The organism is Buttiauxella sp. JUb87, assembly GCF_004361975.1.
In the GTDB taxonomy this organism is placed as follows: domain Bacteria; phylum Pseudomonadota; class Gammaproteobacteria; order Enterobacterales; family Enterobacteriaceae; genus Buttiauxella; species Buttiauxella ferragutiae.
In genome coordinates, this window is record NZ_SNVY01000005.1 from 1 (window position 1) to 57,671 (window position 57,671).

Genomic DNA, 57,671 nt, shown 5'->3' on the forward strand with positions numbered 1-57,671 from the left:
GGGTCTCCCCATGCGAGAGTAGGGAACTGCCAGGCTCCAATTAAGCAAAAAGCCCTGTACTGACGTACAGGGCTTTTTGCTGTCTGCGATTTATGCAATTTCCTCGTTATTTAAGCGATACAGACCACAGAAAAAGCTTCTTACACCCACAAAAAACCGATTCGGTACATACTTATGGTTGAAAAACCACCAAAGGCGCAATGCCAGGCAGGCTATCTTATGGCTAAGAATACTATCTGTATTTGGTACGATCATGATGCGGAAGATGCTGCTCGTTTCTATGCTGCGACCTTTCCAGACAGTAGCGTAGGTGCCGTCATCCCAGCTCCTGGCGATTATCCGGATGGTAAGGCTGGCGACACAATAGTTGTTGAGTTTGTCGTTGCAGGTGTGTCATGTATCGGCCTCAATGGCGGACCACATTTCAAACATAGTGAAGCCTTCTCCTTTCAGATATCCACCGAAGATCAGGCCGAAACGGACCGCTACTGGAATGCTATAGTCGGTAACGGCGGCCAGGAAAGCGAATGCGGTTGGTGCAAAGATAAATGGGGTGTTAGCTGGCAAATTACCCCGCGGGTACTAACCGAAGCCCTCGCCATGGGTGGGGATATCGCCAGCCGTGCATTTGGGGCGATGATGTCGATGAAGAAAATAGACGTTGCAGCTATCGAAGCGGCGATACGTGGTTGACGAACGGAACGCACTGGACCTGAAGCCAGTGCGTTCCCATTCATCATAAAACGGCAAAGCCCTTGTGGCTCTAAATCTCTCGCAACAATCGAGCTGGGTTCCCTGCATAAATCCCCGGCTTAACAATATCCTTCGTCACCACACTTCCGGCACCGATCACCGCACCGCTACAGATATGTTCAGTCAGGATCGTACTACCGCTGCCGATAATCACATTATTGCCCAGCTGAATACTGACCCAGCTTTCAGGATCTGGGTTGAGCCTTCCGGAGCGGAAAAGGTCGTTGGCGAACGTTACGTTATGACCGATGAAGCAGTTTTTGCCCGTTATCACTTTCTCGCAAAGGAATGAATGTGACTGGATGCGTGTGCCCGCACCAATAATACAGTACCTTTGAATCTCGACAAAAGGGCCGACAAATACACCATCGTGCAGGGTACATTCGTAGAGATTTGCCGGTTCGCATACTGTGACATCATCGCTGGCTGTCACATCTCTGATGCTGCTTTTTAATATTTTCATTCTTTCTCCGGGCTGCTGAAAGGTCGTATCAATTTGTCCGTTTTGTGAGCAGCTTCAAGCCTTCGAGTGTTATTCCTTTTTCTGGTAAAAGTACGCACATTTAGCTCAATAAACATTCAAAAACTGGCGAATACTGAGACCAGATAAAGCATATGGCCTTTCACCAGAAATGAGCTAACCAGAGGAATATGCTGATGAAAAGAGACCTACAGGCAGTAAACAATTTCGATTTTCTGGCACGTAGTTTTGCTCGTATGTATGCACTTGGGCAAGTGGTTGATATTCAGGCTGTAACCGGCAACATGAGCACCGATCAGCAGGCCTGGTTTCGGAAGCGTTACGAGCAATATTGCCAGCAAGCGACTCGGGCTCGCGAGCTTGAGTTGGAACATTAATCCCAGCGGGCCATCGGGCCCGTTTCTTTTTCAGAACGCGTTTTACTCCATTCCCACTTCCCAACTATCCTTCCCCAAAATTAATCTAAAAATATAAAAGCATTAGCGATAATTTTTAATTCTTTTATCTAATCCTCGCCATTGGAAATACTGCTCCTAACCCCGATACAGGAGCACTCATCATGGTAACAAAACGACATTCTCTCTGGCTGGCCGCTCTGGCCCTTATTGCAGCACCGGCATTCGCAGTGGATGTCACCGTCGCGTACCAAACATCTGCTGAACCCGCCAAAGTCGCGCAGGCCGATAACGCTTTCGCCAAAGATAGTGGCGCAAAAGTGGAATGGCGCAAGTTCGATAGTGGCGCGAGTGTAGTACGTGCGCTGGCGTCTGGCGATGTGCAGATTGGCAATATCGGCTCAAGCCCGCTTGCGGTGGCCGCCAGCCAAAAAGTGCCAATCGAAGTGTTCCTGCTGGCCTCGCAACTGGGTAACTCTGAAGCGCTGGTCGTGAAGAAGGGCATCACCAGCCCGAAAGATCTGATTGGCAAACGCATTGCCGTGCCGTTTATCTCCACTACACATTACAGCCTACTGGCAGCTCTGAAACACTGGGGTATCAAACCGGGTCAGGTTGAAGTCCTTAACCTTCAGCCTCCGGCGATTATTGCCGCCTGGCAGCGTGGTGATATCGACGGGGCTTATGTCTGGGCACCAGCGGTCAACGAGCTGGAAAAAGAGGGCACCGTGCTGACCGATTCCGCGCAAGTGGGTAAATGGGGCGCACCAACGCTGGATGTCTGGGTGGTGCGTAAAGACTTTGCTCAGGCCCATCCTGAAGTTGTTGAAGCCTTTGCCAAAAGCGCTCTCGCCGCGCAGAAAAGTTATATCGATAATCCCGACGAATGGCTGAAACAGCCGGATAACCTCAGCAAACTTTCGCGCCTGAGCGGTGTGCCCGAAAGCGATGTTCCGGTGCTGGTTAAAGGCAATACCTATCTCACCGCCAGCCAGCAAACTGAGCAACTCAGCGGCCCGGTAAACAAGGCGATTGTCGACACCGCTCAGTTCCTCAAAGCGCAGGGCAAAGTCCCGGCGGTAGAGACGGATTACAGCCAGTTTGTCACCGACCGCTTCGTGAAAACACTGGCGCAGTAAGGAGTTAGCCATGTTACAGGTTTCGCATTTAAGCGCAGATTTCGATGGTAAAACCGTTCTCAACGATATCAATCTGACCGTGGATGAAGGTGAGTTACTGGTGGTTCTCGGCCCATCCGGCTGCGGGAAAACTACGCTGCTGAACCTGATAGCTGGTTTTGTTCCTTATCACTCCGGCAGCATCACGCTTGCGGGTAAGCAGGTTACCGGACCAGGCGCTGAGCGCGGTGTGGTGTTTCAGCATGAAGGATTACTACCGTGGCGCACGGTGCTGGACAACGTCGCGTTCGGCCTGCAACTTGCCGGGCAACCAAAGCCAGAGCGTGAGGAAATCGCGATCGATATGCTGCGCAAAGTCGGGCTGGAAGATAAGGCGAAGCGCGCCATCTGGCAGCTTTCAGGCGGGCAGCGCCAGCGTGTGGGAATTGCTCGCGCACTGGCCACGCGTCCGCAACTGTTACTGCTCGATGAACCTTTTGGCGCGCTGGATGCATTTACTCGCGAGCAAATGCAAACCCTGCTGTTAAAGCTATGGCACGAAAGTCGTCGTCAGGTGTTGTTGATTACGCATGACATTGAAGAAGCCGTGTTCCTGGCAACCGAACTCGTGTTGCTTTCACCAGGACCGGGGCGCGTGTTGGAGCGCTTACCGCTCGATTTTGGCCGTAGGTTTGCTGAAGGTGAACCGTGCCGAAACATCAAATCCGACCCGGAATTTATCGCTAAGCGCGAGTACGTGCTGAGCCGGGTGTTTGAACAACGCGAGGGCTTTTTATGAGCATCGTTATTCAGGATAAAGCCCGTCGCAAACGGCTGGCGCTGCGCTGGCCATTCTCGCGCCAGATAACGCTCAGCCTCACAACGGTGACGGTAATTATTTTGCTGTGGTGGTGGGTGGCGGCACAGCTTTGGATAAGCCCGCTATTTTTGCCACCGCCAGGCCAGGTATTGATGAAGCTGATTAGCATCGCCGGGCCACAAGGATTTATGGATGCCACACTTTGGCAGCATCTCGCCGCCAGCCTGTTACGCATTCTCACGGCACTTTTGGCTGCGGTGTTGATTGGTATTCCGGTGGGTATCGCGATGGGGTTAAGCCCAACGGTGCGAGGCATTCTCGACCCGTTGATTGAACTGTATCGCCCGGTGCCGCCGCTGGCTTATTTACCACTGATGGTGATTTGGTTCGGCATCGGTGAAACCTCAAAGATTTTGCTGATTTATCTGGCGATATTCGCCCCTGTTGCGATGTCGACGATGGCTGGCGTACGAGGTGCGAAACAGGTGCGGATTCGTGCTGCCGAGGCTTTGGGGGCATCACGCCTTCAGGTGGTATGGCATGTGATATTACCCGGTGCGCTGCCGGAAATCCTCACCGGCTTTCGTATCGGGCTTGGCGTTGGCTGGTCAACGCTGGTTGCCGCGGAGCTTATCGCCGCCACGCGTGGATTAGGTTTTATGGTGCAGTCAGCCGGTGAGTTTTTGGCAACCGACGTGGTGCTGGCGGGGATCGGCGTGATTGCAGTTATTGCATTTTGTTTAGAGCTGGGTTTACGCGCCTTGCAGCGCCGCTTAACCCCATGGCATGGAGAAGGGCAATGAGTGAAAAAGTGAATGTTGTGCCGTTGGGGCCGTACATTGGTGCGCAGGTCAGTGGCGTAACTCTAAGCCGGGGTTTGACCGATAACCAGTTTGAGCAGCTTTATCACGCACTGATCCGCCATCAGGTGTTGTTCCTGCGCGACCAGCCGATTACTCCTGCACAACAGCGAGCGCTGGCGCAGCGGTTTGGCGACCTGCATATCCACCCGGTTTACCCGCATGCGGAAGGGGTGGAAGAGATTATTGTGCTGGATACGCATAACGATAATCCGCCGGATAACGACAACTGGCACACCGACGTGACCTTTATTGAAACGCCGCCTGCCGGGGCGATTCTGGCGGCAAAGCTTATTCCTGAAACGGGTGGTGACACCTTGTGGACCAGCGGTATTGCGGCGTACGAGGCGCTTTCAGAACCGTTTAAGCGTTTATTGTCTGGACTGCGGGCAGAGCATGACTTCAGGAAGTCATTCCCGGAATATAAACATTTGAGCATCGAAGAGGAACATCAGCGCTGGCGCGAAGCGGTCGTTAAAAATCCCCCGTTGCTGCATCCGGTGATTCGCACTCATCCGGTCAGCGGCAAGCAGGCATTGTTTGTTAATGAGGGGTTTACGACGCGAATTGTCGATATCTCGCAAAAAGAAAGCGATGCACTGCTCGCATTCCTGTTCGCGCATATTACAAAACCGGAGTTCCAGGTGCGCTGGCGTTGGCAGGAAAACGACATTGCTCTCTGGGATAACCGCGTCACACAGCATTATGCTAACGCGGATTATCTGCCAGCGCGGCGCATTATGCACCGTGCGACGGTTCTGGGGGACAAACCTTTCTGGCGGGGTTAATGGGTTGCAGTGATTTGTCGGCTTGTAGGTCGGATAAGCGCTAGCGCCATCCGACACAACTACTTCACCCGCACTTTTGCCGCTACCAATAGCGCAGTCAGTAGCATCAAACTGCCAGACAACACCAGCGGCGAGAATATGCCGAGGTTATCAAGCGCGAGCCCGCCAATTGCTGCGCCGCAGGTGTTGGCCAACTGGATCACGGCGACCTGAATAGATCCCGCTTTTTCAGCTTGATCCGCCAGCGAGCGGGTGATCCACGTTGACCAGCCGACCGGAATAAGCGCGAAGGCAAAGCCCCAAATTATGGCAACGACAGAAGCGACAATCTTATCCGATCCCCACAACACCAGTGTTAAGGCGCTAAGCGCCAGTATCAGCGGGGCGCAGGTCAGCGCCAGCTTGAGCGAGCGCTTCAGGAAAACGGCAGAAAGCGAAGTCCCGACAAAACTGGCGATCCCAAAGCTCAGTAGCACCAGTGTCAGGCCGTCGACGTCGAATCCGGCTAGCGTCATATAAACCGGGCGAATATAAGTGAAGAAGGCAAACTGCCCGGCGAAGGCGGTAAAAATCGCAGCCATCCCAGCCAAAACGCCAGGGCGTTTAAGCAGGACAAACATGTTTTGCTTGTGCTGGGTTGATTCACCCGGTAGCGATGGTAGCGCTTTCCACACCCAAATAATGCACACCACACCCATCAGCGCCGCGCCATTAAAGACGTTGCGCCAGCCAATAATCCCACCTAAAAAACTGCCTAACGGCGCGGCAATCACTAGTGCGATAGACACTGCGCCAAAGATAACCGACAACGCTTTTGGCACCGTTCGAGCCGGGACCAGGCGCATGGTTAATGAAGCGGACATCGCCCAGAAACCACCCAGCGCAACGCCCAGACAGGCTCGGCCCATCAGCAGCATCGTAAAGTTGCTCGCAAAGGAAACCAGCAGGCAGGAGAGAGTAAGCAGAATGGCAAACAGGAACACTACGTAGCGGCGATCGGTTGAGCGGATAATACTGGTCACAAACAGGCTTGCGAACATGGCGACGAAGGCAGTAACGGTAACGGACTGCCCCGCGACACCTTCAGAAATGCCTAATTCCTGCGCCATCGGCGTCAGCAAACTGACCGGTAAAAACTCTACGGTGATCAGGCATGCGACGCAGAATGCCACGGCAAATACCGCCGACCAATTAGGCCGCGCGACGACCCTCGGTTCGATGGTTCCTTCAATATGCTCACTCATTTCGTCACCTGGCGTCGTTACTGCGATAAAGCCGCGTAGTGTAACACCATTAGTGTGACGAACTTAACATTTTGGCAACTTGATCGAGGGTTCTAGAAATCGAGCTCAAGTGCGAAACAGAGGTAGGCCATCAATGGTGCGCAATGCTGAAACTGTTCGGCACAAAAGCTGATGGCACCAGGCTTACACAACTCTTCGAAATCGATATTTTTGACGGCGATAAAATCTTTGCGCTTCAATTCTGTTAGCAGGGGATGCGTCTTATCAAAACCCTTTGGCGGGCGACTTAAGCTATCGCCATCCATGATAAATCCCTGGTTTTGCAAGGTCTGCAACGCCTTCTGATAAGCATTTGGATTTTCATCTATACACATGCGAATGGCATTCAGGGCTTTAGATTCTGGGTGCCAAATCCCGGCCGCAATAAAACAACCTTCCGGGGCAATATGAACATAGAGCCCAGGAGCATGGACATCTTTCCCCTGGAAATGACGAAATTGAATGCCGACATTGGTTTTATAAGGCGTTTTGTCTTTGCTAAAACGACTGTCGCGCTGAGGGCGCATCAGACTACCCCCCACTTTTTTCGGCACGGCGGTCAGTTTGGACGATATGGCCAGAATGCCAGGCTGCATCTGTTCGATAAAACGTAGAGCAGGGCTTCTGACGTTATTTTCGTATTCATCCTGATGGTCTTTAAACCAATCGCGTGAATTGTTTTGTGCGAGCTTATTCAGGAATTGCAGGCTTTCTGGGCTAAACGGTGCTTTTGACGATACCGGAGCGCTTGGGGTTTTAGGTGTTTGAGTCGCCATTATCGATGAACCCTTATAAATACTTATAGAGCGGGCGCCGGCGGTAGTGATCTTAACGGAATATGAGACAAATCATCGACGCCAGCCAAGAGGTTGTTAAAGAGGGTAGCAAGTCTGTCAGCTTAGGGCGAGGCCACCAGCCGTTTATTGGGCTGGTGGGTTTAATCAAAGCAGTGGAAACCGAACATTATCTAAACTGGATGAGCTAGACGGTGACTTTGCGGCGGGGCTCGCTGGTGCGTTGCTGCGTTTGCCACTTGTCTGCCAGACCGACCTGAACATTGGACGGCGCAAGCATCGAATGACCACGAATCAGATCAGCCGCGCGCTCTGCCAGCATGATAGTCGGCGCATTCAGGTTGCCGTTAGGTTCTGTTGGGAATACGGATGAATCAATTACGCGTAGTCCTTGTAGGCCGTGCACACGCAATTCAGAATCGACGACAGCCAAATCGTCCTCACCCATCCGGCAAGAACCACATGGATGCATTGTACTTTCCATGTTGGCACGCACAAAAGCATCAATTTCTTCGTCAGTTTTCACGTTCGGGCCGGGGGCAAGTTCCACGCCACGAAATTTGTCCATGGCAGGTTGACCGATAATCTCGCGTGTCAGGCGCACGCAACGGCGAAAACCTTCACGGTCCTCTTCCCGCTCCAAATAGTTAAAACGGATTTCAGGATGTTCATACGGATCGGCAGATCGCACCCGTACATAACCACGACTTTTCGGCTTATTTGGCCCTGTCAGTACCATGAAACCGTGTCCCTTGAACGGCTTGTCACCGTCGTAACGCATCGCCGCGGGTAAAAAATGGAACTGGATATCTGGCCAGCGCAATCCTTTCTCTGAGCGGATGAAACCACCTGCCTCAAAATGGTTGCTCGCACCCAGACCATCTTTGAAGAGTAACCAGCGCAACCCAATCAGTGCCTTAGGGATCAACCCCATTTTGCTGTTAAGAGAAACGGGTTCCTTACATTCAAATTGAATGTAAATCTCAGAGTGATCTTGCAAGTTTTCCCCAACACCGGGTAGGTCGTGTTTCACTTCAATACCGGCTTGACGCAATACTTCGGCTGGGCCGATGCCTGAACGCTGCAAGAGATGGGGGGAACCGATCGGACCTGAAGAAACCAACACCTCACGGGTGCAGCGCACGGTGTGTATTTCCCCGCCGTGTTCATATTCGACGCCCACCACACGCTTACCTTCCAGTACTAGTTTACGCGTCATTGCATTGGTGATAACGGTCAGGTTGGGCCGTTCCATGGCAGGGCGTAAATAGGCATTAGCGGTGGACCATCGCACACCATTCTTGACCGTCATATGCATTGCGCCAAAGCCTTCCTGCATGTAACCGTTGGTATCGTCGGTCTTTATGTAGCCCGCCTGTGTACCAGCCTCTACCCAGGCCCCATAAAGTGGGTTTTGCATATTGTTGCCGTTGTTAGTGCTGAGCGGGCCTTCTGAACCGCGGTAGTCGTCGCCACCAAACTTGAAATTCTCTGCTTTGCGAAAATAGGGCAGGCAGTTGCGATAACCCCAGTTTTTGGCACCTGACGACTCCCATTCATCAAAGTCGCACGCATGGCCACGGATGTAGACCAGACCATTGATGGACGACGAACCGCCAAGCACTTTTCCACGTGGGCAGTGCAGGCGACGCCCATCCAGATGTGGCTCGGGTTCCGTTTCGTAGTGCCAGTTATATTTTTTAGTGTTCATCGGTATTGAGAACGCGCTGGGCATCTGGATGATAATGCTTTTATCGCTGCCGCCGAACTCAATCACCAGCACACTTACACTTGAATCTTCGGTCAGACGATTTGCCAGCACGCAACCCGCTGATCCGGCACCCACGATGATATAGTCAAATTGTTTGGTAGACATATTGCTCTTGCTCCATTCATGTTCTGGACAACAACCTCAGACGCGTCATTTATTCCCGGTGGTGTACTCCGGCATATTGATTTCGATTTGCGCGATCACCGCTTCTTCGTGATGTAGGTTCAGCGAACGACAAGACAGGTAGTAGACGATGCTGGATACGATAAGCCCCACTAGCCAGGCCAGATCAACGCTACCCATTGCACGTGCTATCGGGCCGACATACACCTCGCGACTCCCTTCAAAGATGCAGAAGAATGGGACCATCGCCATGAAACCCACCATGTAGGAGAGCAAACCACGAGCTCCCCAGCGGCCATAGAGGTTGCCGTGTGGCAAGAAGAAGTGTGGGATGGCATAGCGTCCTTTGCGCACAAAGAAATAGTCTGTGAGGTTGACTGCTGTCCATGGCACAAGGAAGTACAGCATCACAACCAGATAGATGTTGAGCACCGACAAGCCAGAGCCGGAGTTGTAGATACTCATTGCTACACCCAATTGCAGGAACACGACTAAGAAGATCGCCACAATGCGGGTTTTGGCAGTCGGTTCAATCTTCCTGAAGGAATCCACACTGGTTATGGCCGTGAGTTTGGCGCTGTAAATGTTCATCGCAATAACAGGCAGGAAGGCCAGGATGGTGATAGCCACCATAAAGGTACCCAGATGTGGAGCAAAGCCGGTGCCAACAGTATTGAGTGCCACCAGTACATCAGTCGCATGCAGATGGGCAGCCAACCAGCCACCTACTGAGATCATCCAGGCACCTGATAGCGATGCGCCCAGAAATACCGCCGTGATAAGCTTGCTGCTTGAGGTATTTTTAGGCAGATAGCGCGAATAGTCGGACACATACGGCGCGTAGGCTATGTTGTAACTGGCGGCGGCAGCAAACTGTGCAATAAATCCTGTCCAGTTGAAGCCCAGCGGTGCTTCCTGCACCGCCCCTTCAACTACTGGAGCATCATGAACCCAGCCCATCAGCACCGCCAGAGTGACCAGTCCATACAAAGGCAACGATAGATACAGCGACCATTTGAAGGTTTTGTGCATCCAGTCGTGGCCGAGTATGGCCAGAATGGTAGCGGGAACAGTCACTGCCAGCGCAACCTGCAAAGGATCCCAACTGAACAGTGTTTTCAGCCCCTGCATCATCAGCACCAGGTTGACGATATTAAAGCCCGCGAACACAAACAGTGTCGCTATCAAGACCAGCACCACGCCACGATAACCAAATTGTGCGCGTGACTGGATCATCTGTGGTAGCCCCAGGTGTGGCCCTTGTGAGCCATGGAAAGCCATAAACAACGTACCGAACATAATGCCCAGAGTGCCAGCAATCGTGGTCCACAGTGCATCAAGACCGACACTCGGACCAACAAAGCCAATAGTCATGGTGAAGAAGGTAAAGTTGCCGACGAACCAGAATGGCCCCTGGCTTGAGAGTTTATCGGTACGCTCTTGTTCTGGTACAAAATCGATCGAGCGTCCTTCAATAGGGCTTTGATCGTTGCTGGTGGCTTTCACTGCTGTTGATTCTGTTTGCATAAAATACCCCGTACTCGATAAGGGTGAAGCAATAAGAATTCATTAAGCCAGGTAGTAACCGGCTCACTAGTTCAGTGTGTTGTGCGCTATCTGGCCACTTCCGAACAGCAGCGGCTTGCTTCGGAAGTGGCTGGCGAGTCGGACTATGAAGGCAAGGTGATCCACACCGTTTTGGTTTCCATCAGGTGGTCAAGCTGCTCAGGGCCCAGATCTTTACCAAAACCAGAATCTTTGAAACCACCGAATGGCAGTGCCGGGTCGATGGTGCTGTGCGCATTGACATACACCGAGCCGGCATGTAGCTGGGGAATTAGCGTGTGTACGCGGGCCAGGTCGTTTGAATAAATAGCGGCAGCCAGGCCAAACGGTGAATCGTTGGCGAGCTCAATTGCCTCTTCGACTGTATCGAACGGGGCGGTCACTAGCACCGGGCCGAAGATCTCTTCCTGTACGATACGCATATCGTTGCGGCAGTGAGCAAAGATGGTTGGCTCAACGAAGAAACCCTCTTCTTGCTGAGGACGACCACCATAGTAAAGTGTTGCACCTTCGCGCACGCCAGCATCAATGTAGGACAGTACCGAGTCCTTCTGCCTGGCCGATACTAGTGGGCTGATGAAACACTCCCGATCCAGACCTGGCGCAATCTTCAGCGTCGAGGTGTAGTCGGCAAGTGCCGTCAAAAAGCGATCGTAGATACTGCGGTGAATATAGGCTCGGGTACCGGCATCGCACACTTGGCCAGAGTTAAAGAACACACCGTTGGCGACCGCCTGAGCTGCGGCGGGGATATCGGCATCTTCTAGTACCAGAACGGGAGATTTGCCTCCCAATTCAAGGGTGACACGCTTGATGTTCTCGACGGCGGTATGCCCGACTTCACGACCAACAGGGGTGGAGCCGGTAAAGGTTACCTTGTCGATCCCCGGGTGGCTGGCCATGGCTGCGCCAATCACATGGCCATGCCCGGTGATGATATTGATAACGCCGTCAGGAATACCAGCTTCCTGTACTAATTCAGCAAAGCGCAGCGTCGACAGTGATGTTAGTTCAGCGGGTTTAATCACGGCCGTACAGCCTACCGCTAGTGCGGCCGCCAGTTTCCATGCCATGGTTTGCAGTGGGAAGTTCCACGGCACAATAGCGGCAACGACACCGATCGGTTCTTTGCGGGTATATGCCAGATAATTGCCCGGCAGGGATGGCTCGACAGTGCGACCATGCAGCTTAGAGGCCCAGCCAGCGAAATAGCGGAAGGTGTCGATGGTGCCCTGGATATCGACGTCACGCGCTTGCGATACCGATTTCCCCATATCAATTGATTCGATCTCAGCCAGTTCATCGGCGTTGGCTTCTATCAGGTCGGCCAGGCGGTGCATCAGGCGCTCGCGTTCCAGTGGCTTCAGGCGACGCCATTCACCGTGGTCGAACTGGTAGCGGGCCGCAGCTACTGCTCGGTCCAGGTCAGTGGTCGTTGCGAGCGGAATCGACGTCAACAGGCCCTGGGTGGACGGCTCAGTGACGGCACTGACTTCTCCTTCGCTACCGTCAACCCACTGGCCACCGATAAACATTTTCTGCGGTTTGGCCAAAAAGCGTCGCGTTGCCTCGGAAATACCGTATTGGTCGAGATAGTGTTTTACTGTTGCATCCATTTGATCATCCTCTCTTTATAGTTCTCAGCGAGACAACGCCTGCTTACGCTCGTAGAAAATGAAACCAATGCTGTTCATCAGCAGTTGGGCGGCCAGAATTGAGGTCACACCAGTGGGATCGTAGGCAGGGGCTACTTCGACCAAATCCATCCCGATAATGTTTCCACCGCTGCGTTTGGCCAATGCCTGAATGATTTCCAGGACCTCGTAGTACTGGAATCCGCCGTGGCTCGGCGTACCGGTACCTGGTGCAATAGAGGGGTCGAAACCGTCGATATCGATAGTGAGATAATAATTACAACCCTCAGGTATTTGCGCTAGTACAGCCTCAGTGCCTAAACGGCGCACGTCACGCACTGACAGGATATTCGAACCTGCTGCGCGGGCTGCGTCGTAGTCGCTGCGGTTGGATGAGGAGACATTCCTGATGCCAAGCTGTGTCATGCCGACGATATGGTCCATTTCTGATGCACGGCGTAGTGGGCTGCCATGGCCATAGCGCACGCCGTGACGTTCATCGACAAAGTCGAGGTGGGCGTCAAAGTGAACGATGTGAATCGGTCCTCGTCCTGCATATGCCTTGATGACAGGTGCGTGAATCGAATGGTCACCCCCCAGCACCACCGGCATGGCGCCGGAGGCAAGAATTTTTCGTACTGCAAGCTCGATGTTTGCGTTACTACTGACCATGTCGGTATGCACGATGTCAGCATCACCCACATCGACCATGCGTACCTGATCTTGTGTCAGGTAGAGCGCATCATCTTCATGGTCATAAGCACCGGCATGACCAAATGAAAACAAAGTAGATGCCTCGCGAATACCGCGTGGCCCGAAACGGGATCCTGCGCGCCATTGGGTCCCCATATCATTTGGGGCTCCAAGAATCGCCACGTCGGCATCAATCTCTTCCCAGTTAAGGCATACCGGCGATTTGGCAAAAGTACAATGCCCGACAAACGGTAAGTTTAATCGTCCAGTCTCATAGTTATTGTTCCCCATTTTCTCTCCCCATCTGTGGATTTTCTGATGAACGGCAGGCACTTGTTTATTTGCCTTAACAATGACTATGGTCAACAATTTGCAGTATAAAAATAGAAAACATCAGATGTTCATATCGGCATTTCCGAAGCAATGCGTAAAAGGAAAGAGAAGTGAATCAACTGCACAATATTGACCTAAAGCTACTGAGAATTTTCATGACAATTGTGAAATGCAATGGCTTTTCGGCCGCTCAGGCAGCCCTGAATGTCAGTCAGTCCACTATTAGTGAACAGATGACCAGCCTTGAGACACGGCTTGGTGTCAAATTGTGTGAACGGGGACGAAGTGGCTTTCGGCTTACTGAACATGGCGCGGCGACTTACGAGGCAGCACAACGCTTGTTATTGGCAGTAGACACCTTTTGTATGGATACCTCAGCGCTCAAGCGGCATATATCGGGCAGACTTTATCTGGGCATCATCGACAATACCGTTACCGATAGTGGCAGCGTTCTGTCACGCACTTTGCGACAGTTCGTATCGCTTGGGCATGATGTGCAACTGGATATCTACATTGGTACACCAGCCGAGTTGGAGGAACGCGTATTGGATGGACGACTGCACGTCGCCATAGGACATTTTCCATTCGAGGTGGCGGGGTTGGCCTATACGCAGGTATACGATGAGGAGGATGGCTTGTACTGCAGTTGCTACCATCCGCTTTTCAATAACCAGGCAGAGGGTGATGGCCTGATTGCAGCGGTCCGTGATAGTCAAATTGTGGCGCGTGGCTTCCTGCAACAACGCGATCTGCAATTGCTCAAATCAGGTAGTGCAGCGGCGACTGTAGACAATGTTGAGGCGCAGGCCATTCTCATTTTGACCGGGGCTTACATCGGATTCCTTCCTATACATTACGCCCGCCAATGGGTTGATTCCGGTCATATGCGCCAGATTGTGCCGCAGCAATTTGGCTCTAAATGGCCGTTTTCTTCTGTCACAAAACGCGCAGCAACACAACCGACGATTCTTCGTGTATTTATGGAATCGTTGATGAGTAATTGTAATCCCACTTTAGCCTGACAATGCTTTGTTGATTGGGTTGGTTTTGTTGAGAGTTATGTACAGAGACTATCAGCGGTCATCGGTTGTCGTACCTTAATAGCAAAGATTCGAATATCTGTTGATATGTTTGGTGGCCCTTACCGAGCAACGTGCTGCTAGTATTGATAACGCGATCCCATTGACTACAGACCCGAGTGTTATAGAGGCTAATGCTTTGATGGCAGCAGCACTGGCGACACAAATTAAAGTCGTGAGTGAAATTCTTAAAACCTATGACGAACGAATTGAAACGCTGTTTGACACATTACCAGATGCGGGGCTGTTCAAATCACTTCCGGGCATGGGTCCGTGTATGGGCCCATGGATGCTTGCTGCAATTGGTGATGACCGTGACCGGTTTAGCAGCGCTGAAGAAATTCAAAACTACGCTGGCATCGCACCAGTAACCGAGCGAAGCGGCCAAAAATCCTGGGTTCACTAGCGATGGCAATGTGCGAAGTTCGTCCGGCAGACATTCGTGGAATGGATTGTGAAGACGGTTAACTCGCCATATTGGACCAGACTGTATTATCAGGGCCATCGAGAAAAGGGAAAATCTCATCAATCCGCGATACGGGCTCTGGCATTTAAATGGATAAGAATCATTTACCGCTGCTGGAAGACCAGAACTCGCTACGACGAAGCGAAATATTTGCAGTGCCATAAAGCTTGTTGAATGTCTCAGGGCGTGATGTGGCAATTGAGTAAAGTCATAAGATCCAGGTATTCGCACTGGATTGGAGTGTACTTGCCGTTCTGCAGATGTCTTGTAAGAGGGTTGCCCCATAGAACAAAGGCACCGGTGCTGGTGCCTTTCTTTTCATAACGCCTCTGTTATGACCCAATATTTCCCGCAAAATTTTAGGCGGTTCAGTTGGTTATTTCATGGCTAAGGATAAGGCTGGCTCCAGGCGATGCACTCCTTTTGGGGTGTAACCCAGTGAAAAACTTAAGTCACATAAATCGGCTAATATATAGATAATGCTTAGCCACATCTCTGTGCCTTGTAAACCAGTGTCCTGCTGCTGTGATAACTGGAATGCGAAACCTCGCCCAGGAACCCAGAATTTCAGGACTTCGTTGAGCATATTCTTTGCCCAATTGCAGATCTCCACACGCCGGTAGTCAGTTTGTTTAAGACAGAGCCATAAAGGATGAGCGACATCCAATACGTTGCATGCATTGAGAGTCTCCGCACTAAAGAACCGGAGATCCCTGCTGTGAACCAGCACGGTATCAATGCTTCGCTCCGGGTAAGGTAAGGGAATATTGAACTGAGCAAAGCTCCCTCGGGTTAGCCGATAAAAACCATTTACCGGCTGCAACCAACCTTCTTCAGTGGTGGGTAACCCCCACAGACCGGAGTTTATATCACAATGGATCGACAACCAGCCAAACAGATCATCGGGACGTTTTCCTGAGCCAAACATCTTTATGTTAAGGTAAAGACCTGTGGCATAGCAGTCAATCCAGTCCCCCCCACCCCAGGCATTGTTTTCCCATGGCAGATTATTCAACTGCTTAAACAAGGTTACTGAATCCATGTTCTCAATAACGGCTACTTGATGTAGCAACTCGGATCCGAGTGTTTCAAGCGCGTATCCTACAGCAAGAAGATGGTAACGGGAGAGAGAATCAGATAACTGTTCAGGCTGGTCATCCAAGCCTGGAGGCGAGTGCGGGTCGGGCAACAATCCGGTTTGGTCATCCTGGAATTGTTGTAATTTATTAATCAATTCCGCTTGTGTCCAACCTGGTGGCAAACTATTGAACATCGCTGCAATCTCCACAGCATCACAGTACGCTCTGATAGTCTGCTTGTGTCCAGGTCGGTCCAGAAACAGCTTCTGTTGCTCTGTTGTCTCGGAGTAAAACTCCAGCAGATGGATAAACTGCTCCTTCACCTGCTTGCCGAAGTCAGACAGTTTCTGCGACAACAACCCACATGGTTGCATATCTTCTATCTCTCTCATTGTCGAAAATTTAACTTGTGCATTAATGCCTGAGGATGCCATTTTGACGAAATCTCCGACCATACCGGTCATTTACGGCTACGAATGATCCTGGCCGGATTACCGCCGACAATACTGTAAGCAGGGATATCTTTGGTAACGATTGCTCCTGCAGCAACAATGCTGTGGGAACCGATTTTCACACCGTCCAGAATTACGGCATTGGCCCCAATCCATACATCGTCTCCAATAATGATCCCTTTGGTAGTCAAAGGCTGTTGGAAGATGGGTATATCAATGGATTCATATCCGTGATTAAACCCATAGATGCTCGCATGTGATGCAATCCTTACACCATTTCCCATGGTAATATCGCCTGACAGAATACTGTAGCTATTGAGAGAGCAGTCACTGCCCATGATGAGCCGTGCGCTGCGTACAATTGCCCCTCCTGCAATGTAACTCCGATCCCCCATTAGCAGCTTATCCGGCAAAACAATCGCCAGAGGCGAGACATAACAAAGCTCACCGAAAGTACAGTCGTAATCGACGGAAAGCTGCTGTTGATGTACTGCTTGCTCCTTCTTTTCCTGGCTGTTGGGGCCAATCCAGGGCATATAATCTAGCGCCTTAAGCGGGCGGGATGTTGGTTCAGTCATCACTGTTTTCCTTAAAAAACCGTTCTTGATGACCTGAGTGTAGCAATGTAGTAATCACTGAGGTATGGCATAATAAACACGTTTGGCTTGTCAAAAACGCTTCAGGTAAATCAGAGTTACATGGGAGGAAACCAATGGATAGTATTGTGCAGAATCTGACCATAGATATTCATTGGATCCACGATAAGATCACGTTCCCTCAATGGAAGGATGTCCGCCAGAATATCAATGTACATAGTTTTTACTGGATTCAGGAAGGTCGAGGGATATTCCGTACGGACGAAGACCATCCAGTATCGCCGGGAATGATGTTCTATCTGCGGCCAGGTCTGTCGATGGAAATGCATTGCGGCAGTGAGGAGCCTTTGCGAATAAAGATGATCTTGCTGTCTCTCTATACTTTATCACCCTCTGCCGTTAACCAGGGAACGGTAAAGCCACTGGAGGCTTTACCCCTCCAGTTCATACTGAAGCCAGAAGGAGAAGCGGGTAAACGGCTTGGATATTTATTTCAGAGCATTGTTGCTGACTGGGTTCCTGGAAGTACCGGGAGCCAGTTGATGACCCAATCTCTTATCTATGAGCTCATATATGAATTGCTTCAGGCTCAGGTAAGTATCCACCCCGAGGGGAGACAAGGTTATACGCTATTTTTACAGATTAAGGATGATCTTGAACGTCGCTACAGTAAACCGCTATTGATAAGTGAATTAGCGGTACGTTACGGAATTTCTTCCTCATATTTACGAAGTATTTTTCAGCAGTATTTGCACAAAAGTCCCAAAGGCTATTTGAGTGAGATCCGCTATGAGCACGCTAAGAAGTTACTTCTATACACACAACTAAACCTGAAGGAGATAGCAACTGTCTGTGGCTACAGCGACGAATTTCACTTTAGCAAAAGCTTCAAAAAACATTGCGGGCAACCACCATCAGTACTGCGAGTCCGGGATAACCCTGCTAAAACGGATCCGGACTAAACACCTCATAGTGGATGTTTGGGTCAAGTATCCAAAGCGTTGATGGCCGGTAGAATGCTTGCTTTTTTGGGGTACTTTGATCTTACCCAGCAATAGTGGACACGCGACTAAGTGAGTAAATTCTCAATCAGAGGTGACTCACATGACAATAACAGCGTCAACCAGCTAACAACATGCGCCTGAGTTCCGCCAGGAAGCTCTTAAGCTTGCTGAACGCATTGGTGTGGCTGCTGTTGCCCGTGAACTCAGCCTGTATTAATCCCAGCTCTATGCCTGGCGAAGCAAACAGCATCAGCAAATGGCGACCATTGAACCTGAGAGTGAACTCGGTGCTGAAAACGCCCAGCTCAACCGGCCAGCTACCGTGAGCACGGCCTGCCGGTGTCAGCAGAACCTGCTGAAGCAGGGCTTTTACGCCAGGGGACCGAATCAGAAATTGGTGGGTGACATCACGTACTTGCGCACTGATGAGGGCTGGCTGTATATCTGGCGGTGGTCATGGCTGGTCAATGTCGCCACGAATGACAGAATAACTGGCCTGCGACGCTCTACTGATGGCATTGTGGCGGCGAAAGCGCCCGGAAAATGTCATCGTACACTCGGACAGAGGCGGGCAATACTGCTCAGTAGATTATCAGGCACTGCTGAAACGGTACAACCTCCGTGGCAGCATGAGCGCAAAGGGCAATATCAACATCCACAAAGTGATGGATTGTCACCCGCGGAGCAATTCTATTTGCTGACTGGCTAAATTACCGGCAACGCTACTTTTGCTGACTTGCTGTCGTTAACGCGACACAACCCGACGTGATTCTTCCGGTACTGGAGAGGCGTTTCGCCGATGCCCTTTTTAAAAGCACTAATAAAGTAGGTCACGTCGGAAAACCCCACTTTTGTTCCGATGTCACGCACGCTATCTGCGCTGTGCAGCAGGTTTTCGCAAGCTTTGCGCAGGCGTAAGGTATTCAGGTGTTCATGAATTTTCTCGCCGCTTTCGGCATGGAATTTACGCGAGATATAGCTGCGTGATTTACCTAGTTCTGCTGCCAGTGTGTCAAGAGTGAATTTTTGGTTGTAGTGCTCATCAAGCCAGAACATCACCTGGCTTGCGAGGCTCTGGCTGTTGCCGGACGCGCCGTTATCGTCACCGGGCAGCATGGCAAAAAGGCTAATCAACAGGCTGGCGACGTTCTCACTGTTCAACGGATGGTTGTTTGCCCGTTTCGAGTAACAGCTAAACAGGTAATCGATATGACTATGACAGTCGGCGACATCGACCACCCATGCCTCACCACCGCGTTGTGCCAGTTTTTGTAACCGCTGCCGGGTTTGCGGGAAGTCACGCAGTGCCTTCGATGCAGCATGGTGGTCGAGATGAATAATCGTGCGCCGATAGAGGGCTTCGGCCTGGGCGTCCACCATCACTTTGTGCAGGGTAAACGGCGGGAAGAAAAACAACCTTCCAGGGCGCATGGTGTAGTGGCGGTTATCGACAATCGTCACACCAAATCCCTCTTCCACATAGAGTATTTCCAGGCACTGGTGCCAGTGGTGATACCGCACGGTATTGGCAAACAGCCGGCTGAAAGACACGAGGGTGTCCTTTAAGGTAATCAGTTCCAGATGCTCAGATTTTGGTTTGTCAGTCATAGTACAATAAAGCTCAACTTTTCCCCTTCCATACCTCTTTTTAAACCACTTTTTTAAATTTTCAAACTGCTGGTTTATTTGTCTATCATCGCTGTGATATGGCTAACATTCCGGTGATGTATGGTTTCAGTATTCTTTTCCGCAGTCGATTATCAGGATGATCGTATGTCTGCGGTAAATAAAGAAAAATCAAATATGTTGTCTTCCCGCCAGGATGTGGTGGCGGCATTAAACGACATGTTGGGTGCGCTGGATAAACAGCTCCCGGCAGGGGATTCACGCTTTTCGCTGGGTAATACCTGCGCGGACTACGACACGGATGTTGCCCAGATGGAAGGGCTTTCCCGTGTACTGTGGGGGCTGTTTCCGCTGATGGCTTCCGGTGACACCACTCCGTTTAGCGACAAGTACATCACAGCCATAAAGCTGGGCACTAACCCGCAAAGTACAGGCTACTGGGGCGAAACCGCGCCTTATGATCAGCGACTGGTAGAGATGGCGGCTTATGGCCTGGGGCTGGCGTTGTTGCAGGATAAACTCACCGCGGTATTCAGCGAAGGTGAGTTAACGCACTTGCACGCGTGGCTGAGCCAGATTATCGATGTCCAAATGCCGGACAGTAACTGGAATTACTTTGCGATTATGGTGCTGCTCGGTTTTAAACGTGCGGCCTTTGATTCGATGCTGTTGCTGGCGGATGGTGACGATTACTTCCATGGCCGCCGTCACTGCGATGAAGGCGTGTGGATGAAAACTTTATTTTCTCTCGCTGGTCACCTTGGCATGACGTGCAGATCGACAGCCGGCAGGTGGCATTTGGCAAATGGCATATTCGTCTGCATCGTATTAACAGCGCGCGCACCTTACAGACAGTAGAAGGCGGATTCGCGGTGATGAAAACAACGCACCAGGTGCATGCCCGTGGTTGCTATCTGGCCGCAGACAACGGCAGTAGCGTAACTGTCGATTTATCACCGGTGATTACGCGCCATCCTGACAGCATCGTCACGCCGCCGAACAGCAGCATGTGCGCAGTGCTCCTCAATTTCAATGCTGACGAGCGAAATCCCGCAAGGGGAAAGCTGGCTGTGCTGCGCCGTGAGCGCATCGGGTCAACATCAACATAAAAGCTATATGGCAAGCCCGCAGCTGGAAATTAAGCATAACCAGGTGTTTATCCACGAGCCTGGTAGTCAGCGTCAGCTGTCATTCTTTTTATAAAAAAATATCTTACTCTACATACACACATCGAGGGTTATATGAAAAACGAACCAGTGAAAAATAAAGCTGAGTATTACAAAATAAGCAGTTTTATTTTCCTCTATTTCTTTACCTGGTCGGCAAGTATTGGTCTGTTAGCCATTTGGCTTGGACAAAAAGCGAATCTTAGCGGTACGGTTATCGGCACGGTATTTGCGGTGAACGGCGTGTTCTCCGTTATTCTCAAACCGATCTACGGCTATATTCTCGATAAGATCGGAATGAGCAAATATTTGCTCTATTTCGTGGTGGCAATGTCCGCCCTGATGGCGCCATTCTTTATCTATGTCTACCAACCATTATTACTCTCCAACACCATGCTGGGCATTATTGTCGGGGCGATCTATTTAAGCTTTGCCTGGTATGCGGGGGTGGCGGCGTGCGAATCCTACTCTGACCGTTTCAGCCGCCTTAACGGTATGGAATTTGGCCAGATCCGGATGTGGGGTTCTCTGGGCTGGGCAGTGGCGTCTTCGTTCTCCGGCCTGCTGTTTAACCTCTCGCCGTCGTACAACTTTATGATGGGCAGTGTGGCGTCAGTGATCATGCTGATTGTGCTGCTGAGCCTGAAAGTGAACACCCGTTCTGATCATGCCAGCGAAGTGCTGACGAAAGAGAAAATCGCCCCGGCGGATGTTTATGCCTTGCTGCGTAGCCGAAAATTCTGGGCTTTCTGTCTGTACGTTGCCGGTGTGGCCTGGATGATGTTTATCGCCGAGCAGCAGTTCTCGCGCTATTTCGTCACTTTCTTCGACGATATTCACCGGGGCAACGCCGTATTTGGTTACTTGGGAACCGTGCAGTCGGGAATGGAATTCCTGATGTATATGGTGATCCCGCTGTTCGTTAACTTTATTGGCGCCAAGCGTGGGTTATTAATTGTCGGGATAATTGTCGGTTCACGTTTAATTATTTCCGGTCTGTGTGATTCGAACCTGTTAATTTCCGTGCTCAAGCCGTTATATGGTCTGGAAATCTGTCTGCTGCTGGTGTCTGTCTTTAAATATATCGCCGAACATTTCGATAAACGCGTAAACGCCACCATGTATTTACTGGGTTATCAGGCCATGCTGTACGTTGGCAACGTGGTTATCTCCTCCCCGGCGGGATATCTGTATGACCGCATCGGCTTTGGAAATACGTATATCATCATGGGTGCAACGGCGCTGATCTTTACCCTTATTTCTGCCTTTACGTTATCCGCCTGCCAGAGCAAATGGCGCCGCGCACAGGCGCTGAACGTAACGCAATAACATTCATCACAATAATTGACGCTGTCAAAGAAGGAAGCTAAATATGTTAAATCATATAGTTGAGGAACGTCTGGCCAATATTCCGGTGCCAGTGGATATGGACGCCTTTCGTGATGAGCTAAGCTCCGCCCGTCACCATGTCATCGAACTGATCCGCCGTCATGCCACGGAGTTCGGGGAACAATTTCCGGCTGAAACTTGTGTGGATGGTTTCTACCCACTGACCGAAAACGTCGAGTGGACCACCAGTTTCTGGACCGGCCAACTGTGGCTGGCGTGGGAGATGAGCGCCGACGACAACTTCCGTGCGCTGGCGGAAAAAAATGTGCGTTCGTTTGGCCTGCGTATGGCCGGGCGTCATGACACTAACACCCATGATTTAGGCTTTTTGTATACGCTCTCCTGCGTGGCAGCCTGGCGATTGACCGGCAACCGCGAGGCGCGCGGCTTCTCGCTGCTGGCGGCGGAGGCATTACTGGAGCGCTTCCACGAAAAAGCAGAAATCATTCAGGCCTGGGGGGATCTCAGCAATCCTGAACAAGCCGGGCGGATGATTATCGACTGCAATATGAACCTGCCGCTGCTCTACTGGGCAACAGAACAGACCGGAGATCAGCGTTTCGCCGAGGCCGCGAAAGCGCATGTCATGCAGGCGGCGAAATACCTGATTCGGGAAGATGCCTCGACCTTCCATACCTACTATATGGATGTGAAAACCGGCGCACCGCGTTACGGTAATACCCAGCAGGGCTATGCGGATGATTCCTGCTGGTCGCGCGGCCAGGCATGGGGAATTTATGGCTTCCTGCTGAGCTATATCTATACCGGCGATGTGACGATGATTGCGCTGTCAAAGCGCTTGGCGAACTATTTCCTGAATCGCCTGCCGGAAGATTACGTCTGTCACTGGGATCTGGCGCTGGTGGGCACTGATGCGCTGCGTGACTCTTCCTCGGCGGCAATTGCTGTCTGCGGCTTACTGGAGCTGGTAAAACATCTGCCGGTGACTGACCCGGATCGCGAGCGTTATCTGGAGTGGGCAAAAGGCATTATGTCATCGCTGACCAGGCACTACCTGATGGGCAAAGAAGAGAAGGGCAACGGTTTGCTGAAGCACTCGGTTTATCATCTGTCGAGCAATAAGGGCGTGGATGAGTGTGCCAGCTGGGGAGATTATTTCTACGTTGAAGCCCTGGTCAGATTTACCCAGAGCTGGAAACTTTACTGGTAATAAAAGCCCAGACTCAGGATAGAATATTCACGTTGTAACAGCATGCCGGGGGTTCTACTCCTGGGGGATCCCCACTAATTATCAGTAGAGAAGCACCATATCTGAATATTGCCGCTGTAGTTTTTTTAGGGTTCTATCCAGTGATACTGATTTTAATATTAGCGGAGAATGTCTGAATACATTCTCCGCTATTGGGATCAAGGTGAACAGTAGGGGTGAACACAAGTGAACACTTTTAAGGGGTTGCATTCATCACTTAACAGTATGTTTTTTATTGAAAAAATTAACAATGGTGAACACTTTTTTATATAAAGTAATGCAAGAAATAGCGCTGGATTAGGCCGGTATGTACTTTCGGTATATAGCTGAGGGTGTGCGCAGAAATGATTAATGCTATGCGAGAAGAATGCCCGCCAGTAGCGCGGGCTTGTTGATAATTACGCTTGTTTGGTCTGGTTCATTTGGTTTCTTTTGATTCTTGTATCGCCAGGGTAAAAGCCTGCATCTCTTGATTTAGAGCGCTTAGACACTTAGTGCCTTTACTGCCCGATGTTTTTAGTGCCGCCGCCGCCTTTTGGTAATACTGGATAATAAAATCATTCTCCGGCTCGATAAAAGGCATTGTGCAAACCCTTTCTATGCCCAGCATTTGCGGATATTTTTTATCATTCAAAACATCTAAAACTGCATCGGGATTATTTGGGATAACGGAGGCAAGGGCTATTCCCAAAGATTCACCATACATGCCATCTGCTCCGCTGGCGAGTTGTGGAACAAGCCCGATCCATTCACCTTTGCCGCTTTCAATCGCTGAAATAATGGTATCCCAATCATCGTCACTCACCGTTGAATAAAATTGAGTAATACCACCATGTTCTATTCTTGAATTAAGATCGGATGCGGTCATTGATGCAAGGGCGGTCATAGGCAAAACAATTAGCAGCAGGAGGGCTTTCACCGTATTACCTCAAGTTGATTATCACCGGAGCGGGCAATGGAGTGACGCGCGGTTCTGTTAATGACAATGCACCCTTCGGATGCAAAGCCAAGTATCGCCCCTGGCCTGCTTTTATCGCCATGAATATAAAACCCTGCTCGCCCCTGCATATTATTAGTAGATTGCGGGACAAGTTTTAGCGAAAGCGGCCCCATCCTCCCGTTATCTGGCTGTATTGTATATTTGCCTCTCGGAAGTGGACCCATATCTTTGACTTGCTGGCGATCGGGATTATTTTTGTTTGTGTAGACACCGGCATAGCCAGTACCAACAAGCTCACCGTTGTGCCTCAGTTCGCCCGTGCTTTGTGAATAAATCCATACCATGATAATTTCCTTATGCGCTACGGCGCTCATTCCAGCTATCAGAGTGAATAATATTTCCGTCTTTATGAGTCCAGGTTATTTTTTCATAGCGAAGGTCGATAAACTCGATATGGTTACTCCGCTCTCCCTTAGCGGTTTTTACATCAAACATAAGCGGCATAAGCGTTACCACCTTGACGCTCTCAAGCAATATTCGGAAATATTCGACTTCTCTTCCAGAATTATCAATTCTGTAAAATCTGAATTCGGCTGATTTGAGCGTCTGGCCGTAGTTAGCGCTTTATAAAGATAGGGGGTAGAGGAATCTATCTGCTTATCAAAATTAAACGCGAAATGTTCGCGAGTGCCTGTTACTTTGCCTGTTATATCGTCAGTTGGTAAACTTACCTGATGACCTAACGCCACCACCTCTATGCTTCCCTCTCGTTCAGCAACATCAACGGAACCTTTTATATCCGCTCCGCCATCATCCTTTAGCCATAGGTATACAGGAATAGCCATAGTTAATATTTCCTATTTGATTGAGTTCAAAGAACAAAAATACCCCTCAAATAAAAAATATCTGTAATTATTAATGTTGATTAATTAACCAAAATACGCCCCGCATATACCCGCTACCTTAATCATTTATAGGCTGATTGTATCCACAGAGCCTGCGGTACCATCGCACATGCAATGCCTTGTTTTTATTGTTGCAATAAATGAAATGATTGTGTTATGTGTTGCGATTTATGAAACTAAAGTAATCTGTATCAACATACAGAGGTAAACACCATGACCGCTACCCGTACGGGGTTATCCGGCGTCACCAGCCCGCGTACCTGGAAGAAAACAAAATAATTATATCTTTTCGAGTCTGCCAGCAGTTGAGGCCAAAAATTCCAACCTATAAAAGACTCAGGCCACCAGTACTGGTAGTTCAGCTTTTAAAAATGTAACTGTAAGAATATGAAAAATGGTTTTTATTTAACCATTAATCATTGTGTTTACTTTTTTGAAGTATCCCCGGAGTATCCCCAGAAATAACAAAGGACTCACGTTTTTAGCGTAAGTCCTTGTTTTGTTTGGTGGCCCCTACTGGACTTGAAGCAGTGACCAAGCGATTATGAGTCATATGAAATCCATGTTTCATGATTTTGCATCTTTTTTCACGTTAGATTAAATTTCATAAATAACAGTATGTTATTTGCTGATTGTTGTTTCATGTTGTTCTGCGTTTTTACCTTCAGTATCATCCTTACGTCACCCACTACGTCACCCAGAATCAGACTGGGTGACGTAACGAACAAAGGACTGAAAAATACTATGGCTGATAATTTAACTGTCTCAATGATTAGTGGCTTGAAGCCGAAGACTACTGCTTATTATGAATGGGATAAAAGCGGTGAGCGTGGGGCAGGGCGATTAGGGGTGAAAGTTGAGCCATCGGGTCAGCGAGTATTTTACTATCGTTATTTTTGGCAAGGAAAACGGCAATTCATTCTGCTTGGCCGTTTCCCAGAGTTGTCACTCGCGCAGGCAAGACAGCAATGTAAAGAACATGCGGGTCTTCTTAAAGAAGGGAAAGACCCCAAAGCTGAAATCGCAAAGCAGCTTTTCTCTGCCGAACAACAACAACGTGAAGACCAGCTCAAAGGCAGCATTGAGCAACTCATTTTGGGTTACACCACCAAAATGCGTGAAGACGGTAAACGCACCTGGCAACAGGTTTTGTACCGGCTGGAAAAAGAAACCTATCCATTTATACCTAAAGCGACGAAAGCGCGTGACGTTACCCCCGCTCATATCAAACAAATTCTGGCCACCATTATTAAACGTGGCGCATCAGTTGAAGCAAATCGTGTTCGCTCTTATCTGATGGCAGCATTCAATTATGGGTTGAAGGCTGACAACGATCCGGCAAACCATCAGCAGAACGTGATGTTTGGGCTTCAAATGAATCCAGTGAGTGTCATACCCAAACAATCTGCAGCGGAGAAGGCAGGGACAAACTGGCTGAAGCTGGATGAGTTGCAGCAACTGATGGGGGATTTCCCTAAAGCACCAAAGGTCGGTTCGTTAATCAGCCAATTGCTTAACTTGTGTGTTTATACGGGTGGCCAGCGGCCTCATGAACTGGTTTCCAGCCGTTGGGATGCCGTTAACTGGGAAGAGAAGACGTTATTGATAGTGGCAGATGTGTCGAAAAATAAAAGAGACCATCTGGTGCCTTTGACTGAATCAGCCATTGGGATACTCGAAAAGTTGAAAGCTGAGAATCTTAACCAGAGCCCCTACATCTTCCCACAACGCATCAAATCTGAACAGCATCTGCGCACAGACAGCTTCGCGCAAGCCATCATCTATTATCGGGAACACTTTGCGTTGAGCCCATCTTTTATTGCGCGTGATATTCGTCGTACCTGTAAGACCCTGATGGGGGAAGCGGGTATCGCTAAAGACCTGCGTGACCGCATTCAGAACCATGCTCTACAGGATGTGAGTTCTAAGCACTATGATCGTTACGATTACCTGGTTGAAAAGCGTAAGGCACTCGAGATCTGGGAGTCGCGGGTGAATAACCACCAGCAACAGCAAGAAAACAATGTAGTGAATCTATTTGGGCAGAGATAAAGGTGACTTAAATTGGATCACTGGATTTGCTGGCGAGGCCGACGTTCTTTGCCAGTGTTTGGTTACGTTTAAGCTGTCGCTCAATTTCTTTCTCGGGTTTAATGGTTTCAATGGCGATTGAGTTGGTAACAGAGTGATATATTCGTGTTTTGGTTACTTGAATTTCTTTGGCTTGTTTTTAATTATGTTTACTTGAATTATTTTGATGTTGTTATCTGAGATTATATACAGGAAAGGATATTTTCGACGATGTGGTTTCGTTACTTTTAATATAATATGTTCATTAATGGTGGGTAATGGCAGCCACTGTCGGTATGTGATTCGTAATATTATAACTAGTTGAAAATTAGTGTGGTCAGAGCAGGTGGCTTAACTGGTTCTCTGCAAGGGATGCCCACGACATCCTCTGTCTAACGGGCCAATAGTATGTAACTTGTTAATTAAGTCGATGATACGATCGATATCAGCATCTTCTTGTGACACCCCGCTGAAGATACTACCATCCCTTTTCTTGCCCACTTTGATTAGGAAGCGTATCCCATATAAGGGTTCGCCAGCGCTCATTCCTGCGTTGTAATAAGCTGCGCCCCCCGACTGATTGGTCACGAGATTCAGCTCAGTAATGGGGGACGATGCTGCCCCCAACGCGTATCCTGAGACATCTTGAGCAATAAAGGCACTAGCTATTTATTATTGGTTAGCTGGCACCCAAATGTTAATTGCTCCTGAACATTTGCGCTATACGGCTCCGCGAAGGCGGTTTGGGGGATGACAATACAGCCAAAGGCAATTGCTGCTATTTTTAAGCTTAATTTCATCGTCTTCCCTCCTTAATAAACATGTGCATTTAATCATTGTTTGAAATTAGTTACCGTTTTTTATTTGCTTGCAGGTTTCCAGCCAGCCAGCAGTATCAATTTTGCCGTTTGTCAGGTACTTTTGCTGATTCTGCCAGTGAGCAGCGAGGAAGGGTTTAAGACCTGAGAGTCGTTTGTTAAGGGTAAGCATTTGATCGAAAATGGTTACTTCGTGCTTCATGGCGTCCTGACCATAAAGAGTGGCTGAATCTACCAGACTACTGGCGTAGTAACTCGTCAGTTGCTGCAAGCTGTTGTTTTGTTCACTGAGTTTGTTTTTTCGGATTGCGCAGTTTTTGTCACCGTCGTCTTTATCCTTGCACAGCAATTCATAGTTGTGGTTCAGGAAGTCAAGAAAACGTCCGTCATCCTGCAATTTTGTGCACAGGAAGGAGCCTAGGTTTAGGCTGGCACGAATTGATTGCGCTCGTTCTTCTTGCTGTAGCTGGTTGCTGGCGCGAAGCTGGTTTTCCAGATCTTTAAGTTTCTTTTTCAGCTCAGTGTCTTCAACGCCGGACGCCAGACTTCCCAGCTCTTTCGCGGTATCTTTTGACGCCTCATTTTTCTTATCCACATCCGGTTTATCTTCGCCGAGTGTAGCCCAGTTTTTCTCCAGCAGTTTTACGCGGTTCGTCGATGTAATGGCAGGGGAAACCAATACTAGGCGCATGCCAGTCGTTTTGCTGGTGGAAGGATGGGTTTCATCGTAATAGTTAATTTCTTTACGAACGGCACTGCGGATCTCTGACTCATTCGACAACACGTTGCCTCCGCGCACCACAAAACCGCCGGCTTGACCGTGAAGTCTGTTGATTTTATTAAGATAAAATGGAGAAAATATCATCTCAGAAACGTTGCCTAGCATATCGTGCAGGCCGAGGGGATTAGGATTTAGCAGTCCGACAAGCTGTACTTTGCCGTTAGACGATTGCGAGCCGGAATACCACTCATAATTTTTCATGTCATCCATCGGATAATAGGAGTCACGGAATTCCGCGCTATTCACCTTCAGACCGCCACGTGCCGCAAATTCCCATTCGACTTCAGTGGGCAGGCGTAAAAATCCTAGATTACCATCTTCCTTTGGTAATTTATCAATGGCGTTATTGCGTAACCACTGATTATATTTATCGGCGAGGTTTACTGCATCGAACCAGCTAATATTGGTTTCTGCGATGCTCAGCTTACGCGATGGGGAAGGGCAGGTACCGCTGGTTAATGCCTGATACTGCAGCGCCGTCAGTTCATATTTGGCCATCAGATAGTAGCGGCCTTTGCTTTTTTTGGTCTCGGTAAAGCTACCGGCGATAAAGGTCGGATAACTGTGTTCTACAAAGCCCCATTCCCCACCGTCTTCTCCTAAAGTAATCGGTATATCATCCAGAGGGCCGGATACCGGGATCTCAACCCGACGGAATACCATAGAGCCTTCGCAGGGCATGGGCAAAATAATATCTTCGTTATCTGGTTTTGGGTTATAGATTTTCTCTGCCCAGGGCTCTGCCAGCACGGGGGACATCTTCACCAGCAGGGCAAGCGCCAGCCAGCGCGATAATATGGAAGGAGTATGGGCCATGAACAATCTCCGCGAAAAATTAATGCTTTGAGCAAGTAAAGGAATTAGGGTCATACCTCGCGCAGGCTCTGCGCAGGTTCAATATTAATGGCGCGATAGGCGCCAATGCCGGCGACCAGTATCGCCACGACAATGGTCAGTAACAGGGCCACGAGGCTATGCAGTGGCGTGATCTTGCAAATCATCTGTCCAGTAGCATGGTTGCCGGCTAACGCGTGGTTAAAGACCTGACTGGCCAGGAGATAGATAGCGAAACCGCCCAGATAGGCTATCAGGCTGAGCAGGCAGCCCTGGGTAATCACATAGGCCCCCACTGCCGGGCGGGTAAAACCAAGCAGGCGCAGTACCGCAATATGTTTACGCTTGCGGTCGACATTGGCGATAAAGGAGCCAATAAGCGAGGCGATACAGCCAATCAGCGCAGTGGAGGCTATGGTGTTAAAAATAATGCCTAAGACTCGATTGATGCTTTTTACATTCTCGATATCGGCCAGGCGGCTAGTGGTTTCGATACGTCGGGCTCTGAGGTCGCGTTCAAGGCTGGCGACCTGATCAATATCCCGGGCATATAATCTGGCGCGAGCATAAAGCGGCGGTTTGCCGTTAAGCTGAGTGCCGCTGGCAACCCCAAATTCAGTGACCGCAAAGCCATCGCGGAAATGTTCAAGGGCCAGCAATAATGAAGGATGGATAAAAATGGCCGCACGGTTGAAATAGGTCGCGGGCAAAATACCCACCACGGTAACGCTTTTTCGGCCCCATTCTCGGCGTTCGTCAAGCAGTCGCCCCACCCGCATTGTCAGAGAATCGCCCATACTAGCAGACAGTTTCCGCGCCGCTTCTTGGGTGATAACCACTTCGCTTTCCTGATGAAGTTCAAGTGTACCTAATAATGGATCTCCGGCACCAGTCGGGATAACTTCCGCATTTTCAATAAAATGAGTGCTGTCGGTTTGCAGGTCGACCAGCGTATTCAGCGAGCGCGTTTGCCCTATGGCAAAGCCTACATCGGGTCGCTGCTGTAGCCGTGTGATCCAGTTCTGGTCATAGCTACCGCTACTTAACATGCGGATCTCAAGGTTGCGAGGATCGTGGGCCAGATCCTCTTGTAACTGGTTCACAATCCCAAACCGCAGACCAAAAAGGAGCAGTAAAGGCGCGATGACGGCGACAAGAGAAGATACGATGCAAAAAGAGATGATGCGATCATGCCATAGATCTTGCAGGGCCAGACGGCCCAACAGTCTGGCTCGGTTAAAGGACAAAATAGGTTCCTCCCTGTTTGTGCTCCGCTGATGCCGTCAACGGTTCAGGTTGGGCAATTAAACAGGGTAAATTGAAGTGTTGCACCAGCGGCCAGTCATGGCAAACAACTAGTGCCATCATGCCTTCCTGGCGGACTAACTCAATAAACAGACTGAATAATTTCTGTGCGTTGTAAGGGTCAAGTGCCGCAGTCGGCTCATCTGCCAGCACCAATGCAGGACGGTGTAATATCGCGCGCGCGAATGCGGTTCTCTGTCTTTCGCCAAATGATAGCTGGGTCGGATATTTAGCCAGTAACGGCGCCAGTTTTAGCGCATCGATAACCCTCTCAAGCATGGTGTTGTCGGGGGTTAACCCCAACAACTGGCATGGCAGAAGGATATTATCTTTGACATTCTGGTAGGGCAGCAGGCCACCGTTTTGCAGCACAAAACCAAGCTGGCGGGCGCGAATAGCGGCTAGCTCGTTATGCCGATTGCCATTCAGCAGCGTCGCAATACTAAATTGCTGCGTGCCTTCGCTGAGCTCAAAACGCCCTATTTTACTGGGCTGCAGCAATAGACCAATGGCTTCCAGTAAGGTGCTTTTACCACAGCCGCTTTCACCTGTTACCGCCACCACCTGCCCTGGTCGCAGCGTGAGCTTTGGCAGGTAAACCCGGTGGGCATTGTTTCCCTGACCACGAACAACGCACAGCTCTTCAATGTGCAACATCAGGGCATCATTTCCAGCGGAATCGGATAAACGCGATCGCGCGGGTCGCTGCCTTTCGCCAGCTCGACCCAGCGATCCACATCGGCGTTATATTTCTGGTAATGGCGAAGCTTGGATGACAGAGTGCGGATAAATTTCTCCTGCGACAATCCATCCCAACTTTTCCATGTCTCTTCGTCGAGGTTCAGGACATCGCTCTTGTACGGAAGATCGGTCAGATATTCTCCCAGTACACCCAGATCGCCGATCCGGGCATTGTCCTTCTGTTTAAGCTGGTTAGGGTCTGTCCCCATCGTTGCAGCGACGGTACGCAACTGTTCAAACATTTTGGTTGGCGAGATCATCCCTTCATTTGCCGCTTTCAGGATCTGGCTGACAGCATCGCTTAAGTCGCTAAGCTGTCCCTTGGTCAGCAAAACGCGGACGTCGGTGGTGGGGATATTCTGTTTGATCAGATCTCGGTCACTGATCCAGGCCTGGAAGACTAACGGTGCCTGGGTACTGTTGCGTTTGCCCAGATAAGCTAACTGCATGGCGTGCCCAATTAACGCGGTATCCTGCAGCAGTTTCTGTTCCGGCGTCAGTTTTTTCCCATCATCCTTTGCGTACAGGGCGCTGCCAATTGCAGCATCCCCCATGTATGCCGATTTCACCTGCTCAGTAATCGCGGTGGCAAGAGCATCCACCTGCAGGCCAAACGTCTTCAGATCGCCGGCATTTACCGCCTGATAAAGGTTGGATTGGGTACTATCAAAGTTGGAGAGATCGCGATACTGGCTTTCGGCTTTAGCATGGTTCTCTTTGCCACTTGGCGTTTTTAAGTGCAACGTATAGATAGCAATGCCGCGGTTACCAGCTTCCAGACGAAGTTGACTGGCATCAAGGCCGGAACCTGACAGCTTGTTGCTACCGTCAATGGCACCTGCATCGGTGATCAGAACCATGTAGCGCGCGCCGAACGGGCTCCAGTCAATGTCATCAATAGCGGACATAACGCCGGAATACGCATCCTCGTCATACAGAGAACTGGATACCTTCGCTTCTTTAAGATCGGCAACCTTCTTCAGGAAATCCGGACCATCTTTAACATGGTTAGGATCTGCATAAATCTTGGTGCGATACTCAAGACCCGGTACGGCTTTGGTGTTTGAACGATAAGAGACCAGGCCAAACTTGACCTGTCCATCCAGATGCTCAGCTTTGATCTTGTCATAGATTTTATTGACCGCTTCTTTGGTGCGCTCAATATACGGCCCCATAGAAATGGTCGAGTCAATCACAAAGACCACCGAGGCGTTAAAACCTTTCAATTGGTTAACGCTATCTTCTTGTTTCGGCGCAGTATCTGCTTTGCTGACAGAGGCCACGTTAAGCAGGCGGGTGTAGAAGCCATCTTCGGTCATAACCTCTTCACCGCTCAGGATGGGCAGCAGATAGAACTGTTTTTGCATATCGACAAAATATTCTGGTTCCTCTGCCTGAATGCCCTCGGCGTGTCCGTCACGTTTCATTTTGGCACGCAGTGGTGCGACCAGTGACACCGGATCGGGGGCGGAGAGAATGTTATCAATGCTTTGTTTGTCTTTGAAAAACAGCAAACGGTCACGGTTTGCCGGGTTGGTAAATGCCAGCGTTAGCTGCATTTTCCAGTCCACGGTGCATGACTTTGGTAACCAGCCGATGGTTTTGCCATAGCTGTCTGGCCCAACTTTGAGCCAGCTTTGACCATTTGCTTCTTCCTTTTGATAAACATACAGGCTGCTAAAGGCGGGCTGTAGCTGACCTTTATCATCACCTGCAGTTGTCCCGAGTTTGCAACCTGGCGTGGTGAGCACGCGCTGGAATAATGTTTTCTTCCCTTCCTGGAGCAGCGGTTTGTCGCCATCGGTGGCAAAGACATGTCCGCTAAGCAACATACTGCACAAAGGCAGGACCAGGCGACGAATTGGATTGCGGATCATTTTCCTAACTCCTCAAGACGCTGTTTAGCCGTTTGGTTGCCGGGTTCCGTTTGCAATACTGTTTCGTACCAATAGGCTGCGGTATCTTTATCGGGCTCTTTGAAACATTCGCTTGGCTGGTGGAATTTAGGATCGTATTCACTGGCATAAACGAGTGCGATTTTTGTATCACCACCCTGAGCACGGTTAGCGTACAGACGCTGTGCGATGCCACATTTCTTAGCCTCTTTCGCGGCCTGAATAATGGTCAGCAGTTTGTCGCTGTCAAATTTTTCCTGAACGCAGCTCTGTACGAAATCAAGCTCGTTGAGGTTGTTTAAACTCTCCGCAGAACAGCTGTTGTGTGCCGAGGGTTCGGGGGCTGGGGTTGGTGCATCAGCTGGGGTTTCCTGCTGCGCTTGTACTGCTGGGACAACGTCTGGCGCTTTATCCCGACCTAAAAACCACCACAGTACGCCGGCAATCACTACTAAGGACAGCACCGCTGCGCCAATCAGCGGAAGGCGGGAGGGGCCGGATTTCTGTTGCGGTCTCTCCTCGGCGTGGATTACTGGTACGACAGGTTCGGGGTCAACGACTGCTTCTGCCTCAGCGACTGGTGCAGCAGTGGGGGCTGGAGGCGTCAGCATACTACTACTGCTGTAGTCACCCGTTTCACCTCTGGCTCCTGATGAAAGCAGTTCATCTCGCACCAGTTGCAGGGTGGTATTGCGCGTATCTCCTGACGGTAGTTTGATCTGAATCTGCACCTGGCTTGCGGTCGCCAGTAGGGGGTCAAGCAAGGTTGGACCTATACGGAAGCCGCTGCCATTGGCAAGAGCGTAACCGCCGTTCACGGTAAACCAGTGTGGTGCTGAGCTCCAGTCACCATCGGGTTGCAGATATTCCTGCTTATTATTGCAAAGCGTAAACGTCAGATCGGGCAGTATTGCGGTATCGCCGCGCAGCCGAACCATCAGTTGTGCAGTACCCGGTGCTGCCGGTTGGCAGGCGATGATTTTAGCTAGCATGGCATGTTCTCTTGTTTCAATTGGCTGATAATCTGACCCAGTTGACGATTATGTTCGAAGGAAATATCCCGCGTGGCACTATGGCCCGCATTGTCCAGGACGATGCTCATCAAAGCGGATAGCCAGTCTCCCAGATAGGCGACGCCAGGTTGCGGCGCGACGGCTGCGAGTTTGGGCAATTCATCGTGGGTAAGCTGCGTCTGGCGCAAAAATACTTTGTTTTTCTCGCCAACATAGCTGTTGGGTACCTTCTCTGGGGGCAGGGTGAGATAGCCAAACCAGGCAATAAAATCATGCATTGTTAGCTGAGCGCGCAAAACCTGGCGTGCCATCAGATGTTCGCGACGCGTTCCCGCCTGTTCCTGACCTGCAAGGGCGTGTTTCAATGTGCCTTCCAGATCCAGACGCGTGGCGGCAGTGATCAGTTCTTCGCTGAGCTGATTAATCAGTTCACAGCTCATGCCGAGCTGACGCCACTGTGACATCTGTTGCGGCAGTTCTCGCAGGTGTGCCACCCAGGCTTTAAAGGCCTGGTGGGCGAAATCATCATCCTGGCCTACTCTTTCTGGCGCTGAAGTTGAAGGAGTGTTAACTACGGTGTCTTCAACAGGCGTAGCCGTGAAGGGATCGCTGGCAAAGGGGTTATCGGCGAACGGATTACCACCAAACGGGTTGGCGGCAAAAGCGTTCGTCACCTGGCTTTCGCTATCTGTTTGTGGTTCTTGGTAGCGATCGCGAATACTCAGATAGATGTTATTGAGATCCTGGGGGGGTAAAACCAGACGATCGAGCATCTCCCCTATACTGTGGGAACACGCTGTCAATCCCTGCCATAGCTCTTTGGCAATGGCCTGTTTTTTCACGATCTGTCCGTCACCATCTTTTTCGTACCAGCGGCCGAGGTGTTGATCGCCGGTTTCCAGGCGACACTGAATGAGTTGTTGTTGTAAACGCTGCAGTTTGAAGTCCAGATGGGCGACCCCACGCAGAGCCTTCGTCAGGCGTGCCATTCCCCCATCGTTGAGTTCGAGCATCGCCTGCCAGGCGGTTCTCGGCTCGGCGACGTGGCGAAGCACTTTTTCACCGCAGACAAAGGTGTTGCCCATAGTGTCGAGCACGTCGCGATAACGATCGGTTATACCCACTTCCTGGAGTCGCTCCTGGCCGGTACCGCCTTCCAGTCTCAGGAAGGGGTTATCGAGCCCCGGTTTGCGCACCAGGAAACAGTTGTTGAACGGTTGATTGGGAGCCCACTGTTTGAGCCAGTCATAATGTGAGAAGCGCTCCAACAAGGTCATGTGCAGCATACCTTCCCAGCCTTCTTTTAACTGATCCACCGTATGTTGCAGGCTGTTGTTGATACGCATATCGCACATGGTAATTGCCCAGAACAGACCGGGTTTACTGCCCTCGCGTTCTTCGGCGCTCTTACCCTGGGTCTTCTCTACCCAGCGGTTTAATACCGGACCAACGTCGGCAACGTCACTCTGTTTGGCGGAGCTGGCACACACCACAAGCGCATTCATCTCCTGGTTATCGGTGTAGCGCTCGAACAGGTAAGCGACTTTGCCGCGAAGCAGCAGTTGCGAAATAGCGTTAAGCCCATCTCTGCCTGCTTCTTCCAGGGCGGTGACCTTGAGGCGACCGCGATAGCCCGGGAAGTCGAGCAAATCAACCTGTTCCACGACGCTGTTGGCTTCTACTTCCGCCAGAGGGAAAATCAGCTCGGTGGTTAATGCCGCCAACTCAGCCTGCGTTAAACTGGCGCTACCAATTTGTTGTTCTTCCTTCCAGTAGCGGATCTCGACGTTGCGATCTTGGCTGGAGCCCAGCCGATTAAGGCTGTCTACGTTCATGATGCTGCCACTGCTGTGGTCAATCAGTGTCTCCAGAGGGGCAAATACCATCCGGGCATGATTGAGTTTGGCCAGCACATTCGCTAATGAACGGTAGGTTTCGGTGAGGGCGGGCTGCTCTCCCCACAGCAGTGAAAATAGCTTTGCGCGTTCATTTGGGCTCAACGCAGGGGCAATTTTCAATACCTGTGGCCACCAGGCGTGTTCGAGCTTCTCAACCGACTTTTTAAAAGAGGCGTTAAGGTAGTCCCACAAGGCGACGACATCTTCCTGGCTGACACCATTATACCCCGGGGCCTGAGTTGTACACTTCAGGAAGGGGCGTAGGTGCTCTTCAACCCGGTTTTGGTCAAGCTGATAGCTCAGTTGCTCATGGTTAAAGTCGTTAAACCAGGCGTTTGCCAAAATTTTAGCCAGGTCGATTTCACTGAACAGGCGCAATGGCACCGGGTAACCGGCGGGGGCGTCCGGTGCCTGGCGAGTAAAACGGGTGACCAAACCGGTGGCTTCTTTACCGCCGCCTACCGGGTTAACCTCTTTGATAAAGTCGACGCGCCTTTCGCCATAGAGCGCTTCCAGGGAACCGTTGCTGCCTGCTGCCAGTGCTGAAATGAGATACGATTTTCCCGCCTGGGAAATACCGAAAAAACCGACTGTCATCGGCGTTCTGGCGACCTGAGTCAGGCTATTGGCCAAATTACGCGTGCGTAGCAAACTCAGGCTGAGCTTATCGGCTTCGTTGTCCAGACGACGTGACCCGGTGCGTACGCTGTCGACCCAACCGAGCGCCTCCTGACATCCCTGAGCGATCGCGGCCCAACCTTGAGTGAGAGATTTTTGCTCGCTATTCATTATTTTTTAACACTCCCGCTATCAAGCCAGTGCCGGCTATCAATGAGCCCCGTATCGGGCATAGTATTGAGTTCCAGATCTACATCTCGTTTGCTAAACGACTTATCGGTGTTGCTGCTGACATCGGCAATCGTCAGGCGATCGCTAATCAACCCGAGCTGATGGGCTCGCTTCCCTTTGTCGATTGTCAGCCTGACTTTGAGGTATGGAGAACCGTTATCCGTAGACGTAGCAGCGGAAAACTTTTTACGACCTTCTTCGCTAAAACGTAAGGTATAGAGCGGAGCCGCAGCCCAGCGTTCAGCATCCAGTTGACGATAACCTAAGCGCAGATCACCGCGCATAATGATGCTTTGCGTGGTCTTCTCTCCATTTTCATCGGTGATGGCTGGCAGTTTTATCTGTCCATTTTCCGATTCAATATGTCGGTAAACGATGTCGGCATTGCGGATCAGATTGTCCATATCAATGGTACCAATATGGCGAATCGTGGAATATGGCTTCAGCGCCGAAGTACGGAAATGAAAGTTCGGGATGCTGTGGTTGGCGCACAGCTGTGTGAGCATTGCACCAACGGAGGCCGTGCTTTTCGGATCGTCGATATGACCGTTTTTATGGAACGGGTACCAGGTTCCGGTCTGATAGCCATGCAACGGTAAAATTCGCCCTGGGGGTAACGGAAGGTTGCGGCGAATAATTGCCTGAATCCCCGGAAGCTGGGACGGACGACCAGTCAGCAGCAGCAGGTCACAATGATAACAAGACAGCACTTCACAGAGTGCGGTAAGGACTTTATCGATGTTGAACTTACCTGCACACAGATCGCTATGCAGTTTTGCCAGCGGAAGGTTAAGCATGATCTCCGCCAATTTGAAATCAGTTGGGCCACCGGCTTTCTGCACTTCGCGACGAACAAATCCCTCGACTTCATCCCGAATACATCCCGCCGGCAGCAGTTTGTCGACACGTTGGTTAATCAGGGCGTGTGTTTGTTCATCCAGCGGATCGTATTGCTCGTATTTGCCAAGGATATGCAACGCGAGTGGCACGAACAGTTGCAGGTTGAGCTGCTGGCGAAGCACGGCTTCGGCTGCGCTAATATTCTGTGAGCCGCACAGCTGGGACATCAGCGTTTCAACGGACATCACGCCAGCTTCACGCAGCGCCAGCTCAAATGCGGGGAGGACGTACGACTGAATCACATCCAGCAAAATGTCATCGCCTGCGATCTTAAAGCTGTCACGAAAACGCTGGTGGGGGATGATATGCACGTTGGTGCCGCCACCGGCAAGACCATTACGATCGAGACGGTAATCACTGATCACCAGATCCGTGGTACCGCCGCCGATGTCGATTGACGCAATGGTAATGCTTTCGCGATCGATGCGGTCAGGTTGGCCAATGGCATCGAAAAACTCCTCCGGGTGACCGGCAAAGTTCTGGTTAACCTCGGTGTAGAGGTAGACCAGCTGTGCACAGGACGCTTCATCCCATTCAACCCTGATTCTGGGCAGCGGGATCTTGATGCTGCTCTGGCTGTGCTCTCCTTGCTCGTCCTCGTACGGATCGTTCTCGCCATTGTGCCAGCGTAGTGATTTCCAGACTAAACCGACGGCCTGGCGCATCCGCTCGTCAAGGACGCAGCGCTCAGCCATGGGCATACCGGGTGGTACGGTGAGAATAATATGGCGCAGCTGACGCGGGATACCCGCGTGCCCTTGGCGGATACGTTGCTCCGGGCTGTTAATCTGGCTAATGGCCTGGGTTAGCACTTCGGCCAGCATGAAGGTCATCAACGAGCTACGTGAGTAGCGCGGTGTAAACACCGGAATGCGATCCATCTCATCTTCAATGGTATGCAGCGCCTCGCCTCTTTCATCGATCAGGTTGGCAAACGGAGCCGCAGTGGCGAGTGGGTTACTGTCCTGCACGTAGCTGCCGTTAAAGCGCCAGCCCTGACCATAAAACTTCTCATCCCAGAGATAGCGTTTAGGACTGGATAAACCCGTTGATCCTTCGCTGCCCTTACGACGTGCGGCTAAACGGCTGGCTTCGCCGCCAATACGGGCGATAGTCGGCCACTGGAACGCGTCGTGGCGACCGCTGCGCACAGAGCAGTGATCTTTGCCGAAGAAGGCTTGTGAAAACTCGACCCGGCTTTCAAAGGGATCGGTATAGACATGTTCCGGCTCGCTGAGATCGCGTAGTTTCAGGACATAGTTATGCCTCATACCTGAACCTGATTGGCCATGATCCTCAATAAGAATGCCGCAGGTGCGTGAGTTACCCACATCGAGAATCAGATCGACGGCAATGGGCTTGATGGCGTTGGTTTCCCGATTAGCAATCATCCTAAACTGTGGCAATTCAATGACCGGCGCGGCCTGGCTTTGCAGACCTTCAACAGGAATGGACATCAATGACAGGAGGTTGAGGTAATGCGCCAGTGGATACTGTTGGGTAAGTTCTTGTTCGCGCTCGTCGATATCCCGGCCTTTGCTCGCCTCTTTAAACACCTCTTTGAGCCAGTCTGTTATCCAATCCTGCGTCAGATACCAGTTAAGGGCATAGGTTGCCGTCGCGACGGCAAAGGTGGCACCTGCATTCACATCTTCCTGATTCGGACTGAGATCGGCGGCGGCCTGCTGTTTGGCCATAATACGTGTGTCGATAGCCAGCGTCATGCGATGGCTATGCCCATCCATATCCGGTTCAGGCAGTTTCACTAAACGAAAGCGTGCCCAGTTTAGTGGTCCTTCCTGGTACACATTGGGTGGGCTAAAACGCAGTAAGGGAAGCGGTAGCCAGATACCATCAAACAATTTAAGACTTTGCTCAACGGGAATATCGTACTGACTTTTCGCTTTCTCAATATTATCGGGGTTCGGCTGATAAAAATAGTAATCACGCTGCTCGTTGTAGATTAAACGGGTCAGTACACCGTTCGCTAATTTGACGAACTCGCCAGCAGGCTGGTGGCCGAGGGACAAACCAAAATCCATAAACTGGATCCCGGAGTCACCCACCAGGGTAATTTGACGATCAAAAGATATAATCTCAGGCAACATAGTTATTTCGTCCCTGTTTAGGAATTAGGTTGAAGCATGCGAATCGGGAACGTTTTTTCCCTATCACTGCTGCCAATACAATCGGCGTGGCCGGCAGCCGGTGATTTGCACTCGATTGTCGGCACGATAAAGTTTGAACCGTCACTACACGTCATCTGCTCAGGATTCGTAATGCTGAGAGCGCCTTGCTGCACGTTGCCGCTGGCTGGACCACGGCAAGTTACGCCGCTGGATTGATGGACGCTGACGGTGCCATTGCCCTGGTCAAAGTTATATTGCAGTTGCAGAGGACGCCCGGTGAGTTTGTCCTGAATACCACCATTCACGCGCCATTCACCGTTGAGAAACTGCGCCGGGCCATCGGGAAGGGTGGCAGGAAGCGTCAGCGGTTCACCCTGGGCCGGAATCACCGGCGGTGCGGTGACGGGGGCAGCGGCAGGTGGCGTTTGGGCGTCTGCTGCGGCTGATACTGGCGTTGTTGGTTGGTCAGCGCTGGTTTCATTTGCTGCAGTTTGTGGGGGCATTGTGTCGCCGCTGACCACTGCGGTAGTTACGTCTGTTGGGATGGTTGGCTCCAGAGTTGGATGCTCGGCGACGTTCTCTTCCACAACGCCGGGAACGACATGTGAGCTGGCTACGGTTTCTGCACGTGTGTGAGAAGCTGGGATCGTCACGTCAGGGGTGCTAACGGCTGGATGCTCAACGACAGGATCCGCCACGACCGCAATTTTATTCGTGGTGACGGCAGGGATACCTGGGATTGAGAGAGAAGGCACGCATCCGCGCAGCAGTCCCAATAACAGCGCCAGCAGGAGTAATGCCAGCAGCAACCAGAGCAGCCAACGCCAGCTCCAGCGTCGGGTCCGTACCAGGGTATCGACAACAGGGGCTGCGGCAGGCGTCACAGATTTTTCCGTTTGCTCTTGGGATTTTTCGGCTACAAGAGATGACGCTGGCACCGATGCCGGACTCAGCCAATGCATAGGACTGCGCTGCCCGCCCTCCGGATGGACAAATCCCCAGAAGGTAATCACCAGGATCCCGTTGACGAGATAAACGAACTCGTAATCAGGGAAATATGTCACTGACTTCAGCAACTGGGCGAAGACGCGGCGATCACCACCAGTTCTGCTTTGCTCCGCATTGAGCAACTGTTCGCTGAGTGACTGAACTGCCACCTGAAACTCATTAAACTGCTGGCGTGCTGATTCCCGCTCCGCCTCGCTTGCGCCGCTCCACGGGATAACATCGCCGGGGAAACTGCTGTACCAGTCGGTTCTGTCTCCGCCTTGATCGTTTTGTGGTATGGCCAAATGACGGGCCAGATCGCGCCCGGCATCGAGACGGTAGATAGTTTCACGTAGCTGGAAAGCCATTTTGAAAACCGGATAGCCCGTTTCACCCAGAGCCTTAAATGAGGAGTTATGTCCGGTACGCAGCAGTGGTCCCTGAATCGAATTTCGCATTATCTAAACCTTTTAAGGCTGTAATTTGACAAAAGTCACAGTGATGCAGACTAATTTTTGCTCGCGCCAGCCGTCCATTCAAAACCCCAGCCATAGTGCTTATCCAGCGACTTCCGTTCCGGGAAGAAACGGTCAAGACGTTCAACGTTGATATTGCCATCGACGTTTTTGAGTCTGGCTATCGCTGCGACGTTATTGAGCTGATTGCTATCAGTGAGCGTGGATTTAATGGGGGGCTGATCGGGAACATAAATCGTGATGGTGGCATTGGTCCCTTGCCAGTTATCGGCACCGCCGTAAATGAAGCTATACACCAAGACTTCATCAATATCCTGCCAGTGGCTGCCATTGACAAAGAGCCATTCACCATCCTGGTCGTTGCCTTCACGTAGATCTTTTTGCAGCAACAGATAAGGTGGCTTGTCATAGTTTCCGAGGAATTTACTCAACGCTTCGGCGCCGCTGATCTTGCCGTTTTTAAAACGAATAAAGGCGGCGATATCAAGATCGATAGGCTCTTTGTGGTTGCCCTGTTGCCACGTCAGGTTAATTTTGATCCGCCCGAAATCTTTGCGTTTCTCCAGATTAATGCTGGGGTTCGCTTGGGTTAATTCCGTGCTGGCTGGCGCGGCGGCAGGCGTGGTGACGGGCGCTTCGTGATGAACCGGAGGGGGAACCTCGGTAGGTTTTTTTTTAGACCACCACCAGGAGAAGGTAATCAGCAACAGCAGCAGCAACAATAATAGCCATGGCAAAAAACGCCGCCACCATGGGATAACGACCACGGGAAGCGGGGCTGTTTTACTGACAATGGCCCAGTTGATCAGCACTGGTTCACCATTCACGCTATAACAGTTGAGTTCGCGTGAATGTGTTAGCAGCATTTGCAATGCGTATGCCGAGTGTTCTTCGCCGCGCGCGATCAGTTGTTCGATCAAACCCGCCAGAATATCCTGGTACTGCTGGCGTTTGCTTTGTACGCAGAGTTGTTCTTCATCACTTAATGCTTCAAAAGGTTTAGCCAGTCCCTGGCGTTCAGTCCACCATTCTAGGTAACCTTCTGAATTACGACGAGCAGTGGCGTAGAGCAGAGCCAGGGACGGCGGAAGATGACGGTGTATGATAGCAACCGTCTCCTCGTATATTGTCAGAGTCGCTTCATCAATAGGCGCAGCAGTTGTTAGTCGTTGCATAACCGAAATCAGTGTTGTTGTGAATTATTTACGTGATATGCGTACAGCCGCATATCAGCAAACCAGGGCAGTTTTCTTCAGCGGGCAGATAAAAGTGGCCTACGTAAACTGGTGCCACTTTTATTGCACCTCTAACGAAGCGTGTTTGCTTCTTCAAGGACTTTTATTTTCTGCTTGGCTTCAGCGACTTTTTTTTCAATTGCCGTAATTTCACTTACGCTACTGGCATGCTGAGATTGTCGCTGCAGGTCCTGCAATTGCTGAATTTCCTTCTGGCGCTCACTGCTTTTCATTTTGCTGGATTTCAGTTGTGCAAGAGTCTGCGACAGATCTGATTGAACGGCGTCTAGCCTGGCTTGTTCATCGGCCAGCTTTTGGTTTACGGTTTGCTCTCTGTTTCGGGTATAGGCCTGCTGTTGCTTCGCCGACTCATTTTCATACTGGCTGAGTCGGACCTGCTGCTCTTTTTGATCAACCTGCTGGCGATAACCACCGGAAGAGGCGCAGCTCAGTTTGGTTATAAAACTCGGATCTTGTGCATGTAAATCACAGTCCTGTGGTGATGTGGCACAACCGGTAAGTACGATTGATGCGAGAAGTACGTATTTTCTCATCAAATAGTCCATGAATAGAGTCAAATAACGACGCTTTATACGCTAAAGCTGTCTTAAAAAGGCCGATAACCCAATCGGCCGAAAGTAATCAGCCCAGAGAAATAGCCTGGCGTTGTTCGTAAAGCTCGTTCGTTTCTTTTTCCAGGTCGCTGATCTTGCTATTAAGACTGGCATACTCTTTGTTTAAATTTTCCAGTTTGTTTTTCTCAGCAGTCGTCGCAGTTGTTTGTCCTTGCAGAGCGACTTTAAAGGCAGACTCTTTGTCTTTCATACCTTTTATCGTCTCTTTCATCTTGCTGATGTTGGCATCGATTTGCGCTAACTGAGTTTTGGCACCCGCTTTGTCGAATCCAGCCTTATCCTTTTGAATGCTAATTTTGGTTAAGGTAGCTTGGTTTTCACTAATAACCTGTTTCATTGCGAGGGTAGATTTTTCCACCGCAGCAGTATCTTTGCTAATGTCGGTATCCATTGCCTGCAGGCGCTCGGCCGTTGAGGCATAATCTTTTTTCAGGCCATCAAGATAGTAGTTAGCTGTCATACCAGCTGCACATCCTGCAGCACCACCAATAGCCGCCCCTGCAAGCGCATTCTTAGAATCGCCTGCGAGAGCACCAACCAGAGCACCGAGAGCAGCACCTGATACTGCACCAACACCACAACCCTGTGCACCGGAAGTGCTAAAGAACTGGGCTTGCTCACTGCTTGTTAGGCGAGGATCGGGTTTTGTTCCCGACAACAGAGAGCTACCTGTATTTGCGCAGCCGCTAAGCAGCAAGGTTACGGAAATCAGCAGACATGCAGTATTTCGGTTAAAAGCGTTCACTATTTTTTTCCTTAAATCATGAATTAGCAACGATAAAAAAGCTGTGTAGCGAATCAATTTCGTATAAGTAATGATTTCATATAGGGCAGAATGAAATTCTGCATTTTTTATAAAGTGAATACGTGTATCCCAGTAATAGAAAATGAAATAATAACAAGTGTGTTAATTTCTTTGCGTTACAATTGAAAATGGAATGACAATTACACATTTATTTGATTGTTGTTTGAAATGTGAATTATTTGTTTTTCAATCATTTTATAATGTAGCCGCAACTTGATTTTTAGAGTTCCCATAGGATGTAAACCGTTATGAAATCACCAATAGTGAAGTTACCTGAGGCCCCCTATCACGAAACATAGATAACCGGCTCGAGTACACTGGATCCATCCATAATGGGAATTATCTTAACTCTACATGATTGTTTGTGCACGTGGTTAACGCATTGATTATATAGATTTATGCTTGTCAATAATGACGATACCCTTAAAGTTGGTAGTTGTATTGAGTTTTGAAAGCGGGAGTGCCGTTGCGTTACAATGATCATTTACTCCAGATATGCATGATTATGTGACCATCAGAAACGAACTGAAACGTTCATTCAGCTAATCCCCTGCAGTGACTTTTGTGCTGATCAATTCATAATATGTTGATATTAAAAGAAAAATAAAAGTGATCATATGTGTGTAAGGAGACATGGGGCTTATCTCATTGAAAGTATTAGAAATTAAAAGAAAATCTTCATTATTTCGCGTATGGGATAAATCAGAAGGAAAACATTTTTTTGAAGTAAAAGGTGTTTAAAGGGGATGAGTCCCAGCGGATATGTGGCAGTAAGCAGATATAAATTGGCTTACAGGAGGTAATCAGCGTTGTCTGTGCGTTAATTTCCGTCAAGAATTGAGAGGTACTTCAGTTATCATGCTGCACAATAATTCCCTGGTAGTGTTGATAAGGCTCTGCTTACTGATGGCGGCTAAGTGTTTATATTTAAGTTACGCCGCGCTCAGTAAGCATACCAGGTGACACTGTTAAGGTGTTTTCATCTCTATAACCATGGTTTCAATAAGAACGGGTCTATCAGGCCTATAAAAGGAAAATCGACTATATAACGTCTGGCAGTGCTGGCGACCAGATTGTGTTCACGGCAGTAGTCGGCAACAGTCCAGCCTTTCGGCCAGTACTTTTGATAATATCGATCAAAATGCTGGCTCCAGTGAGAGTTCATTGGTTTACGCCGTAACTGCTTTTTAGCTGTTTTATGATTCAGCCGGTGATTGTTAATGTAGTCATCCTGCGTGGATTTGCTTTTCTGGAAGTAATAGCGATGCCATGCCCAGTGAATAATTTTAAGGCTTTGCCCCCCAACACGGCGACAGTTGGCATATACCCGTACTGGATTCAACTTGTACTTGCGTGCGTAATCAGAAAGGCTGATCCCAGTAATCAGAGCCTCTAACACGTAGTTATGACGATGGCCGGACCAACGTGGTGAATTACACCACCATTTATTTTCGTCATAAAGTTCATAGGATGAACGTTTACGCAGAACGGCGGGTAATCGGGCTTTGCCCAGAAAATATTTGTCCAACATTCCTGAGTAGGTGGATTTCAACGCCATATCCTGATCGTTGGTTTTCGTCTCCGCTTTTTGGTTGATTGGCTTGCAGGGTGTTATTGCAGACTTTTGGCGTGAAGGCGCGACAGGTTTCGGTTTGCGCATGCCTGAGCCAAAAAGTTTGATACCTTTATCAATTGACTCTTTAGTACGGCGCTTACCCAGATAGCTAACTCTCAGCATCAGTTCGGTATAGGTCTTGAGATCATTTTCGCTCACAAAGTAATAACCGTTTTCCGGGAACCATACCGAACCACCAGCAACCTGTTCCCAGCAATGTCGGACAATCGTATTCAGCTTATTTGGATAACGGATATAGTTGCCATCCAGCATCAGCAAATAGTGATAATGCTGTGCTTCCCCTGAACCCTGCTCTCTTACCCAGAGATAGCTGATAAACGATTTTGGGTAGTTCTTACTTAACTGGCGGAAAAGTAAATTATGGAAATCATCCATTATGCGATTATCCGCACTGTAGGTCGGGAGCCGAAAATCATATCTGACCGCAAGAAAGCGAGGCATCGCTGATACCTTGTCAACTGCCCCGAAGATTCTTTTCATGATCTTCGTGTCCTGGTCGCGTTTCTCTGGCAGCACAGACCACATCACTTCTTTGAAAACAAACGTTCCCTTTGGCTGATATTCAACAAGGTTGCCAGGCTTATCGGGCGTAATAGTATTAAATACCGAGGTGAGTTCCTGACCAGGTGAGGGCTTTGTTACTTGATTAATCAGAGAGTTACTCATGTTTTAGCATGTCGCAGAATAGGTGAAAATAATCGTTTTTGTTCCAGTTTGTTTCATTGTCAGATGAAGAAAGGGCTGAATATTTCAGCCCTTTAACAAACAGAATTACTTGTTATTTTGCTCAAGCCAGCATTGATACGTATTGGCTGGCCATCCTACGGTTCGGCCCTCATGCATTATCGGCTGTGGGAAAATGCCAGCTTTAACCCAGCGGTAGAGGGTGGTGCGACTGCAATCGAGGAGCTGAAGCATTGTATCAATGCGAATCAGACGTTGGGGCTGATGAAGGGCGACAACCTTATCAGACATGGTTGGTTTATTTTTCAATTGAATAACTCCTGGTGGTGAAAGCTGAAACTGAACGGAGTTAATCAAACTGAACGGTATATTTCCCGTGTACCTTCCTGAAGATTACTGGGTACCTTTTGTAACTATTTCTTTTTATGCACTTTTTCTTTTTGCTTTTTTGGCTTCCCGAAGAAATTCAATATTCTGATTTGGTTGTTCTAAAAGATGTAAGGCGAAGCCTAGCTCTTTAGATGCATTCTCACGAGACATCGGAAGTTGTTTACTGTGAGGCCAGAACGCAGAGGCATGTTTTTCTATCTGATTCAGAAGTTCAGTAACTGTTGGGACGACCTTTTTATTAGCGTCTCTTTGATTTTGAGAGATAACCGCAAGGGCTGTGATCAGCAACTCTTCTCGTTTGATAGCATAACTTTCCCCTCTTAGTGGCGGGGGAGTCGAGTGCTTTTGCGCTGCTAGCAACTCGAAATATTTTTCTTTGTAGTCAGGCTCATCTTCGATGCTATCCAGAAGCTCGAAATCGAGGATAGGGGCAATAGCGTCACGCAAGAAGCCATGTGTACGAAGTGACTCGTTGTTACTGATATCTTCATCGTAGATACAAAGAAGTTGGGAAAGGGTCTTCGGGCGCTTCGCCAATTCTTCAGGGGACATTTTCCCTTTCATTGGGGCGGATAGTAGGTCCCAGGCAAAATGGTCATCGGCAACAGCGTTTAGTTTGTTTCCGTCCAGGCGGTATAGTTCCGGATGATGCTCAACCGACAGGGTAGTTAACAGCACAGAGGCGAAGTCTTCGTACATGGCTTCTGAGTCTTGAGCTTTGGCTGAACGAAGAAGATCATAAAGGCTAATCCAGTCCTTTACCGTTAACTCAGGGGGACGGGCCATACGGCGCATTTTTTTCTCTTCAACTTTATCCTTAAAGCTCATGCTAAATCTCCCTGACTACGGCACCTACAGTTGAGTTACGTCACCCATTACGTCACCCAGATTGAAACAAAACAAAAAGGACTTAGCCAGTTTCCTGTCTAAGTCCTTGTTTTATTTGGTGGCCCCTGCTGGACTTGAACCAGCGACCAAGCGATTATGAGTCGCCTGCTCTAACCAACTGAGCTAAGGGGCCGTGGCGCAGGATTATAATGTAACTCTGGGCTGCAATCCAGTGATTGCGTGACATCTGCCGCTTTTATAATCAAAGCCTAATCAAACTCTTATATTTCCCGCTTCTGATATTTTGCTCAGCTATTGTTAGCGGGCAGAAATAAAAAAGCCCTCGCGATGGAGGGCTCTTGAGAAGGGCGATGTGATTAGTCGTCCAGGAAGCTACGCAGTACTTCAGAGCGGCTTGGGTGACGCAGTTTGCGCAGTGCCTTCGCTTCGATCTGACGGATACGTTCGCGGGTAACGTCGAACTGTTTGCCCACTTCTTCCAGCGTGTGGTCGGTATTCATGTCGATACCGAAACGCATACGCAGAACTTTCGCTTCACGCGCTGTCAGGCCCGCCAGAACGTCGTGAGTTGCGTTACGCAGGCTTTCAGACGTTGCAGAGTCCAGTGGCAGCTCGAGGGTGGTATCCTCGATGAAATCACCCAGATGCGAATCTTCATCGTCGCCGATTGGCGTTTCCATGGAGATAGGTTCTTTGGCGATCTTCAGCACTTTACGGATTTTGTCTTCCGGCATTAACATGCGTTCAGCCAGTTCTTCCGGCGTTGGCTCACGACCCATCTCTTGCAGCATCTGGCGCGAAATACGGTTGAGTTTGTTGATAGTCTCAATCATATGCACCGGAATACGGATGGTACGCGCCTGGTCAGCGATAGAGCGAGTGATAGCCTGGCGAATCCACCATGTGGCGTAAGTCGAGAACTTATAACCACGGCGGTATTCAAACTTATCAACCGCTTTCATCAGGCCGATGTTACCTTCCTGAATCAAGTCTAGGAATTGCAGACCACGGTTGGTGTATTTCTTAGCGATAGAAATAACCAGACGTAAGTTTGCTTCCACCATCTCTTTCTTCGCACGGCGGGCTTTCGCTTCACCGATGGACATACGACGGTTAATGTCTTTAACCTGCTCGATAGTCAGGCCGGTTTCTTCTTCAATCTGTTGCAGTTTCTGCAAGCTGCGATGAACGTCGTCAGCAACGTCATGCAGTTTTTCAGACCACGGCTTGTTCATTGCGATAGCGGCTTTGAACCAGGTTTCGCTGGTTTCGTTGCCGGTGAACAGTGTGATGAAGTTTTTCTTCGGCATTTTGCACTGTTCAACACACAATCTCATGATCAGACGTTCTTGCGTACGAACGCGGTCCATCATGACACGCATGCTGTTTACCAGGTAATCGAATTGCTTCGGTACCAGGCGGAACTGTTTGAAGACTTCAGACAATTGCAAGATTTCAGCGGCAGAGTCTGCGTGAGCACGGCCTTTCGCTTTAATCGTGTCGCGAGTTCTTTCGTACTGCGTGCGCAGTTCGCCAAATTTCTCACGAGCGAGTTCAGGGTCGATGCTGTTGTCATCGTCCGCGTCGTCGTCGTCGTCTTCCTCATCGTCACTGTCACTGTTTTCTTCGGTGGTCAGTTCAGAGCCAATGTGAGTGGCGGTAGGGGCAAGGTCTTCTTCTGCATTCGGGTCAACAAATCCGGTGATCAAATCAGACAGACGTGCTTCTTCTGCTTCGACGCGGTCATACTGCTCAAGCAGATAAGTGATCGCTTCCGGGTATTCGGCAACGGAGCACTGCACCTGGTTGATACCGTCTTCGATACGCTTAGCGATATCGATTTCACCCTCACGGGTTAACAGCTCAACGGTACCCATTTCACGCATGTACATGCGAACCGGGTCAGTAGTACGCCCGATTTCGGATTCAACGCTGGACAGAACCTGTGCAGCAGCTTCTTCCGCATCTTCGTCTGTGTTGTTTGAGTTTTCAGCAAGCAACAGGTCATCGGCGTCAGGTGCTTCTTCCATCACCTGAATGCCCATGTCATTGATCATTTGGATGATGTCTTCGATCTGATCAGAGTCGACGATATCTTCCGGCAGATGGTCATTGACCTCGGCATAGGTCAGATAGCCTTGCTCCTTGCCCTTGGTAACAAGAAGTTTAAGCTGTGACTGCGGGTTTTGCTCCATAAGACGGTATCCACACTTCAGTATTAGGGTTGGTGTCGGTCGGCGAAACCGCCAACAATAACGTAACGAGGGCTGACTTATTTTATTGCCGCTGCCCATCCTTGCGGCGTTCGGGTTTGACCCGATCAATGTTCGGCAGTTAAGCCGATAATAATTACTTTTTCGCGCGTGATTCTGTTATCACACGGACTTCCTCACGCTCCGCAGGCGTTAGCCCTGTAGTTCTGGAACGTGCCATCAATTCTTCAAACCTCAATTCCAGCACTGAATCAAACATGTGTTCGAGTGCGTCGTTGAATGTTTTTTCTGCAATGTCCTTATCTGCTATATCGTCCCATGAAGAGAGTTTTTCAAGGGTGGCGGCTTCTTCTGTACCGCGATATAGCTCTAAAAGCTGCCCGGTGGTTAAACCCGGTTGTGCCAGACAGGTGTTCACCAAATTGATAAACAGTGTCAGCCCTGGCAACTTAGCCTGCTCCAGACCGTTTAGTGGTGGCACATTCGGTGCCAGCTCTGGATTCTGCACCAGCAGTCCTATCAGTATACGCATGGTTGTGCGTTTTAGCTGTGGGGCTGGGCGCGGCGTGCTGTTTTCCGCAAGCTTTGGCATCAATTTTTCAAGCTGGCTATCGTCCAGAATGCCCAGTTTGTTACCCAGCTCCTGGCGCAGATAAATGCGCAAAGTTTCACCAGGTACCTGACTAATCAGGGGTAATGCAAGAGTACTCAGTCGCGCTCGGCCATCCGGTGAGCTCAAATCGACCTGCGGCATCAGGCTGTTAAAAAGAAACGTAGAAAGCGGCTGAGCATGTTCCATGCGCGCTTCAAATGCTTCTTTGCCTTCTTTGCGCACCAGCGTGTCGGGGTCTTCACCGTCAGGCAGGAACATAAAGCGCAACTGACGGCCGTCCGTCATATAAGGTAGTGCAGTTTCCAGAGCACGCCATGCGGCATCTCGCCCTGCGCGATCCCCGTCATAACAACAGACAACGGTATCAGTCACCCGGAACAGCAACTGGATATGGTCGGCAGTGGTTGAGGTGCCCAGTGAGGCAACGGCGTAAGAAATACCGTATTGCGCCAACGCCACCACATCCATGTAGCCTTCCACAACTAACAAACGTGCGGGTTCGGGCTGGCTCTGTTGAGCTTCATACAGGCCATACAACTGGCGGCCTTTATGGAAAATATCGGTTTCCGGGGAGTTCAGGTACTTCGGCAGGGCATCGCCCAGCACTCGGCCACCAAAACCAATTACCCGGCCTCGCTTGTCGCGGATGGGGAACATTACCCTTTCGCGGAAGCGGTCGTAACTACGTCCCTGATCGTTAGTGACCAACATACCCGCATCCGTCAGTGCTTGACGGTTTTCGGTATTACCACCAAAACGTTTTAAAACGTTATCCCAACCGGGAGGGGCGTAGCCGATGGCGAAATGTTGAATAACTTCGGAGCTTAAACCGCGCTGTGCCAGATACTGACGAGCAGGTTCAGCCGATTGTTGAGCCAGGGATTGTTGATAAAAGGCGTTTAAGCCATCCATTAATTGATAAAGACTTTGCCGTTGATGACGCTCAATCTGGCTCGGTCCGCTACCTGCTTCGTAAGGCACTTCAAGATTGTGCATTGCCGACAGTTCTTCAACGCTTTCGACAAACTCAAGCTTGTCATAGTTCATTAAAAAATCGATGGCGTTGCCATGTGCCCCACAGCCGAAGCAATGGTAAAACTGTTTTTCACCGTTTACGGTGAAAGAGGGGGTTTTTTCGTTATGGAACGGACAGCACGCATGATAGTTCTTGCCCTGCTTTTTGAGCTTAACACGGGCATCAATCAGATCGATGATGTCGGTGCGAGCCAGCAAGTCATTGATGAATACACGTGGAATTCGTCCAGCCATAGGCCCCGTTTGGTACTCGCTTTCTTTCAATATTGCGATAAAACCGCGACATGAAAGAGCAGGAAGTATGTCAGTTCATGAACGAAAATAAGCCGCGCATTCCTTTCGGAAGCACGGCCTTTACAACTACTACTAGTCTGTTTTGGAGGATTGAGCCTCCAGAAAATTAGTACAGACGAGTGCGGCGTGCGTTTTCGCGAGCCAGTTTCTTCGCGTGACGTTTCACAGCAGAAGCTTTAGCGCGTTTACGTTCGGTAGTCGGTTTTTCATAGAACTCACGACGACGAACTTCCGCCAGAACACCTGCTTTCTCACAAGAACGCTTGAAGCGACGCAGTGCTACGTCGAATGGCTCGTTTTCACGTACTTTAATTACCGGCATTAACTCTCACCTTTGATAAATTCGGTTTGCCGCTGACTTAGGCGTCAGCTATTTCAAAATGGTGCGGAATTTTACTGCAACTACTGCTGCTTTGTAAAGCACCGGACAACCAGAAACCTGGCTTTTAAGGCCGGAATCTTCCAGGGGTGCGGATTATACACCACCGTCGGCCAATAGGTGAGCATTGTTTTACAATAAGCCCCCATGAGCTTAAACTTCGCGCCAAGACTTTGAGGTAGAGACCGCCATGCGAGTACTGGGTATAGAGACTTCCTGTGATGAAACCGGCATCGCCATTTATGACGATGAAAAAGGGTTATTAGCTAATCAATTGTATAGTCAGGTGAAACTGCACGCTGACTATGGCGGCGTGGTGCCGGAGCTTGCTTCCCGCGACCATGTTCGCAAAACAGTGCCATTGATTCAGGCAGCATTAAAAGAAGCAGGATTAACCGCAAAAGATATTGACGGTGTCGCCTATACCGCAGGGCCTGGTTTGGTCGGTGCGTTGTTAGTCGGCGCAACAATTGGTCGCTCGCTGGCGTTTGCCTGGGATGTTCCTGCTGTGCCGGTTCATCATATGGAAGGGCATTTATTAGCGCCGATGCTGGAAGAAAATCCACCTGAGTTCCCGTTTGTCGCCCTGCTGGTTTCCGGCGGTCATACACAATTGATTAGCGTGACGGGAATTGGGCAATATGAGCTTTTAGGTGAGTCTATTGATGATGCTGCCGGTGAAGCCTTTGATAAGACTGCCAAACTATTGGGGCTGGATTATCCTGGCGGCCCAATGCTGTCAAAAATGGCATCACAAGGCACTGCGGGGCGCTTTACTTTCCCACGCCCGATGACTGACCGCCCAGGTCTTGATTTCAGCTTCTCCGGCCTGAAAACGTTCGCGGCGAACACTATTCGCGCCAATGAAGCCGATCCACAAACCCGTGCAGATATCGCTCGCGCATTTGAAGATGCGGTTGTCGATACGCTGGCGATTAAGTGTAAACGTGCGTTGGATCATACTGGCTTTAAACGCCTGGTAATGGCTGGTGGCGTCAGTGCAAACCGTACTCTGCGTACGCGTATGGAAGAAATGATGGCAAAACGCCGTGGGGAAGTGTTCTACGCGCGCCCAGAATTTTGTACTGATAACGGCGCAATGATTGCTTATGCTGGTATGATTCGTTTGAAAGCCGGAACTGCGGGTGAATTGAGCGTGACTGTGCGCCCTCGTTGGCCGCTGGCTGAGTTACCTGCTGCGTAAAGGTTCACCAGAATCATTAGAAGGGAGTGAGAATTCACTCCTTTTTTTTGTCTTTATTTCTGCGCAGTTTCTTCCAGATTTTGGCTTCCTGCCCACGCCATAAACGTTGAATGTTGTCGTGGTGGCGCATCAAAATCAGGCACGACAGCATGGCAACCGGGAAGGTAAATTGCGGTTTGAACCACCAGACATAGAACGGCGCAATCAGAGCGCTGATAATCGCCCCTAAAGACGAATAACCGCTCAGTAATACGCTCAACAGCCAGGTTCCCGCCATTACGCCGGTTAAATCCCAGCCGATGGGAGCGATAGCACCAAAAGCCGTCGCAACGCCTTTACCGCCGTGGAAATTGAAGAATACAGGCCAGATATGCCCGATACAGGCTGCGATAGCGATAAGCCCCAGCCAGAACGGTGTCACGCCTAGTGCGTAAGCCGCCCAGACGGGTAGCATTCCTTTAAGAACATCAAAAATCAGTACCGCTACGGCAGCGCCTTTGCCGCCAATGCGTAAGACATTGGTTGCTCCAGGATTGCCAGAACCGTTTTGTCGTGGATCAGGAAGACCGGCAACTCGGCAAACCAGGATGGCGCTAGAAATTGAGCCGCAAAGATACGCAAGCAGGATCATGACTGGCGCGATTGCACTCATAACGCTGTTCCATTTTGAAAGTGTCGTTGTATTCTCTGCATCTGTGGATAATACGCATATTTCGCCGGAAGTGGTATCTGGCGTGACTAAAAACCGGGCAGGGCGTGATGGATATTGTATTTATAGAGCAACTCACTGTAATCACCACAATTGGTGTTTACGACTGGGAACAAACGATCTCACAGAAACTGGTCTTCGATATCGAAATGGCATGGGATAACCGCCAGGCTGCCAGCAGTGACGACGTAAAAGATTGTTTAAGCTATGCCGATGTCAGCGATGCAGTCATCAGCCATGTTTCGGGTGGCCGTTTTGCATTGGTTGAACGCGTGGCTGAAGAGGTTGCACAACTGCTACTCACTCGCTTTAACTCGCCGTGGGTACGTTTAAAAGTCAGTAAACCAGGTGCGGTTGCGCAGGCCGCCAATGTTGGTGTAGTTATCGAACGTGGCATTAATCTTAAATTAAGTCATTAGGTTCATATTGGCTAAACCAAACAGGCGTAGCTTAGTCAAAACTGTCATCTTTTCGCGGCAGACGCCGCTTTTTTTCTGTGTGTTTTGGGGTTAGAGGATTTTTAATGAGCGATCTGCACTCGTTAGTTATTGCTGCAATTCTTGGGGTTGTCGAAGGGTTAACGGAGTTTTTACCCGTCTCATCCACCGGTCATATGATTATTGTTGGTCACCTTCTGGGATTTGAAGGTGACACGGCGAAAACGTTTGAAGTCGTTATCCAGTTAGGTTCGATTCTGGCGGTTGTGGTGATGTTCTGGCGCCGTCTGTTTGGGCTTATCGGTATCCACTTTGGTCGCCAACCTCACGAAGGTACCGGAACCGGGCGTTTAACGCTGATTCACATTCTGCTGGGCATGGTGCCTGCAGTAGCGTTGGGGCTGGTTTTCCATGACATGATCAAGTCGCTATTTAACCCGGTAAACGTCATGTATGCGCTAGTGGTTGGTGGTGTGCTACTGATTGCCGCTGAGATGTTCAAACCGAAGGTTCCGCGTGCCGAAGGTGTGGATGACATTACTTATCGTCAGGCTTTTGCGATTGGTTGTTTCCAATGCTTGGCGCTGTGGCCGGGCTTCTCGCGCTCAGGCGCCACGATTTCAGGTGGTATGTTAATGGGCATCAGCCGTTATGCAGCCTCTGAGTTCTCGTTCCTGCTGGCGGTGCCAATGATGATGGGTGCGACCGTGCTGGATGTTTATAAGAGCATCGGTTTCTTAACCATGGCTGATTTGCCAATGTTTGCCGTTGGTTTTATGACAGCATTTATAGTTGCGTTGATTGCCATTAAAACGTTCCTGCAACTGATTAAACGTATTTCGTTCATTCCGTTCGCAATTTATCGATTTGCGGTCGCAGCAGTGGTTTATTTCGTATTCTTCTAATATTAACCACTAATAACAAAAGCCACTTTAATTAAGTGGCTTTTTTATTCCAAATATTTGGTTGATTAGAATAACGGGAATTGTGCGAGCAATCACATTTACTCCACAGGTTAATGACTATTATCATGCGCTCAAGACTGGAGGAAATATGTACGTCATAGTCCACCGATTAATCAGTTACTGCTTTTACTGCCTGCTGGGGAAATTCAGCAGCGTGAGGTCATTGCTGAGTGGACTTTGCTGTTTCAACTCCGTTCAATCACTTAGTGTTGCCGAAGAATACCCGCAGGAAAATAACGAAGATGAGTTTTCTGGCGGCTGGTCACGCTTGTGGGATTGTGCTGGCGAGAGCCTGTTTACCTTATCCAAACGCCCACAAACCCCACTCGTTTCCAACACTGTAAATACCACTATTCAGGCCCAACTAGTGGCGCAACTTCGCCATGAACTGGCATTTAGCTACACCACTCGCAGTGCGCACCAGTTGCTGGTGTGCCACCGTTTGAGTGGCGAGTCCGATGCGAATTCAGATTCACATAACAGACTGTTTTACTGCTTAAAAAGCACAATGCGCCTTATCGCCATTGTGCTTTTTTTATTGTCTGTACCCGCCCATCTGAGAGAGGAATCACTATGTACATCGTTTGTGTAGCTGCATGTCCGACTGGCGTTGCTCATACCTTCATGGCCGCCGAAGCTCTGGAAATCACTGGCAAAAGCCGTGGGCACGAAATTAAAGTCGAAACCCAGGGCAGTATGGGGTCGGAAAATGAAATTACCGCGGAGGATCTGGCTCGTGCCGATGGTGTAATCATCGCCGCTGATGTGGCCATTAACAACAAAGAGCGCTTCGATGGCATGCTAAAGCTGGAATGCAGCGTGGCAGACCCGATTAAGTTTGGTGACGCCGTCTTTGATGCCATTGAGCAGGAGATCAATAATGGCTAAATTTCAGGGTGGCGGGGTGAAATCCTCTACCGGGACGGAGGTGAAAAACGCCATTATGACCGGTGTGTCATACATGCTGCCGTTTGTCATTGCCGGTGCCGTCATTATGGGTATTGCCCGTATCGGTGCATCGATGTATGGCATTGATAACATTTGGGATGCTAGCCACGAACAGGCCGCAAGCCTGGTGGTGCAGATGCTGCATAAGTTCGATGGTTTTGGCGGCCTGGCGTTGTCATTAATGCTGCCGATTGTGGCAGGTTACATCAGCTTTGCGATTGCCAATAAACCGGGGATTGCACCAGGTATGGTCGGCGGCCTGTTAGCCAGCAACCTCGGCACCGGCTTTCTTGGTGCGCTAGCGGCGGGTTTTGTCGCCGGTTATGTGGTCCGCATGCTGACCGCAAAAATAAAACTGCCACGCTCGCTGGCCTCTGCTGGGCCGATTTTCATTCTCCCCGTTGGCGGCACGCTGCTGACCTGCATCATTATGGCGTTTGTGATTGGCACGCCACTGGCGGCACTCAATCGCGGTATGGAAGCGTGGCTGCTGGCGATGTCCGGCACTAACAAAATTATTCTGGCCGCAGTGGTCGGTGGCATGGTGGGCTTTGACCTTGGCGGCCCGGTCAATAAAGCCGCAGTTACCACCGCAATGGCACTGCTGGCCTCGGGGATTT

47 protein-coding genes, 1 tRNA gene and 4 pseudogenes (1 of these 52 running past the window's edge) are annotated in these 57,671 nt (G+C 50.0%); 20 read left to right on the forward strand and 32 right to left on the reverse strand.

The annotated features are described in order from the left end of the window. The first annotated feature begins 219 nt into the window (after positions 1 to 219). Positions 220 to 693 carry a VOC family protein gene (locus EC843_RS17175; protein ID WP_064540307.1) on the forward strand — a complete coding sequence of 158 codons (474 nt, stop codon included), beginning with the start codon at positions 220 to 222 and terminating at the stop codon, positions 691 to 693. A 70-nt stretch (positions 694 to 763) separates the two neighbouring features. Here EC843_RS17175 and EC843_RS17180 read toward each other — a convergent pair whose 3' ends face one another. Beyond that, complete coding sequence (locus tag EC843_RS17180) at positions 764 to 1,216, reverse strand: acyltransferase (protein WP_133522701.1); 453 nt, start codon at positions 1,214 to 1,216, stop codon at positions 764 to 766. A gap of 188 nt (positions 1,217 to 1,404) precedes the next feature. On the opposite strand from EC843_RS17180, the gene glgS reads away from it, so the two are divergent. The 5 genes from glgS (at position 1,405) to tauD (ending at position 5,215) form a co-directional block, all read left to right on the forward strand. After that, on the forward strand, positions 1,405 to 1,611 hold the full coding sequence (gene glgS / locus EC843_RS17185; protein WP_121814397.1) for a cell surface composition regulator GlgS: 207 nt from the start codon (positions 1,405 to 1,407) through the stop codon (positions 1,609 to 1,611). A gap of 179 nt (positions 1,612 to 1,790) precedes the next feature. After that, a complete protein-coding gene (gene tauA / locus EC843_RS17190) occupies positions 1,791 to 2,768 on the forward strand; it encodes a taurine ABC transporter substrate-binding protein (protein ID WP_133522702.1) in 978 nt (325 codons plus the stop codon). A gap of 10 nt (positions 2,769 to 2,778) precedes the next feature. Further along, positions 2,779 to 3,546 carry a taurine ABC transporter ATP-binding subunit gene (gene tauB / locus EC843_RS17195; protein WP_064540295.1) on the forward strand — a complete coding sequence of 256 codons (768 nt, stop codon included), beginning with the start codon at positions 2,779 to 2,781 and terminating at the stop codon, positions 3,544 to 3,546. Continuing rightward, a complete protein-coding gene (gene tauC, locus EC843_RS17200) occupies positions 3,543 to 4,370 on the forward strand; it encodes a taurine ABC transporter permease TauC (RefSeq protein WP_133522703.1) in 828 nt (275 codons plus the stop codon). Before tauB ends, tauC begins: the two co-directional genes overlap by 4 nt. After that, a complete protein-coding gene (gene tauD / locus EC843_RS17205) occupies positions 4,367 to 5,215 on the forward strand; it encodes a taurine dioxygenase (protein WP_133522704.1) in 849 nt (282 codons plus the stop codon). Before tauC ends, tauD begins: the two co-directional genes overlap by 4 nt. Before the next feature lie 59 nt (positions 5,216 to 5,274). Here the strand turns inward: tauD and nepI are convergent, their stop codons facing one another. The 6 genes from nepI to speB all read right to left on the reverse strand — a co-directional run bounded on the left by nepI (position 5,275) and on the right by speB (position 13,370). Then, positions 5,275 to 6,459, reverse strand: coding sequence for a purine ribonucleoside efflux pump NepI (gene nepI, locus EC843_RS17210; RefSeq protein WP_064540287.1), 1,185 nt, complete (start codon positions 6,457 to 6,459; stop codon positions 5,275 to 5,277). 92 nt (positions 6,460 to 6,551) lie between these two features. Next, the gene (locus tag EC843_RS17215) at positions 6,552 to 7,274 is read right to left on the reverse strand and encodes a DUF2461 domain-containing protein (RefSeq protein WP_064540284.1); all 723 of its coding nucleotides are present in this window, start codon (positions 7,272 to 7,274) and stop codon (positions 6,552 to 6,554) included. A gap of 205 nt (positions 7,275 to 7,479) precedes the next feature. Beyond that, positions 7,480 to 9,168: a choline dehydrogenase gene (betA, locus tag EC843_RS17220; RefSeq protein WP_133522705.1), complete on the reverse strand. Its 1,689-nt coding sequence runs from the start codon at positions 9,166 to 9,168 to the stop codon at positions 7,480 to 7,482. 45 nt (positions 9,169 to 9,213) lie between these two features. Next, the gene (locus tag EC843_RS17225; protein WP_064540280.1) at positions 9,214 to 10,713 is read right to left on the reverse strand and encodes a cytosine permease; all 1,500 of its coding nucleotides are present in this window, start codon (positions 10,711 to 10,713) and stop codon (positions 9,214 to 9,216) included. Positions 10,714 to 10,856: 143 nt separating this feature from the next. Beyond that, positions 10,857 to 12,368, reverse strand: coding sequence for an aldehyde dehydrogenase family protein (locus tag EC843_RS17230; RefSeq protein ID WP_121814389.1), 1,512 nt, complete (start codon positions 12,366 to 12,368; stop codon positions 10,857 to 10,859). Between the two features lie 24 nt (positions 12,369 to 12,392). Next, complete coding sequence (speB, locus tag EC843_RS17235) at positions 12,393 to 13,370, reverse strand: agmatinase (protein WP_064540276.1); 978 nt, start codon at positions 13,368 to 13,370, stop codon at positions 12,393 to 12,395. 152 nt (positions 13,371 to 13,522) lie between these two features. Here speB and EC843_RS17240 point away from each other — a divergent pair, with 152 nt between their 5' ends. Together EC843_RS17240 and EC843_RS17245 are read left to right on the forward strand one after the other, a co-directional pair. Next, the gene (locus tag EC843_RS17240) at positions 13,523 to 14,434 is read left to right on the forward strand and encodes a LysR family transcriptional regulator (RefSeq protein ID WP_121814387.1); all 912 of its coding nucleotides are present in this window, start codon (positions 13,523 to 13,525) and stop codon (positions 14,432 to 14,434) included. Between the two features lie 115 nt (positions 14,435 to 14,549). Next, positions 14,550 to 15,131: pseudogene (locus EC843_RS17245) on the forward strand (transposase); the annotation flags it as partial. Between the two features lie 202 nt (positions 15,132 to 15,333). On the opposite strand, the gene EC843_RS17250 reads toward EC843_RS17245, so the two are convergent. Then, positions 15,334 to 16,500 (reverse strand): hypothetical protein, encoded by a 1,167-nt coding sequence (locus EC843_RS17250; RefSeq protein ID WP_064540272.1) that lies wholly within the window; start codon positions 16,498 to 16,500, stop codon positions 15,334 to 15,336. Continuing rightward, entirely contained in the window at positions 16,497 to 17,066 is a 570-nt protein-coding gene (locus tag EC843_RS24865) for an acyltransferase (RefSeq protein ID WP_064540270.1), read from the reverse strand. The genes EC843_RS17250 and EC843_RS24865 overlap by 4 nt, the downstream gene beginning before the upstream one ends. Positions 17,067 to 17,200: 134 nt before the next feature. Here EC843_RS24865 and EC843_RS17260 point away from each other — a divergent pair, with 134 nt between their 5' ends. Both EC843_RS17260 and EC843_RS17265 read left to right on the forward strand, forming a co-directional pair. After that, on the forward strand, positions 17,201 to 18,046 hold the full coding sequence (locus EC843_RS17260) for an AraC family transcriptional regulator (protein ID WP_064540268.1): 846 nt from the start codon (positions 17,201 to 17,203) through the stop codon (positions 18,044 to 18,046). Positions 18,047 to 18,188: 142 nt separating this feature from the next. After that, positions 18,189 to 18,732 (forward strand): annotated as a pseudogene (locus tag EC843_RS17265) (DDE-type integrase/transposase/recombinase); the annotation flags it as partial. 61 nt (positions 18,733 to 18,793) lie between these two features. Here the strand turns inward: EC843_RS17265 and EC843_RS17270 are convergent. Then, positions 18,794 to 19,696 carry an AraC family transcriptional regulator gene (locus EC843_RS17270; RefSeq protein WP_133522706.1) on the reverse strand — a complete coding sequence of 301 codons (903 nt, stop codon included), beginning with the start codon at positions 19,694 to 19,696 and terminating at the stop codon, positions 18,794 to 18,796. Positions 19,697 to 19,861: 165 nt separating this feature from the next. Between EC843_RS17270 and EC843_RS17275 the strand changes: the two are divergent. The 3 genes and pseudogenes from EC843_RS17275 (at position 19,862) to EC843_RS17285 (ending at position 23,440) form a co-directional block, all read left to right on the forward strand. Further along, positions 19,862 to 20,917: pseudogene (locus EC843_RS17275) on the forward strand (DUF2264 domain-containing protein). Between the two features lie 38 nt (positions 20,918 to 20,955). Beyond that, positions 20,956 to 22,209, forward strand: coding sequence for an oligosaccharide MFS transporter (locus EC843_RS17280; protein ID WP_064540221.1), 1,254 nt, complete (start codon positions 20,956 to 20,958; stop codon positions 22,207 to 22,209). 43 nt (positions 22,210 to 22,252) lie between these two features. Beyond that, positions 22,253 to 23,440, forward strand: a complete 1,188-nt coding sequence (locus EC843_RS17285) for a glycoside hydrolase family 88 protein (protein ID WP_064540219.1) — start codon at positions 22,253 to 22,255, stop codon at positions 23,438 to 23,440. A gap of 457 nt (positions 23,441 to 23,897) precedes the next feature. Here the strand turns inward: EC843_RS17285 and EC843_RS17290 are convergent, their stop codons facing one another. The 3 genes and pseudogenes from EC843_RS17290 to tssD form a co-directional block, all read right to left on the reverse strand. Continuing rightward, positions 23,898 to 24,398, reverse strand: a complete 501-nt coding sequence (locus EC843_RS17290) for a hypothetical protein (protein WP_133522707.1) — start codon at positions 24,396 to 24,398, stop codon at positions 23,898 to 23,900. Then, positions 24,395 to 24,763 carry a tlde1 domain-containing protein gene (locus tag EC843_RS17295; protein ID WP_133522708.1) on the reverse strand — a complete coding sequence of 123 codons (369 nt, stop codon included), beginning with the start codon at positions 24,761 to 24,763 and terminating at the stop codon, positions 24,395 to 24,397. The genes EC843_RS17290 and EC843_RS17295 overlap by 4 nt, the downstream gene beginning before the upstream one ends. A 10-nt stretch (positions 24,764 to 24,773) precedes the next feature. Then, a pseudogene (gene tssD / locus EC843_RS17300) lies at positions 24,774 to 25,264 on the reverse strand (type VI secretion system tube protein TssD). An 804-nt stretch (positions 25,265 to 26,068) separates the two neighbouring features. Between tssD and EC843_RS17305 the strand changes: the two are divergent. Further along, positions 26,069 to 27,376, forward strand: a complete 1,308-nt coding sequence (locus tag EC843_RS17305) for a site-specific integrase (RefSeq protein ID WP_133522709.1) — start codon at positions 26,069 to 26,071, stop codon at positions 27,374 to 27,376. Positions 27,377 to 28,240: 864 nt separating this feature from the next. Here the strand turns inward: EC843_RS17305 and EC843_RS17315 are convergent. The 18 genes from EC843_RS17315 to rpsU form a co-directional block, all read right to left on the reverse strand. Continuing rightward, on the reverse strand, positions 28,241 to 29,809 hold the full coding sequence (locus EC843_RS17315) for an SUMF1/EgtB/PvdO family nonheme iron enzyme (RefSeq protein WP_133522710.1): 1,569 nt from the start codon (positions 29,807 to 29,809) through the stop codon (positions 28,241 to 28,243). A 50-nt stretch (positions 29,810 to 29,859) separates the two neighbouring features. After that, on the reverse strand, positions 29,860 to 31,074 hold the full coding sequence (locus EC843_RS17320) for an FtsX-like permease family protein (RefSeq protein WP_133522711.1): 1,215 nt from the start codon (positions 31,072 to 31,074) through the stop codon (positions 29,860 to 29,862). Next, positions 31,064 to 31,789 (reverse strand): ABC transporter ATP-binding protein, encoded by a 726-nt coding sequence (locus EC843_RS17325; RefSeq protein WP_133522712.1) that lies wholly within the window; start codon positions 31,787 to 31,789, stop codon positions 31,064 to 31,066. The genes EC843_RS17320 and EC843_RS17325 overlap by 11 nt, the downstream gene beginning before the upstream one ends. After that, complete coding sequence (locus tag EC843_RS17330) at positions 31,789 to 33,750, reverse strand: vWA domain-containing protein (RefSeq protein ID WP_133522713.1); 1,962 nt, start codon at positions 33,748 to 33,750, stop codon at positions 31,789 to 31,791. The genes EC843_RS17325 and EC843_RS17330 overlap by 1 nt, the downstream gene beginning before the upstream one ends. After that, positions 33,747 to 34,760, reverse strand: coding sequence for a hypothetical protein (locus EC843_RS17335; RefSeq protein WP_243739157.1), 1,014 nt, complete (start codon positions 34,758 to 34,760; stop codon positions 33,747 to 33,749). The genes EC843_RS17330 and EC843_RS17335 overlap by 4 nt, the downstream gene beginning before the upstream one ends. Next, positions 34,754 to 37,468 carry a virulence factor SrfC family protein gene (locus tag EC843_RS17340; protein ID WP_133522714.1) on the reverse strand — a complete coding sequence of 905 codons (2,715 nt, stop codon included), beginning with the start codon at positions 37,466 to 37,468 and terminating at the stop codon, positions 34,754 to 34,756. The genes EC843_RS17335 and EC843_RS17340 overlap by 7 nt, the downstream gene beginning before the upstream one ends. Then, a complete protein-coding gene (locus EC843_RS17345) occupies positions 37,468 to 40,536 on the reverse strand; it encodes a virulence factor SrfB (protein ID WP_133522715.1) in 3,069 nt (1,022 codons plus the stop codon). Before EC843_RS17345 ends, EC843_RS17340 begins: the two co-directional genes overlap by 1 nt. A gap of 17 nt (positions 40,537 to 40,553) precedes the next feature. Next, positions 40,554 to 42,002: an SrfA family protein gene (locus EC843_RS17350; RefSeq protein ID WP_133522716.1), complete on the reverse strand. Its 1,449-nt coding sequence runs from the start codon at positions 42,000 to 42,002 to the stop codon at positions 40,554 to 40,556. A 50-nt stretch (positions 42,003 to 42,052) separates the two neighbouring features. Next, a complete protein-coding gene (locus EC843_RS17355; protein WP_133522717.1) occupies positions 42,053 to 43,195 on the reverse strand; it encodes a tellurite resistance domain protein in 1,143 nt (380 codons plus the stop codon). Positions 43,196 to 43,326: 131 nt separating this feature from the next. Beyond that, positions 43,327 to 43,809 carry a hypothetical protein gene (locus tag EC843_RS17360; protein ID WP_133522718.1) on the reverse strand — a complete coding sequence of 161 codons (483 nt, stop codon included), beginning with the start codon at positions 43,807 to 43,809 and terminating at the stop codon, positions 43,327 to 43,329. A gap of 88 nt (positions 43,810 to 43,897) precedes the next feature. Next, positions 43,898 to 44,635: a hypothetical protein gene (locus EC843_RS17365; RefSeq protein ID WP_133522719.1), complete on the reverse strand. Its 738-nt coding sequence runs from the start codon at positions 44,633 to 44,635 to the stop codon at positions 43,898 to 43,900. A 1,045-nt stretch (positions 44,636 to 45,680) separates the two neighbouring features. Next, a complete protein-coding gene (locus EC843_RS17370; protein ID WP_133522720.1) occupies positions 45,681 to 46,997 on the reverse strand; it encodes an inovirus-type Gp2 protein in 1,317 nt (438 codons plus the stop codon). 105 nt (positions 46,998 to 47,102) lie between these two features. Then, complete coding sequence (locus EC843_RS17375; protein WP_024199121.1) at positions 47,103 to 47,324, reverse strand: AlpA family phage regulatory protein; 222 nt, start codon at positions 47,322 to 47,324, stop codon at positions 47,103 to 47,105. 114 nt (positions 47,325 to 47,438) lie between these two features. Then, complete coding sequence (locus tag EC843_RS17380; protein ID WP_133522721.1) at positions 47,439 to 48,233, reverse strand: hypothetical protein; 795 nt, start codon at positions 48,231 to 48,233, stop codon at positions 47,439 to 47,441. Positions 48,234 to 48,349: 116 nt separating this feature from the next. Then, positions 48,350 to 48,426: transfer RNA gene (locus EC843_RS17385), tRNA-Ile, on the reverse strand. Between the two features lie 184 nt (positions 48,427 to 48,610). Beyond that, positions 48,611 to 50,449, reverse strand: a complete 1,839-nt coding sequence (gene rpoD / locus EC843_RS17390) for an RNA polymerase sigma factor RpoD (protein ID WP_064540155.1) — start codon at positions 50,447 to 50,449, stop codon at positions 48,611 to 48,613. Positions 50,450 to 50,603: 154 nt separating this feature from the next. Further along, complete coding sequence (dnaG, locus tag EC843_RS17395; protein WP_064540153.1) at positions 50,604 to 52,349, reverse strand: DNA primase; 1,746 nt, start codon at positions 52,347 to 52,349, stop codon at positions 50,604 to 50,606. Positions 52,350 to 52,515: 166 nt separating this feature from the next. Then, complete coding sequence (gene rpsU / locus EC843_RS17400; protein WP_001144069.1) at positions 52,516 to 52,731, reverse strand: 30S ribosomal protein S21; 216 nt, start codon at positions 52,729 to 52,731, stop codon at positions 52,516 to 52,518. A gap of 247 nt (positions 52,732 to 52,978) precedes the next feature. Here rpsU and tsaD point away from each other — a divergent pair, with 247 nt between their 5' ends. Beyond that, positions 52,979 to 53,992: a tRNA (adenosine(37)-N6)-threonylcarbamoyltransferase complex transferase subunit TsaD gene (gene tsaD / locus EC843_RS17405; protein WP_133522722.1), complete on the forward strand. Its 1,014-nt coding sequence runs from the start codon at positions 52,979 to 52,981 to the stop codon at positions 53,990 to 53,992. Positions 53,993 to 54,026: 34 nt separating this feature from the next. Here tsaD and plsY read toward each other — a convergent pair whose 3' ends face one another. After that, complete coding sequence (gene plsY, locus EC843_RS17410; RefSeq protein ID WP_064540149.1) at positions 54,027 to 54,644, reverse strand: glycerol-3-phosphate 1-O-acyltransferase PlsY; 618 nt, start codon at positions 54,642 to 54,644, stop codon at positions 54,027 to 54,029. 107 nt (positions 54,645 to 54,751) lie between these two features. Between plsY and folB the strand changes: the two genes are divergently transcribed. The 5 genes from folB to EC843_RS17435 form a co-directional block, all read left to right on the forward strand. After that, a complete protein-coding gene (gene folB / locus EC843_RS17415) occupies positions 54,752 to 55,120 on the forward strand; it encodes a bifunctional dihydroneopterin aldolase/7,8-dihydroneopterin epimerase (RefSeq protein ID WP_064540147.1) in 369 nt (122 codons plus the stop codon). A 104-nt stretch (positions 55,121 to 55,224) separates the two neighbouring features. After that, positions 55,225 to 56,043 (forward strand): undecaprenyl-diphosphate phosphatase, encoded by an 819-nt coding sequence (gene bacA, locus EC843_RS17420; RefSeq protein ID WP_064540145.1) that lies wholly within the window; start codon positions 55,225 to 55,227, stop codon positions 56,041 to 56,043. 148 nt (positions 56,044 to 56,191) lie between these two features. After that, positions 56,192 to 56,695: a hypothetical protein gene (locus EC843_RS17425; protein WP_064540142.1), complete on the forward strand. Its 504-nt coding sequence runs from the start codon at positions 56,192 to 56,194 to the stop codon at positions 56,693 to 56,695. Further along, entirely contained in the window at positions 56,677 to 56,991 is a 315-nt protein-coding gene (locus EC843_RS17430; RefSeq protein WP_064540140.1) for a PTS fructose transporter subunit IIB, read from the forward strand. The genes EC843_RS17425 and EC843_RS17430 overlap by 19 nt, the downstream gene beginning before the upstream one ends. Further along, positions 56,984 to 57,671 carry the 5' portion of a PTS fructose transporter subunit IIC gene (locus EC843_RS17435; protein ID WP_064540138.1) on the forward strand. 434 nt of this gene lie beyond the right edge of the window, so 688 of the gene's 1,122 nt are visible here — the first part of the coding sequence; it begins with the start codon at positions 56,984 to 56,986; its stop codon lies off the right edge, out of view. Before EC843_RS17430 ends, EC843_RS17435 begins: the two co-directional genes overlap by 8 nt.

What these genes read in the sequence shown, in the direction of transcription:
- plsY (WP_064540149.1), bottom strand. Translation starts at nt 54,644, where the DNA reads ATGAGTGCAATCGCGCCAGTCATGATCCTGCTTGCGTATCTTTGCGGC.
- EC843_RS17225 (WP_064540280.1), bottom strand. Translation starts at nt 10,713, where the DNA reads ATGCAAACAGAATCAACAGCAGTGAAAGCCACCAGCAACGATCAAAGC.
- EC843_RS17335 (WP_243739157.1), bottom strand. Translation starts at nt 34,760, where the DNA reads ATGCTAGCTAAAATCATCGCCTGCCAACCGGCAGCACCGGGTACTGCA.
- EC843_RS17370 (WP_133522720.1), bottom strand. Translation starts at nt 46,997, where the DNA reads ATGAGTAACTCTCTGATTAATCAAGTAACAAAGCCCTCACCTGGTCAG.
- EC843_RS17250 (WP_064540272.1), bottom strand. Translation starts at nt 16,500, where the DNA reads ATGACCGGTATGGTCGGAGATTTCGTCAAAATGGCATCCTCAGGCATT.
- EC843_RS17380 (WP_133522721.1), bottom strand. Translation starts at nt 48,233, where the DNA reads ATGAGCTTTAAGGATAAAGTTGAAGAGAAAAAAATGCGCCGTATGGCC.
- speB (WP_064540276.1), bottom strand. Translation starts at nt 13,370, where the DNA reads ATGGGGAACAATAACTATGAGACTGGACGATTAAACTTACCGTTTGTC.
- EC843_RS17425 (WP_064540142.1), top strand. Translation starts at nt 56,192, where the DNA reads ATGTACGTCATAGTCCACCGATTAATCAGTTACTGCTTTTACTGCCTG.
- tauC (WP_133522703.1), top strand. Translation starts at nt 3,543, where the DNA reads ATGAGCATCGTTATTCAGGATAAAGCCCGTCGCAAACGGCTGGCGCTG.
- EC843_RS17260 (WP_064540268.1), top strand. Translation starts at nt 17,201, where the DNA reads ATGGATAGTATTGTGCAGAATCTGACCATAGATATTCATTGGATCCAC.
- tauD (WP_133522704.1), top strand. Translation starts at nt 4,367, where the DNA reads ATGAGTGAAAAAGTGAATGTTGTGCCGTTGGGGCCGTACATTGGTGCG.
- EC843_RS24865 (WP_064540270.1), bottom strand. Translation starts at nt 17,066, where the DNA reads ATGACTGAACCAACATCCCGCCCGCTTAAGGCGCTAGATTATATGCCC.
- EC843_RS17315 (WP_133522710.1), bottom strand. Translation starts at nt 29,809, where the DNA reads ATGGCCCATACTCCTTCCATATTATCGCGCTGGCTGGCGCTTGCCCTG.
- nepI (WP_064540287.1), bottom strand. Translation starts at nt 6,459, where the DNA reads ATGAGTGAGCATATTGAAGGAACCATCGAACCGAGGGTCGTCGCGCGG.
- EC843_RS17230 (WP_121814389.1), bottom strand. Translation starts at nt 12,368, where the DNA reads ATGGATGCAACAGTAAAACACTATCTCGACCAATACGGTATTTCCGAG.
- rpoD (WP_064540155.1), bottom strand. Translation starts at nt 50,449, where the DNA reads ATGGAGCAAAACCCGCAGTCACAGCTTAAACTTCTTGTTACCAAGGGC.
- EC843_RS17340 (WP_133522714.1), bottom strand. Translation starts at nt 37,468, where the DNA reads ATGAATAGCGAGCAAAAATCTCTCACTCAAGGTTGGGCCGCGATCGCT.
- EC843_RS17355 (WP_133522717.1), bottom strand. Translation starts at nt 43,195, where the DNA reads ATGCAACGACTAACAACTGCTGCGCCTATTGATGAAGCGACTCTGACA.
- bacA (WP_064540145.1), top strand. Translation starts at nt 55,225, where the DNA reads ATGAGCGATCTGCACTCGTTAGTTATTGCTGCAATTCTTGGGGTTGTC.
- EC843_RS17345 (WP_133522715.1), bottom strand. Translation starts at nt 40,536, where the DNA reads ATGTTGCCTGAGATTATATCTTTTGATCGTCAAATTACCCTGGTGGGT.
- EC843_RS17330 (WP_133522713.1), bottom strand. Translation starts at nt 33,750, where the DNA reads ATGATCCGCAATCCAATTCGTCGCCTGGTCCTGCCTTTGTGCAGTATG.
- folB (WP_064540147.1), top strand. Translation starts at nt 54,752, where the DNA reads ATGGATATTGTATTTATAGAGCAACTCACTGTAATCACCACAATTGGT.
- tsaD (WP_133522722.1), top strand. Translation starts at nt 52,979, where the DNA reads ATGCGAGTACTGGGTATAGAGACTTCCTGTGATGAAACCGGCATCGCC.
- EC843_RS17305 (WP_133522709.1), top strand. Translation starts at nt 26,069, where the DNA reads ATGGCTGATAATTTAACTGTCTCAATGATTAGTGGCTTGAAGCCGAAG.
- EC843_RS17295 (WP_133522708.1), bottom strand. Translation starts at nt 24,763, where the DNA reads ATGGTATGGATTTATTCACAAAGCACGGGCGAACTGAGGCACAACGGT.
- betA (WP_133522705.1), bottom strand. Translation starts at nt 9,168, where the DNA reads ATGTCTACCAAACAATTTGACTATATCATCGTGGGTGCCGGATCAGCG.
- EC843_RS17215 (WP_064540284.1), bottom strand. Translation starts at nt 7,274, where the DNA reads ATGGCGACTCAAACACCTAAAACCCCAAGCGCTCCGGTATCGTCAAAA.
- EC843_RS17180 (WP_133522701.1), bottom strand. Translation starts at nt 1,216, where the DNA reads ATGAAAATATTAAAAAGCAGCATCAGAGATGTGACAGCCAGCGATGAT.
- tauB (WP_064540295.1), top strand. Translation starts at nt 2,779, where the DNA reads ATGTTACAGGTTTCGCATTTAAGCGCAGATTTCGATGGTAAAACCGTT.
- EC843_RS17270 (WP_133522706.1), bottom strand. Translation starts at nt 19,696, where the DNA reads ATGACTGACAAACCAAAATCTGAGCATCTGGAACTGATTACCTTAAAG.
- EC843_RS17285 (WP_064540219.1), top strand. Translation starts at nt 22,253, where the DNA reads ATGTTAAATCATATAGTTGAGGAACGTCTGGCCAATATTCCGGTGCCA.
- EC843_RS17430 (WP_064540140.1), top strand. Translation starts at nt 56,677, where the DNA reads ATGTACATCGTTTGTGTAGCTGCATGTCCGACTGGCGTTGCTCATACC.
- EC843_RS17280 (WP_064540221.1), top strand. Translation starts at nt 20,956, where the DNA reads ATGAAAAACGAACCAGTGAAAAATAAAGCTGAGTATTACAAAATAAGC.
- glgS (WP_121814397.1), top strand. Translation starts at nt 1,405, where the DNA reads ATGCTGATGAAAAGAGACCTACAGGCAGTAAACAATTTCGATTTTCTG.
- EC843_RS17360 (WP_133522718.1), bottom strand. Translation starts at nt 43,809, where the DNA reads ATGAGAAAATACGTACTTCTCGCATCAATCGTACTTACCGGTTGTGCC.
- dnaG (WP_064540153.1), bottom strand. Translation starts at nt 52,349, where the DNA reads ATGGCTGGACGAATTCCACGTGTATTCATCAATGACTTGCTGGCTCGC.
- rpsU (WP_001144069.1), bottom strand. Translation starts at nt 52,731, where the DNA reads ATGCCGGTAATTAAAGTACGTGAAAACGAGCCATTCGACGTAGCACTG.
- EC843_RS17325 (WP_133522712.1), bottom strand. Translation starts at nt 31,789, where the DNA reads ATGTTGCACATTGAAGAGCTGTGCGTTGTTCGTGGTCAGGGAAACAAT.
- EC843_RS17175 (WP_064540307.1), top strand. Translation starts at nt 220, where the DNA reads ATGGCTAAGAATACTATCTGTATTTGGTACGATCATGATGCGGAAGAT.
- EC843_RS17350 (WP_133522716.1), bottom strand. Translation starts at nt 42,002, where the DNA reads ATGCGAAATTCGATTCAGGGACCACTGCTGCGTACCGGACATAACTCC.